57 protein-coding genes and 1 other RNA gene (2 of these 58 only partly in view) are annotated in these 56,308 nt (G+C 56.0%); 27 read left to right on the top strand and 31 right to left on the bottom strand.

Going from position 1 to position 56,308, the window contains the following annotated elements; genetic code table 11:
* From rbfA to mtr, 8 genes are all read left to right on the top strand, one after another.
* A protein-coding gene (rbfA, locus tag ACQG1K_RS19630; RefSeq protein WP_003861793.1) for a 30S ribosome-binding factor RbfA crosses the window boundary here: on the top strand, positions 1–396 show its 3' portion. Its footprint begins 9 nt before the window's first position; the window shows 396 of its 405 coding nt (coding positions 10–405); the start codon falls outside the window, past its left edge; it ends in the stop codon at positions 394–396.
* Positions 396–1,346 carry a tRNA pseudouridine(55) synthase TruB gene (truB, locus tag ACQG1K_RS19625; RefSeq protein ID WP_023298718.1) on the top strand — a complete coding sequence of 317 codons (951 nt, stop codon included), beginning with the start codon at positions 396–398 and terminating at the stop codon, positions 1,344–1,346. Before rbfA ends, truB begins: the two co-directional genes overlap by 1 nt.
* A gap of 154 nt (positions 1,347–1,500) precedes the next feature.
* The gene (gene rpsO / locus ACQG1K_RS19620; RefSeq protein WP_003861789.1) at positions 1,501–1,770 is read left to right on the top strand and encodes a 30S ribosomal protein S15; all 270 of its coding nucleotides are present in this window, start codon (positions 1,501–1,503) and stop codon (positions 1,768–1,770) included.
* Between the two features lie 242 nt (positions 1,771–2,012).
* Positions 2,013–4,151 carry a polyribonucleotide nucleotidyltransferase gene (pnp, locus tag ACQG1K_RS19615; RefSeq protein ID WP_022649515.1) on the top strand — a complete coding sequence of 713 codons (2,139 nt, stop codon included), beginning with the start codon at positions 2,013–2,015 and terminating at the stop codon, positions 4,149–4,151.
* Positions 4,152–4,261: 110 nt separating this feature from the next.
* Positions 4,262–5,146: a lipoprotein NlpI gene (nlpI, locus tag ACQG1K_RS19610; protein WP_426721039.1), complete on the top strand. Its 885-nt coding sequence runs from the start codon at positions 4,262–4,264 to the stop codon at positions 5,144–5,146.
* A 107-nt stretch (positions 5,147–5,253) separates the two neighbouring features.
* Entirely contained in the window at positions 5,254–5,334 is an 81-nt protein-coding gene (gene yrbN, locus ACQG1K_RS19605) for a protein YrbN (RefSeq protein WP_097397692.1), read from the top strand.
* Positions 5,327–7,222 carry a DEAD/DEAH family ATP-dependent RNA helicase gene (locus ACQG1K_RS19600; protein WP_022649514.1) on the top strand — a complete coding sequence of 632 codons (1,896 nt, stop codon included), beginning with the start codon at positions 5,327–5,329 and terminating at the stop codon, positions 7,220–7,222. Before yrbN ends, ACQG1K_RS19600 begins: the two co-directional genes overlap by 8 nt.
* Positions 7,223–7,364: 142 nt before the next feature.
* Positions 7,365–8,609, top strand: a complete 1,245-nt coding sequence (gene mtr, locus ACQG1K_RS19595) for a tryptophan permease (protein ID WP_367074940.1) — start codon at positions 7,365–7,367, stop codon at positions 8,607–8,609.
* An 84-nt stretch (positions 8,610–8,693) separates the two neighbouring features.
* Here the strand turns inward: mtr and ACQG1K_RS19590 are convergent, their stop codons facing one another.
* The 3 genes from ACQG1K_RS19590 to ubiU form a co-directional block, all read right to left on the bottom strand.
* A complete protein-coding gene (locus ACQG1K_RS19590) occupies positions 8,694–9,701 on the bottom strand; it encodes a luciferase-like monooxygenase (RefSeq protein ID WP_022649512.1) in 1,008 nt (335 codons plus the stop codon).
* Positions 9,702–9,778: 77 nt separating this feature from the next.
* Positions 9,779–10,657, bottom strand: a complete 879-nt coding sequence (locus ACQG1K_RS19585; RefSeq protein ID WP_063149066.1) for a U32 family peptidase — start codon at positions 10,655–10,657, stop codon at positions 9,779–9,781.
* 7 nt (positions 10,658–10,664) lie between these two features.
* Complete coding sequence (ubiU, locus tag ACQG1K_RS19580; RefSeq protein ID WP_367074942.1) at positions 10,665–11,660, bottom strand: ubiquinone anaerobic biosynthesis protein UbiU; 996 nt, start codon at positions 11,658–11,660, stop codon at positions 10,665–10,667.
* 221 nt (positions 11,661–11,881) lie between these two features.
* Here ubiU and ubiT point away from each other — a divergent pair, with 221 nt between their 5' ends.
* Both ubiT and ACQG1K_RS19570 read left to right on the top strand, forming a co-directional pair.
* A complete protein-coding gene (ubiT, locus tag ACQG1K_RS19575; RefSeq protein ID WP_023307057.1) occupies positions 11,882–12,406 on the top strand; it encodes a ubiquinone anaerobic biosynthesis accessory factor UbiT in 525 nt (174 codons plus the stop codon).
* Positions 12,400–12,903 (top strand): GNAT family N-acetyltransferase, encoded by a 504-nt coding sequence (locus tag ACQG1K_RS19570; protein ID WP_022649509.1) that lies wholly within the window; start codon positions 12,400–12,402, stop codon positions 12,901–12,903. The genes ubiT and ACQG1K_RS19570 overlap by 7 nt, the downstream gene beginning before the upstream one ends.
* On the opposite strand, the gene ACQG1K_RS19565 is transcribed toward ACQG1K_RS19570, so the two are convergent.
* The gene (locus tag ACQG1K_RS19565) at positions 12,890–13,219 is read right to left on the bottom strand and encodes a GIY-YIG nuclease family protein (RefSeq protein WP_023307056.1); all 330 of its coding nucleotides are present in this window, start codon (positions 13,217–13,219) and stop codon (positions 12,890–12,892) included. The genes ACQG1K_RS19570 and ACQG1K_RS19565 overlap by 14 nt on opposite strands.
* A gap of 14 nt (positions 13,220–13,233) precedes the next feature.
* On the opposite strand from ACQG1K_RS19565, the gene ACQG1K_RS19560 reads away from it, so the two are divergent.
* Positions 13,234–13,668, top strand: coding sequence for a YhbP family protein (locus ACQG1K_RS19560; RefSeq protein WP_022649508.1), 435 nt, complete (start codon positions 13,234–13,236; stop codon positions 13,666–13,668).
* On the opposite strand, the gene ACQG1K_RS19555 is transcribed toward ACQG1K_RS19560, so the two are convergent.
* Positions 13,648–14,166 (bottom strand): type 1 glutamine amidotransferase domain-containing protein, encoded by a 519-nt coding sequence (locus ACQG1K_RS19555; RefSeq protein ID WP_015571965.1) that lies wholly within the window; start codon positions 14,164–14,166, stop codon positions 13,648–13,650. The genes ACQG1K_RS19560 and ACQG1K_RS19555 overlap by 21 nt on opposite strands.
* 128 nt (positions 14,167–14,294) lie before the next feature.
* Here ACQG1K_RS19555 and ACQG1K_RS19550 point away from each other — a divergent pair, with 128 nt between their 5' ends.
* Together ACQG1K_RS19550 and ACQG1K_RS19545 are read left to right on the top strand one after the other, a co-directional pair.
* Positions 14,295–14,939 carry an NAD(P)H-binding protein gene (locus tag ACQG1K_RS19550; RefSeq protein ID WP_022649507.1) on the top strand — a complete coding sequence of 215 codons (645 nt, stop codon included), beginning with the start codon at positions 14,295–14,297 and terminating at the stop codon, positions 14,937–14,939.
* Positions 14,940–14,979: 40 nt separating this feature from the next.
* The gene (locus ACQG1K_RS19545) at positions 14,980–16,017 is read left to right on the top strand and encodes a permease (RefSeq protein ID WP_023307055.1); all 1,038 of its coding nucleotides are present in this window, start codon (positions 14,980–14,982) and stop codon (positions 16,015–16,017) included.
* Between the two features lie 50 nt (positions 16,018–16,067).
* On the opposite strand, the gene dolP is transcribed toward ACQG1K_RS19545, so the two are convergent.
* From dolP to ACQG1K_RS19525, 4 genes are read right to left on the bottom strand one after another with little or no spacing between them, the layout of a single operon-like run.
* Positions 16,068–16,643, bottom strand: coding sequence for a division/outer membrane stress-associated lipid-binding lipoprotein (gene dolP / locus ACQG1K_RS19540; protein ID WP_022649505.1), 576 nt, complete (start codon positions 16,641–16,643; stop codon positions 16,068–16,070).
* Between the two features lie 9 nt (positions 16,644–16,652).
* The gene (gene diaA, locus ACQG1K_RS19535) at positions 16,653–17,243 is read right to left on the bottom strand and encodes a DnaA initiator-associating protein DiaA (RefSeq protein ID WP_003861754.1); all 591 of its coding nucleotides are present in this window, start codon (positions 17,241–17,243) and stop codon (positions 16,653–16,655) included.
* Between the two features lie 21 nt (positions 17,244–17,264).
* Complete coding sequence (locus ACQG1K_RS19530; protein ID WP_271075423.1) at positions 17,265–17,660, bottom strand: YraN family protein; 396 nt, start codon at positions 17,658–17,660, stop codon at positions 17,265–17,267.
* Positions 17,618–19,756, bottom strand: a complete 2,139-nt coding sequence (locus ACQG1K_RS19525; protein WP_367074947.1) for a penicillin-binding protein activator — start codon at positions 19,754–19,756, stop codon at positions 17,618–17,620. Before ACQG1K_RS19525 ends, ACQG1K_RS19530 begins: the two co-directional genes overlap by 43 nt.
* 61 nt (positions 19,757–19,817) lie before the next feature.
* Here ACQG1K_RS19525 and rsmI point away from each other — a divergent pair, with 61 nt between their 5' ends.
* On the top strand, positions 19,818–20,681 hold the full coding sequence (gene rsmI / locus ACQG1K_RS19520) for a 16S rRNA (cytidine(1402)-2'-O)-methyltransferase (RefSeq protein WP_367074948.1): 864 nt from the start codon (positions 19,818–19,820) through the stop codon (positions 20,679–20,681).
* Positions 20,682–20,748: 67 nt separating this feature from the next.
* Here the strand turns inward: rsmI and ACQG1K_RS19515 are convergent, their stop codons facing one another.
* The 11 genes from ACQG1K_RS19515 to kbaZ all read right to left on the bottom strand — a co-directional run bounded on the left by ACQG1K_RS19515 (position 20,749) and on the right by kbaZ (position 32,845).
* Entirely contained in the window at positions 20,749–22,638 is a 1,890-nt protein-coding gene (locus ACQG1K_RS19515) for an enterotoxin (protein WP_367074950.1), read from the bottom strand.
* Between the two features lie 16 nt (positions 22,639–22,654).
* Positions 22,655–23,827: a MalY/PatB family protein gene (locus tag ACQG1K_RS19510; protein WP_367074952.1), complete on the bottom strand. Its 1,173-nt coding sequence runs from the start codon at positions 23,825–23,827 to the stop codon at positions 22,655–22,657.
* Positions 23,828–23,839: 12 nt separating this feature from the next.
* Positions 23,840–25,411, bottom strand: coding sequence for a maltose/glucose-specific PTS transporter subunit IIBC (malX, locus tag ACQG1K_RS19505; protein ID WP_367074953.1), 1,572 nt, complete (start codon positions 25,409–25,411; stop codon positions 23,840–23,842).
* A gap of 116 nt (positions 25,412–25,527) precedes the next feature.
* Positions 25,528–26,400, bottom strand: a complete 873-nt coding sequence (kbaY, locus tag ACQG1K_RS19500; RefSeq protein WP_003861740.1) for a tagatose-bisphosphate aldolase subunit KbaY — start codon at positions 26,398–26,400, stop codon at positions 25,528–25,530.
* A gap of 12 nt (positions 26,401–26,412) precedes the next feature.
* Complete coding sequence (locus ACQG1K_RS19495; RefSeq protein ID WP_367074955.1) at positions 26,413–27,558, bottom strand: SIS domain-containing protein; 1,146 nt, start codon at positions 27,556–27,558, stop codon at positions 26,413–26,415.
* 246 nt (positions 27,559–27,804) lie between these two features.
* Positions 27,805–28,938, bottom strand: coding sequence for an N-acetylglucosamine-6-phosphate deacetylase (gene nagA, locus ACQG1K_RS19490; RefSeq protein WP_038416781.1), 1,134 nt, complete (start codon positions 28,936–28,938; stop codon positions 27,805–27,807).
* Positions 28,935–29,369 (bottom strand): PTS galactosamine/N-acetylgalactosamine transporter subunit IIA, encoded by a 435-nt coding sequence (gene agaF, locus ACQG1K_RS19485; RefSeq protein ID WP_063152494.1) that lies wholly within the window; start codon positions 29,367–29,369, stop codon positions 28,935–28,937. The genes nagA and agaF overlap by 4 nt, the downstream gene beginning before the upstream one ends.
* A gap of 16 nt (positions 29,370–29,385) precedes the next feature.
* Complete coding sequence (gene agaE / locus ACQG1K_RS19480) at positions 29,386–30,264, bottom strand: PTS N-acetylgalactosamine transporter subunit IID (RefSeq protein WP_022649494.1); 879 nt, start codon at positions 30,262–30,264, stop codon at positions 29,386–29,388.
* On the bottom strand, positions 30,254–31,033 hold the full coding sequence (gene agaW / locus ACQG1K_RS19475; RefSeq protein ID WP_003861730.1) for a PTS N-acetylgalactosamine transporter subunit IIC: 780 nt from the start codon (positions 31,031–31,033) through the stop codon (positions 30,254–30,256). Before agaW ends, agaE begins: the two co-directional genes overlap by 11 nt.
* A gap of 10 nt (positions 31,034–31,043) precedes the next feature.
* On the bottom strand, positions 31,044–31,517 hold the full coding sequence (gene agaV, locus ACQG1K_RS19470; protein ID WP_003861728.1) for a PTS N-acetylgalactosamine transporter subunit IIB: 474 nt from the start codon (positions 31,515–31,517) through the stop codon (positions 31,044–31,046).
* A 20-nt stretch (positions 31,518–31,537) separates the two neighbouring features.
* The gene (kbaZ, locus tag ACQG1K_RS19465) at positions 31,538–32,845 is read right to left on the bottom strand and encodes a tagatose-bisphosphate aldolase subunit KbaZ (RefSeq protein WP_154850000.1); all 1,308 of its coding nucleotides are present in this window, start codon (positions 32,843–32,845) and stop codon (positions 31,538–31,540) included.
* A 239-nt stretch (positions 32,846–33,084) separates the two neighbouring features.
* Between kbaZ and ACQG1K_RS19460 the strand changes: the two genes are divergently transcribed.
* A complete protein-coding gene (locus ACQG1K_RS19460) occupies positions 33,085–33,888 on the top strand; it encodes a DeoR family transcriptional regulator (protein WP_015571958.1) in 804 nt (267 codons plus the stop codon).
* Positions 33,889–33,995: 107 nt separating this feature from the next.
* On the opposite strand, the gene garD is transcribed toward ACQG1K_RS19460, so the two are convergent.
* Complete coding sequence (garD, locus tag ACQG1K_RS19455) at positions 33,996–35,567, bottom strand: galactarate dehydratase (protein WP_232934705.1); 1,572 nt, start codon at positions 35,565–35,567, stop codon at positions 33,996–33,998.
* A gap of 366 nt (positions 35,568–35,933) precedes the next feature.
* On the opposite strand from garD, the gene garL reads away from it, so the two are divergent.
* The 11 genes from garL to ACQG1K_RS19400 all read left to right on the top strand — a co-directional run bounded on the left by garL (position 35,934) and on the right by ACQG1K_RS19400 (position 49,717).
* The gene (gene garL, locus ACQG1K_RS19450) at positions 35,934–36,704 is read left to right on the top strand and encodes a 2-dehydro-3-deoxyglucarate aldolase (protein ID WP_003862676.1); all 771 of its coding nucleotides are present in this window, start codon (positions 35,934–35,936) and stop codon (positions 36,702–36,704) included.
* A gap of 21 nt (positions 36,705–36,725) precedes the next feature.
* Positions 36,726–37,616 (top strand): 2-hydroxy-3-oxopropionate reductase, encoded by an 891-nt coding sequence (garR, locus tag ACQG1K_RS19445; RefSeq protein ID WP_426721042.1) that lies wholly within the window; start codon positions 36,726–36,728, stop codon positions 37,614–37,616.
* A 56-nt stretch (positions 37,617–37,672) separates the two neighbouring features.
* Positions 37,673–38,818 (top strand): glycerate 2-kinase, encoded by a 1,146-nt coding sequence (gene garK, locus ACQG1K_RS19440; RefSeq protein WP_022649489.1) that lies wholly within the window; start codon positions 37,673–37,675, stop codon positions 38,816–38,818.
* Between the two features lie 32 nt (positions 38,819–38,850).
* Positions 38,851–39,227: RNase P RNA component class A (gene rnpB / locus ACQG1K_RS19435), an RNA gene on the top strand.
* Between the two features lie 665 nt (positions 39,228–39,892).
* A complete protein-coding gene (tdcA, locus tag ACQG1K_RS19430; protein ID WP_023298702.1) occupies positions 39,893–40,813 on the top strand; it encodes a transcriptional regulator TdcA in 921 nt (306 codons plus the stop codon).
* 96 nt (positions 40,814–40,909) lie between these two features.
* Positions 40,910–41,899, top strand: a complete 990-nt coding sequence (gene tdcB / locus ACQG1K_RS19425; RefSeq protein ID WP_023298701.1) for a bifunctional threonine ammonia-lyase/L-serine ammonia-lyase TdcB — start codon at positions 40,910–40,912, stop codon at positions 41,897–41,899.
* A 9-nt stretch (positions 41,900–41,908) separates the two neighbouring features.
* Positions 41,909–43,240, top strand: coding sequence for a threonine/serine transporter TdcC (gene tdcC, locus ACQG1K_RS19420; RefSeq protein ID WP_022649486.1), 1,332 nt, complete (start codon positions 41,909–41,911; stop codon positions 43,238–43,240).
* A gap of 30 nt (positions 43,241–43,270) precedes the next feature.
* On the top strand, positions 43,271–44,479 hold the full coding sequence (gene tdcD / locus ACQG1K_RS19415; protein ID WP_058677046.1) for a propionate kinase: 1,209 nt from the start codon (positions 43,271–43,273) through the stop codon (positions 44,477–44,479).
* Positions 44,480–44,494: 15 nt separating this feature from the next.
* A complete protein-coding gene (gene pflB / locus ACQG1K_RS19410) occupies positions 44,495–46,789 on the top strand; it encodes a formate C-acetyltransferase (RefSeq protein ID WP_276170028.1) in 2,295 nt (764 codons plus the stop codon).
* A 274-nt stretch (positions 46,790–47,063) separates the two neighbouring features.
* Entirely contained in the window at positions 47,064–48,395 is a 1,332-nt protein-coding gene (locus ACQG1K_RS19405) for a hypothetical protein (RefSeq protein WP_367074961.1), read from the top strand.
* A 20-nt stretch (positions 48,396–48,415) separates the two neighbouring features.
* Positions 48,416–49,717, top strand: coding sequence for a serine dehydratase subunit alpha family protein (locus tag ACQG1K_RS19400; RefSeq protein WP_276170030.1), 1,302 nt, complete (start codon positions 48,416–48,418; stop codon positions 49,715–49,717).
* Positions 49,718–49,811: 94 nt separating this feature from the next.
* Here the strand turns inward: ACQG1K_RS19400 and ACQG1K_RS19395 are convergent, their stop codons facing one another.
* Positions 49,812–50,513, bottom strand: coding sequence for a pirin family protein (locus tag ACQG1K_RS19395; protein WP_022649481.1), 702 nt, complete (start codon positions 50,511–50,513; stop codon positions 49,812–49,814).
* 104 nt (positions 50,514–50,617) lie between these two features.
* Here ACQG1K_RS19395 and yhaJ point away from each other — a divergent pair, with 104 nt between their 5' ends.
* Positions 50,618–51,520 (top strand): DNA-binding transcriptional regulator YhaJ, encoded by a 903-nt coding sequence (gene yhaJ / locus ACQG1K_RS19390; RefSeq protein ID WP_022649480.1) that lies wholly within the window; start codon positions 50,618–50,620, stop codon positions 51,518–51,520.
* A 47-nt stretch (positions 51,521–51,567) separates the two neighbouring features.
* Here the strand turns inward: yhaJ and ACQG1K_RS19385 are convergent, their stop codons facing one another.
* The 9 genes from ACQG1K_RS19385 to yqjA form a co-directional block, all read right to left on the bottom strand.
* Positions 51,568–51,933 carry a DUF805 domain-containing protein gene (locus ACQG1K_RS19385; RefSeq protein ID WP_022649479.1) on the bottom strand — a complete coding sequence of 122 codons (366 nt, stop codon included), beginning with the start codon at positions 51,931–51,933 and terminating at the stop codon, positions 51,568–51,570.
* 106 nt (positions 51,934–52,039) lie between these two features.
* On the bottom strand, positions 52,040–53,026 hold the full coding sequence (locus tag ACQG1K_RS19380; protein WP_023298697.1) for a glutathione S-transferase family protein: 987 nt from the start codon (positions 53,024–53,026) through the stop codon (positions 52,040–52,042).
* A gap of 72 nt (positions 53,027–53,098) precedes the next feature.
* The gene (locus tag ACQG1K_RS19375; RefSeq protein ID WP_032626373.1) at positions 53,099–53,491 is read right to left on the bottom strand and encodes a DoxX family protein; all 393 of its coding nucleotides are present in this window, start codon (positions 53,489–53,491) and stop codon (positions 53,099–53,101) included.
* A 254-nt stretch (positions 53,492–53,745) separates the two neighbouring features.
* The gene (locus ACQG1K_RS19370; RefSeq protein ID WP_022649477.1) at positions 53,746–54,042 is read right to left on the bottom strand and encodes a YqjK-like family protein; all 297 of its coding nucleotides are present in this window, start codon (positions 54,040–54,042) and stop codon (positions 53,746–53,748) included.
* Positions 54,039–54,437, bottom strand: a complete 399-nt coding sequence (locus ACQG1K_RS19365; RefSeq protein WP_003862647.1) for a phage holin family protein — start codon at positions 54,435–54,437, stop codon at positions 54,039–54,041. Before ACQG1K_RS19365 ends, ACQG1K_RS19370 begins: the two co-directional genes overlap by 4 nt.
* A gap of 2 nt (positions 54,438–54,439) precedes the next feature.
* Positions 54,440–54,745, bottom strand: coding sequence for a DUF883 family protein (locus ACQG1K_RS19360; protein ID WP_003862645.1), 306 nt, complete (start codon positions 54,743–54,745; stop codon positions 54,440–54,442).
* 29 nt (positions 54,746–54,774) lie between these two features.
* Positions 54,775–55,143, bottom strand: a complete 369-nt coding sequence (locus tag ACQG1K_RS19355) for a DUF1090 domain-containing protein (protein WP_017382428.1) — start codon at positions 55,141–55,143, stop codon at positions 54,775–54,777.
* Positions 55,144–55,286: 143 nt separating this feature from the next.
* Positions 55,287–55,670 carry an EnvZ/OmpR regulon moderator MzrA gene (gene mzrA / locus ACQG1K_RS19350; protein WP_022649476.1) on the bottom strand — a complete coding sequence of 128 codons (384 nt, stop codon included), beginning with the start codon at positions 55,668–55,670 and terminating at the stop codon, positions 55,287–55,289.
* 2 nt (positions 55,671–55,672) lie between these two features.
* Positions 55,673–56,308, bottom strand: partial view of a DedA family general envelope maintenance protein YqjA gene (gene yqjA / locus ACQG1K_RS19345; protein ID WP_022649475.1) — the 3' portion only. The gene runs 27 nt beyond the window's last position; the window shows 636 of its 663 coding nt (coding positions 28–663); its start codon lies off the right edge, out of view — the gene reads right to left on this strand; its stop codon occupies positions 55,673–55,675.

The following is a 56,308-nucleotide window of genomic DNA, read 5'->3' as shown; positions in this document are numbered from 1 at the left end:
GAATTTGGTCGCCCACAGCGCGTCGCGCAGGAGATGCAGAAAGAGATCGCTCTCATTCTGCAACGTGAAATCAAAGATCCACGCGTGGGGATGATGACCACCGTGTCTGGCGTGGAAATGTCCCGCGACCTGGCGTACGCCAAAGTGTTTGTGACATTCCTGAATGACCAGGATGAAGACGCCGTGAAGAACGGCATTAAAGCGCTGCAGGAAGCCTCTGGTTTCATCCGCTCTCTGCTTGGCAAAGCGATGCGTCTGCGTATTGTGCCGGAGCTGACCTTCTTCTACGACAACTCGCTGGTTGAGGGTATGCGTATGTCCAACCTGGTGACCAGCGTGGTGAAACATGACGATGAGCGTCGTGTTAACCCGGCGGACGACAGCAAGGAGGACTGATGAGTCGTCCTCGTCGTCGCGGTCGTGACGTGCATGGCGTGCTGTTGCTGGATAAACCACAGGGCGCATCCAGCAACGACGTGCTGCAAAAAGTAAAGCGTATTTATAACGCCAATCGCGCGGGGCACACCGGCGCGCTGGATCCGCTGGCAACCGGGATGCTCCCGATCTGCCTGGGTGAAGCGACAAAGTTTTCCCAGTATCTGCTGGATTCCGATAAGCGCTACCGCGTGATTGCCAAACTGGGCCAGCGCACGGACACTTCCGATGCGGATGGTCAGGTCGTTGAAGAGCGTCCGGTAACCTTCAGCGCAGAGCAACTTGATGCGGCGCTGGAGAGCTTCCGGGGCGACACAATGCAGGTGCCGTCGATGTATTCGGCGTTGAAATATCAGGGCAAGAAGCTTTACGAATATGCGCGTCAGGGCATTGACGTTCCGCGTGAAGCCCGTCCGATTACCGTGTATGAGCTGTTGTTCATTCGCCACGAAGGTGATGAGCTGGAGCTGGAAGTGCACTGCTCGAAAGGGACCTACATCCGCACCATCATTGACGACCTCGGTGAAAAGCTGGGCTGCGGCGCGCATGTGATTTATCTGCGTCGTCTGGCGGTCAGCAAGTATCCGGTCGAACGTATGGTAACGCTTGAGCATCTGCACGCCCTGGCTGAACAGGCGCAAGCGCAGGGAATTGCGCCGGCAGATCTGCTGGATCCGCTGCTGATGCCAATGGACAGTCCGGCAGCAGATTTCCCGGTTGTTAATCTTCCTTTAACATCGTCCGTTTACTTTAAGAACGGAAACCCGGTCCGCACAACGGGGGCGCCGCTTGAGGGCCTGGTCCGTGTGACGGAAGGGGAGGAAGGCAAGTTTATCGGGATGGGCGAAATGGACGGTGAAGGGCGCGTTGCCCCGCGTCGTCTGGTCGTCGAATACCCGGTCGAAGCGTGACGGTGATAACGCCTCACCTTGCGATAAGCAGGGGAGACGAGTAGAATATCGCCGCTTAACGCCTGGTAAATTGTTTAACAATCTGCGGGGCGTACATGGGATAGCTGAATTAGAGATCGGCATCCTTACATTCTTTATACTTTGGAGTTTGAAAATGTCTCTAAGCGTTGAAGCTAAAGCTAAAATCGTTTCTGAGTTTGGTCGTGGTACTAACGACAGCGGTTCTACCGAAGTTCAGGTTGCACTGCTGACTGCACAGATTAACCACCTGCAGGGTCACTTTGCAGAGCACAAAAAAGATCACCACAGCCGTCGTGGTCTGCTGCGTATGGTTTCTCAGCGTCGTAAACTGCTCGACTACCTGAAGCGTAAAGATGTTGCACGCTACACCGCGCTGATCGAGCGTCTGGGTCTGCGTCGCTAATTCTTGCGAGTTTCAGAAAAGGGGGCCTGATGGCCCCTTTTTTCAACCAGACGGCAGCAATTCAGGGGAAACTATTGTATTGTTGCTATAAATGATCTTCATTGCAGAGGTTCGCGCGGCTAATGAGAGGCTTCACCCATGGGGGTGTCGGTTGTCATTAGTCGCGAGGATGCGAAGAAGGTCGGGTTAAATCGTCAGCACACCTGAGGTGTGCTTTCAAACATTTAAGAAAGGACAGAATTTTGCTGAATCCGATCGTTCGTAAATTCCAGTATGGTCAGCATACCGTCACGCTGGAAACCGGCATGATGGCTCGTCAGGCTACTGCTGCCGTAATGGTAAGCATGGATGACACTGCTGTATTCGTTACCGTAGTTGGCCAGAAAAAAGCTAAACCAGGTCAGGACTTCTTCCCACTGACCGTTAACTACCAGGAGCGTACCTACGCTGCCGGTAAAATCCCGGGTGGCTTCTTCCGTCGTGAAGGCCGTCCAAGCGAAGGCGAAACCCTGATCGCGCGTCTGATTGACCGCCCGGTTCGTCCGCTGTTCCCGGAAGGTTTCGTCAATGAAGTGCAGGTTATCGCAACCGTTGTTTCCGTTAACCCACAGGTTAACCCGGACATCGTAGCGATGATCGGTGCGTCTGCTGCCCTGTCACTGTCTGGTATCCCATTCAATGGCCCAATCGGTGCCGCGCGCGTCGGTTACATCAACGACCAGTACGTGCTGAACCCAACTCAGGAAGAGCTGAAAGAGAGTAAGCTGGACCTGGTTGTTGCCGGTACTGAAGCAGCGGTTCTGATGGTTGAATCTGAAGCAGAACTGCTGAGTGAAGACCAGATGCTGGGCGCAGTGGTCTTCGGCCACGACCAGCAGCAGATTGTTATCCAGAACATCAACGACCTGGTGAAAGAAGCCGGTAAACCACGTTGGGACTGGCAGCCAGAAGCGGTAAACGACGCGCTGAACGCACGCGTAGCTGCACTGGCAGAATCTCGTCTGAGCGATGCATATCGCATTACAGACAAACAGGAGCGTTATGCTCAGGTTGACGTGATCAAAGATGAAACCATCGCAACCCTGATCGCGGAAGACGAAACGCTGGACGCTAACGAGCTGAGCGAAATCCTGCACGCTATCGAGAAAAACGTTGTTCGTAGTCGCGTACTGGCAGGCGAGCCGCGTATTGATGGCCGTGAAAAGGACATGATCCGTGGTCTGGATGTGCGTACTGGCGTGCTGCCACGTACTCACGGTTCCGCGCTGTTCACCCGTGGTGAAACCCAGGCGCTGGTTACCGCTACCCTGGGTACTGCACGTGACGCACAGAACATCGATGAACTGATGGGCGAGCGCACTGACAGCTTCCTGTTCCACTACAACTTCCCTCCGTACTCTGTGGGCGAGACCGGTATGGTTGGCTCACCGAAGCGTCGTGAAATTGGTCACGGTCGTCTGGCGAAGCGCGGCGTGCTGGCAGTAATGCCAGAAGCAGACAAATTCCCGTACACCGTACGTGTCGTGTCTGAAATCACTGAATCCAACGGTTCTTCTTCCATGGCTTCCGTGTGTGGTGCCTCTCTGGCGCTGATGGATGCAGGCGTGCCGATCAAAGCCGCCGTTGCGGGTATCGCAATGGGTCTGGTGAAAGAAGGCGACAACTTCGTTGTTCTGTCTGACATTCTGGGTGACGAAGATCACCTGGGTGATATGGACTTCAAAGTGGCGGGTTCCCGCGACGGTATCTCTGCCCTGCAGATGGATATCAAAATTGAAGGTATCACCAAAGAGATCATGCAGGTTGCTCTGAACCAGGCTAAAGGTGCGCGTCTGCACATTCTGGGCGTGATGGAACAGGCTATCAACGCACCACGCGGTGATATCTCTGAATTCGCTCCGCGTATTCACACCATCAAGATCAATCCAGACAAGATCAAAGATGTTATCGGTAAGGGCGGTTCTGTTATCCGTGCACTGACCGAAGAAACGGGCACCACCATCGAAATCGAAGATGACGGTACTGTGAAAATCGCAGCAACCGACGGTGAGAAAGCGAAATATGCTATCCGCCGTATCGAAGAGATTACAGCAGAAATCGAAGTGGGCCGTATCTACAATGGTAAAGTGACCCGTATCGTTGACTTTGGCGCATTCGTTGCCATCGGTGGCGGTAAAGAAGGTCTGGTACATATCTCTCAGATCGCTGACAAGCGCGTTGAGAAAGTGACCGATTACCTGCAAATGGGTCAGGAAGTACCGGTGAAAGTTCTGGAAGTTGACCGCCAGGGCCGTATCCGTCTGAGCATTAAAGAAGCAACCGAGCAGTCTCAGCCTGCTGCGGCGCCGGAAGCCCCGGCTGCCGAACAGCAAGGCGAGTAAGGTTGCCATTTGCCCTCCGCGCAGGCGGAGGGCTTATTATCAGGCAGGACGCCTTGTTAAGCCGCCGGGGGACAGGACGTTCATCCAATAGTTGTCTTCGGGAGTGGGAAATGAAGCCTTTTTTGCGCTGGTGTTTCGTTGCGACAGCTTTAACGCTGGCAGGATGCAGCAACTCTGCCTGGCGTAAGAGCGAAGTCCTCGCAGTGCCATTGCAACCGACTTTGCAGCAGGAAGTGATTCTGGCACGCATGGAACAAATACTTGCCAGTCGGGCTTTAACCGATGACGAACGCGCACAGCTTTTATATGAGCGCGGAGTGTTGTATGATAGTCTCGGTCTGAGGGCATTAGCGCGAAATGATTTTTCACAAGCGCTGGCAATTCGACCTGATATGCCTGAAGTATTCAATTACTTAGGCATTTATTTAACGCAGGCAGGCAATTTTGATGCTGCCTATGAAGCGTTTGATTCTGTACTTGAGCTTGATCCAACTTACAACTACGCGCACTTGAATCGCGGTACCGCCTTGTATTACGGCGGTCGTGATAAGTTAGCGCAAGATGATCTGCTGGCGTTTTATCAAGACGATCCTAATGATCCTTTCCGCAGCCTGTGGCTTTACATCGTTGAGCAGAAGCTCGATGAGAAGCAGGCCAAAGAAGCACTGAAACAGCGCTTCGAGAAATCGGACAAGGAACAGTGGGGATGGAACATTGTCGAGTTCTACCTGGGCAACATTAGCGAAGCAACGCTGATGGAACGCCTCAAGGCGGACGCAACGGATAACACCTCGCTCGCTGAGCATCTCAGTGAAACCAACTTCTATTTAGGTAAGTACTACCTAAGTCTGGGGGATATGGACAGCGCTACGGCACTGTTCAAATTAGCGGTTGCTAACAACGTACATAACTTCGTTGAGCACCGTTATGCATTGTTGGAATTATCGCTCTTGGGCCAGGAGCAAGACGACCTGGCAGAATCGGACCAGCAATAGCTGACGACATAAACATCAGCCCGTAATCTTTTGATTGCCATCACCTTCACTGGTGAGGGCGTTGTTGTTCGTCAATACACCTAATTTGAGCCGGTTCACACTTTTCAATGAAAATTGCTAATCATTTTCACGATGAGCTAAGTAGACTGGCCGCCATTAATATCGAGGCACTTGTACTACATGGCTGAATTCGAAACCACTTTTGCAGATCTGGGCCTGAAGGCTCCTATCCTTGAAGCCCTTAACGATCTGGGTTACGAAAAACCATCTCCGATCCAGGCTGAGTGTATCCCACACCTGCTTTCTGGTCGTGACGTGCTGGGCATGGCCCAGACCGGTAGCGGTAAAACCGCAGCATTCTCGCTGCCGCTGCTGAACAACATTGATCCGGACCTGCGTGCGCCGCAGATCCTCGTCCTGGCTCCAACCCGTGAACTGGCTGTTCAGGTTGCTGAAGCAATGACGGAATTCTCTAAACATATGCGCGGCGTAAACGTGGTAGCCCTGTACGGCGGCCAGCGTTATGACGTGCAGTTACGCGCCCTGCGCCAGGGCCCACAGATTGTTGTCGGTACGCCGGGCCGTCTGCTGGATCACCTGAAGCGCGGTACCCTGGACCTCTCTAAGCTGAGCGGCCTGGTACTGGATGAAGCAGATGAAATGCTGCGTATGGGCTTCATCGAAGACGTTGAAACCATCATGGCGCAGATCCCGGAAGGTCATCAGACCGCTCTGTTCTCTGCAACCATGCCAGAAGCGATCCGTCGCATTACCCGCCGCTTCATGAAAGAGCCGCAGGAAGTGCGTATTCAGTCTAGCGTGACCACTCGCCCGGACATCAGCCAGAGCTACTGGTCTGTATACGGCATGCGCAAAAACGAAGCGCTGGTCCGTTTCCTGGAAGCGGAAGATTTTGATGCGGCGATTATCTTCGTACGTACCAAAAATGCGACCCTGGAAGTGGCTGAAGCGCTGGAGCGTAGCGGCTACAATAGCGCAGCGCTGAACGGCGACATGAACCAGGCGCTGCGTGAGCAGACTCTGGAGCGTCTGAAAGATGGTCGTCTGGATATCCTCATTGCAACCGACGTGGCAGCACGTGGTCTGGACGTTGAGCGTATCAGCCTGGTTGTAAACTACGATATCCCAATGGACTCCGAGTCTTACGTTCACCGTATCGGCCGTACCGGTCGTGCGGGTCGTGCGGGCCGTGCGCTGCTGTTCGTTGAGAACCGCGAGCGTCGTCTGCTGCGTAACATTGAACGCACCATGAAGCTGACCATTCCAGAAGCTGAGCTGCCAAACGCAGAACTGCTGGGCAAACGCCGTCTGGAAAAATTCGCCGCGAAAGTACAGCAGCAGCTGGAAAGCAGCGATCTGGATCAGTACCGTGCGCTGCTGTCCCAGATCCAACCTGTCGCTGAAGGCGAAGAGCTGGATATGGAAACTCTGGCCGCAGCACTGCTGAAAATGGCGCAGGGCGAACGTAGCCTGATCGTGCCACCTGATGCACCGATGCGTCCTAAGCGTGAGTTCCGTGACCGTGACGATCGTTTCGAACGTCGTGGCGACCGTAACGACCGTGGTCCACGCGGTGACCGTCCAGAGCGTGGTGGTGAAGACCGTCCACGTCGCGAGCGTCGTGACGCTGGCGAAATGGAACTGTATCGCATTGAAGTGGGCCGTGATGATGGTGTTGAAGTTCGTCACATCGTTGGCGCGATCGCTAATGAAGGCGACATCAGCAGCCGTTACATCGGTAACATCAAGCTGTTCGGTTCACACTCAACGATCGAGCTGCCAAAAGGCATGCCGGGCGAAGTACTGCAGCACTTTACTCGCACCCGCATTCTGAACAAGCCAATGAACATGCAACTGATGGGTGATGCACAGCCTCGCTCTGACCGCGGTGGCGAACGCCGTGGCGGTGGTCGCAGCTTCGGTGGCGAGCGTCGTGAAGGCGGTCGTAGCGAAGGTCGCACTGGCGAACCTCGTCGTTTCTCCGGCGAGCGCCGTGAAAATCGTGGCCCACGCCGCGAAGAAGGCACCAGCCGTCGTCGTTTCGGTGACGCGTAAGCCTTTTCGCTTTTGACGTAAAGTAAAATATACAGCCCCGATAGTTGTTATCGGGGCTTTTTTTATTCCTTTTGTACTCTTGTACTGGTACAGTGCATCACATTAAAATGCACACCACATTTTTGACTGGAGATAAGGCCGCATGGCAACACTAATCACCACCCAAACGTCACCTTCGCTGCTTGGCGGCGTGGTGATCATCGGCGGAACCATTATTGGTGCCGGGATGTTCTCCCTGCCAGTGGTTATGTCCGGTGCGTGGTTCTTCTGGTCGCTGGCGGCGCTGGTTTTCACCTGGTTCTGCATGCTCCATTCCGGGCTGATGATCCTTGAAGCAAACCTGAACTACCGCATTGGCTCCAGCTTCGACACCATCACCCGAGATCTGCTGGGCAAAGGCTGGAACCTGGTGAACGGGTTGTCCATCGCGTTTGTACTCTATATCCTGACCTACGCGTACATTTCAGCGAGCGGATCGATTCTGCATCACACCTTCTCCGAGATGTCGCTGAACGTTCCGGCGCGTCTGGCGGGTCTCTGCTTCGCGCTGGGCGTGGCGTTTATCGTCTGGATGAGTACCAAAGCGGTCAGCCGCATGACGGCGATCGTGCTGGGCGCCAAGGTCATCACCTTCTTCCTGACCTTCGGCAGCCTGCTGGGGCACGTCACGCCGGCCACGCTGTTTAACGTTGCGGAAGTGAACACCTCCTACACGCCATACCTGCTTATGACGTTGCCATTCTGTCTGGCGTCGTTCGGCTACCACGGCAACGTACCGAGCCTGATGAAGTACTACGGCAAGGATCCACGCACCATCGTGAAATGCCTGATTTACGGCACGCTGCTGGCGCTGGGGCTGTATGTGATCTGGCTGCTGGGGACGATGGGAAACATCCCGCGTCCGGAATTTATCGGCATTGCGCAGAAGGGCGGTAACATTGATGTGCTGGTACAGGCGCTGAGTAGCGTGCTGAACAGCCGCAGTCTGGATCTGCTTCTGGTGGTCTTCTCTAACTTTGCGGTGGCGAGCTCATTTCTCGGCGTGACGCTGGGCCTGTTTGACTACCTGGCAGATCTGTTTGGTTTTGATGACTCTGCGATGGGGCGCTTCAAAACGGCGCTGTTAACCTTCCTGCCGCCGATTGTGGGCGGCCTGCTGTGGCCGAACGGTTTCCTGTACGCCATCGGCTATGCAGGACTGGCGGCTACCATCTGGGCGGCGATTGTACCGGCGCTGCTGGCGCGTAAATCACGTAAGCGCTTCGGCAGCCCGAAATTCCGCGTCTGGGGCGGAAAACCGATGATTGCACTGATCCTGGTATTTGGTATCGGTAACGCGGTGGTGCACATGCTGTCGAGTTTTAATCTGTTGCCTGTGTATCAGTAAACAGAAAGCCCGGTGGCGCTACGCTTACCGGGCCTACAGGGATCGCGTAGGCCGGATAAGGCGAAGCCGCCATCCGGCAAAAAACTACCCCACCAACTCCTCTTTCACCTGCATCGCCAGATCAAATGAATGCAAACGCGCCTGATGATCGAAAATCTGGCCGTTGACCATAATTTCATCCGCCTGCGTTTCTCGTAGCACTGCCTCCAGACCGTGACGCACCTTCGCCTTATCACCCACCAGCGACATGCTCAGGGCCTGCTGCACGCCATACTGCTCGGAGGCCGACCACAGCTGATGCATATTTTCTACCGGTGGTGGCAACTGGCCCGTCTCGCCGCGACGCAGCTTCACAAACGCCTGCTGCATGGAGGTAAACAGGAATTCCGCGTCGCGGTTGCTGTCGGCGGCAATGATATTGATGCACACCATCGCATACGGCTTCTCAAGACGCTCGGAAGGCTTGAAGTTTGTGCGGTAGAGATGCAGAGCCTGATGCAGCATATCCGGTGCGAAGTGGGAAGCGAACGCGAACGGCAGCCCCAGCTGTGCGGCAAGCTGTGCGCTGTACAGACTTGAGCCTAACAGCCACACCGGGATTTTCTCGCCGTAGCCCGGCACCGGGCGCACGTGCGGGTTAGGATCGCTCGCATCGAACCAGTCCACCAGCTCCGCTACATCACGCGGGAAGTTGTCGATATCGCCGCTCATATGGCGACGCAGGGCGCGCATGGTCGGCTGGTCGCTGCCCGGCGCGCGGCCAAGACCCAAATCAATGCGACCGGGGTAGAGTGTATTCAGGGTGCCAAACTGCTCGGCAATCACCAGCGGGGCATGGTTCGGCAGCATCACGCCACCGGAGCCAAGGTGCAAAGTAGTGGTATTCGCCGCCAGATAGCCAATCAGTACTGAGGTGGCGGCGCTGGCGATGCCCACCATGTTATGGTGCTCCGCCAGCCAGTAGCGGTGATAGCCACGTTTTTCGGCAAGCTGAGCCAGATCCAGAGAGTGCGAAAAGGCTTCTCTTGCCGAGGAGCCTTGTGGAATCGGTGCCAGATCCAGCACCGAAAACGGAATGGTTTTGTCAGTCATAACAGCTCACTTTGTCGACGGTCAATCTTTAATACTGCATTAAAAAATGATAACCGTTGTTAACAAAGTGAGCTTTTTTACCCCTGCAATTCCAGCCCGGCGAGACGTTTCCAGTAACCGTTGCAGTCGCTGTTTGCCGTCAGCGGCAGCGGCGAGGCGCCGTTTTCGTTGGCACGGAAGGCGTCCAGCATGGCGAACACGCCGGTATCGAGCGGCGAAAGACGCACCATATCCACCAGCCCATGCATTGACGCCAGCTCGTTGCCGAGGTTATAGACGTAACCGCTCATAGTCTGAATGCCGTTGAGGACAAACACCTGCTGATTCTCCTGCGACAGCATGCTGCGTCCGTTCGGGTACTTAATGCAGCAGGTTTCACACTCGTCTTTCGGGCGATCTTCGGAACGCGCGGTGAAGCAGCGGGCAGAGTAGGCCAGCGGCAGATGGCCGTAGCTCAGCACTTCGACTTCAAACTGATTGCGAATGCCCAGCTCGTCACACTGATTTAGCAGGTTGACCAGCCAGTCGCGGGAGAGCTCAACCGGCATGCACCAGCGTGTCATCCCCTGTTTGAGCAGCAGGCGCAGGGTCACCGCGTTATAGCAGTTCAGCGCATGTCCGGCGACAAACGGCAGCTTACGCTCGGCGCACATGTTCACCACGCCCAGGTCGCTCGCCTCCAGCAGGAACTCACCGTTTTCGACGTAGCGCTTCAGCTCGCCCAGTTCAGAGGACGCCTGCACCAGCGCCAGCGTCGAGAGCACCACCTGCTTGCCGCTGCCGGCCAGGCTTTTCGCCATATCCAGCCAGTCGCCCACTTTGGTGGCGCGGCGCTTGCTGCACACCGCTTCGCCGAGGTAAATCACATCGGCGCTGCTGTTAGCCGCCTGCTGGTAAAAAACTTCCAGCGTCTCTTTTGGCCAGTAGTAAAGCACCGGCCCTAATGAATATTTCATGATTATCTCACTGCCATTTACGGTGATACGCGCCGAGCGTGGTTTGCGTGCCTTCGGACATCGCGCCGAGCGTCTCCATCCAGGCCGCCTGCGGGGCGTAGTTTTGCGGGTCCGCCATGCAGCGGTCGATGGCCTGACGCCACACCTTCGCCACCTGGCTCACGTAGGCCGGGCTACGCTGGCGGCCTTCGATTTTCACCGAGGCAATGTTGGCGGCCAGCAGTTCCGGCAGCAGCTCCAGCGTGTTGAGGCTGGTGGGCTCCTCCAGCGCGTGGTAGCGCTCGCCGTCCACCAGATAGCGGCCTTTGCACAGTGTCGGGTAGCCCGCGTTTTCACCGTCCTGATAGCGGTCGATTAACACGCTATTCAGGCGCGACTCCAGCCCCTGCGGCGTTTGCTGCCAGCGAACGAAGCGGGCAGGCGAGCAGGCACCGACGGTATTTGGCGATTCCCCGGTAAGATAGGAAGAAAGATAGCAGCGGCCTTCGGCCATGATGCACAGGCTGCCGAAGGCAAAAACCTCCAGCGGCACTGGCGTGACGCGCGCCAGTTGCTTAACCTGATGAATAGAGAGCACGCGCGGCAGCACCACGCGAGCCACGTCAAAGTGTCGATGATAAAAACGCACGGCCTCTTCATTGGTGGCCGATGCCTGAACAGAGACGTGGCGCTCAATATGCGGATAACGTTCTGCCGCATACTCAAGCATAGCGAGGTCGGCCAGGATCAACGCATCGGCGCCCAGCTGGGCCGCCATATCCACGGCGCGCTGCCAGCGGGCGTAGCCATCAGGATGGGCAAAGGTATTGATGGCGATGTGCAGTTTGCGCCGGTGCTGGTGAACGAAGTTAACGGCTTCCTGAAGCTTTTTCTCCGTAAAGTTAAGACCCGCAAAATGGCGGGCATTGGTATCATCTTTCAGCCCGATATAGACCGCATCGGCCCCATTTTCGATGGCCGCCTTAAGCGCCGGAAGGTTTCCGGCAGGGCAGAGCAGCTCCATAATTTATCCCGATGTTGTCGATCGCAGGGATCGTAAAAAATGTTAACGAGCTGGGATTTTAATTAACCCATACGCGACAATTTTTGATTTAAGGCAGCTAATGGCGTATTGATGGCACCAATAATGAGGTATACCGGACAACGGTTTGTTGATTTACGCCGCTATCTTCTTGTCGGGATATGGCAAAATAGCAGGACTATAGCTATCAGGGAGTAAAGCTCGTGCTGGATAAACTGCGTTCACGTCTCGTACAATTTGGCCCATCAATGCTGAGCGTGCCGGTAAAACTGGCGCCGTTCGCGCTTAAACGCCAGGTGCTGGAACAGGTACTGAGCTGGCAGTTCCGCCAGGCGCTACAGGACGGTGAGCTTGAGTTTCTGGAAGGCCGCTGGTTAAAGATTGAAGTACGCGATATCGGGTTGCGCTGGTTTACTTCCGTAGAGAACGATCGGCTTATCGTCCGTGAAACCGCCGAGGCGGATGTCAGCTTTAGCGCGGATGCCAGCGATCTGCTGATGATCGCCGCGCGCAAACAGGATCCGGACACCCTTTTCTTCCAGCGTCGTCTGGTGATTGAAGGCGACACGGAGCTCGGTCTGTACGTCAAAAATTTAATGGATGCCATTGAGCTGGAGCAGATGCCGAACGCACTGCGTATGATGTTGATGCAAATGGCAGATTTCGTTGAGGCCGGGCTAAAAACCCCGCCGGACAGTAAACACACTTCAGTAGGTGAACCATGCTGATTCGAGTCGAAATTGGGATTGATGCGCCGGGTATCGATGCGTTGTTACGCCGCTCTTTTGCAGGCGACGCCGAAGCTCAACTGGTTCACGATCTTCGCGAAGATGGCCTGATTACGCTGGGCCTGGTTGCCACCGACGATGAAGGGCAGGTAGTCGGCTACGTGGCGTTCAGCCCGGTGATTGTGCAGGGTGAAGAGTTGCAGTGGGTCGGCATGGCGCCGCTGGCGGTGGATGAAAACTACCGTGGACAGGGCCTGGCACGCCAGCTGGTCTATGAAGGGCTGGATTCCCTGAATGAATTTGGCTATGCCGCTGTCGTCGTTCTGGGCGATCCGGCGTTCTACGAGCGTTTAGGCTTTGAGCCAGCGTCCAGATACGATCTGCGCTGCCACTGGCCAGGCACGGAAACATCTTTCCTGGTACATCCTCTGGCGGACGATTCGCTCGACGGCGTTACCGGTCTGGTGGAGTACCACGATCATTTCAATCGTTTTTAAGCAGGCTTTCGCGTAGCGCCTCGAAAGAGCCGTCCCCGTTGACGAGACGCTCTTTCTGGCGCTTCGTCAGCTGCTTGATGCGGTATTCCAGCCTGAGCGCCAGGGATCTGTCGCCCACGGCGGCTGAAAACGCCAGCTGAAGTTCACCTTTCCCCCGCAGTGCTTTCGCCCCTTTTCCCGTTTGATGTTGTAAAAAACGCCGTGCCACATCGGTAGTGATCCCGGTGTAGAGTGCGTTATCAGGGGTTCGGACAAGATAGAGAAACCAGCACACGGTAAACAGATTCAGTATGTTAAGGTGAACGCACCATAGCATGAGAGAGAGCGAAAATGGAAACACTGGCCGCCATTAACCGCTGGCTGGCAAAGCAGCATGTTGTGACCTGGTGCGTCTGTAAAGACGAGGAGATGTGGTGCGCAAATGCCTTTTATTACTACGATCCCGAGCGCGTGGCCTTTTACGTGATGAGCGAAGACAAAACGCGGCATGCGCAGATGACGGGCCAACAGGCAAAAGTGGCGGGCACGGTAAATGGTCAGCCTAAAACCGTTGCGCTGATCCGCGGGGTCCAGTTCAAAGGCGAAATTCGTCGCCTGGAAGGTGAGGAAAGCGACGCCCAGCGTAAACGCTATACGCGCCGCTTCCCGGTGGCCGCAGCGCTAAAAGCCCCGGTGTGGGAAATCCGCCTCGATGAGCTGAAATTTACCGACAACACCCTGGGCTTTGGCAAGAAGCTGCACTGGTTACGCACCGAGCAGGCGTAGCGCTTCGCGGTTAAACGCTGGAAGATCGTCCGGCGTACGGCTGGTGATCAGCTGATCGTTATCGTTCACCACTTCCTGATCGTAGAACTCGGCACCGGCGTTTTTCAGATCAATAACGATCGGTTTCACCGCGGTGAGCTTACGCCCGCGTACCACCTCGGCGCTGATCAGCAACTGCGGGCCGTGGCAAATGGCAAACACCGGTTTACCGGTGCCGACGAAGTCACGGGTAAAGGTGACGAAACGCTCGTCCCCGCGCAGGGAATCCGGTGAATGGCCGCCCGGTAACAGCAGGGCGTCGAAATCCGACGGGCTGACGTTATCAATGGATTCGTCAATGGTCACGCTGGCTTCTCCCTTGTGGCCCTTCACGGTTTTACCCGCTTCTTTTTCGATGGTGACCACCTCGTGGCCCGCCTTGCGGAATGCCTCTGCTGGCGACGTAAATTCTGAATCTTCAAACTCGTCGGTAATCAAGACTGCGATTTTTTTACCCATGCTTCCTCCGTTGTTTTCGCTTCAGACTGTTTTTTTCCCGTTTGTGGTAAATACTTACCGGTAACAGACTTTTAAGTGTGGTAGAGCAGGCCCAGATCGCAAACGGACAATTCTGTAAAGGGGACAAGATGAGTCAGGTACTGATTACCGGCGCAACCGGGCTGGTGGGTGGACATTTGCTGCGGCTGTTGATCCAGGATCGGCATATCAACTATATCGCCGCCCCGACGCGTCGCCCGCTGTTGGATATCACCGGCGTCTATAACCCGCACGATCCCCAGCTTACCGACGCGCTGGCGCAGGTGCAGGATCCCATTGATATCGCCTTTTGCTGCCTTGGCACCACCCGACGGGAAGCGGGCAGTAAGGAAGCCTTTGTCCATGCAGATTACACGCTGGTGGTAGATACCGCCCTGACGGCCAAGAAGCTGGGTGCTAAGCATTTCCTGGTGGTCAGCGCGCACGGCGCGAACGCAGGCTCGCCGTTTTTTTACAACCAGGTGAAGGGCAAAATGGAAGAGGCGTTAATCGCGCAGCAATGGGAGCGCCTGACCATCGTGCGGCCTTCCATGCTGATGGGCCACCGCGACGAACGGCGTTTTAACGAGTCTTTTTTCGCTCCGCTGTTTCGCATCCTGCCAGGTAACTGGAAGTCCATCGAGGCGCGGGATGTCGCGCAGGCGATGCTGAAAGAGGCACTGGCTCCGTCGCAAGAGGGGGTTAATATTATCCCTTCGGCAAAACTGCGTGAAATCGCGCAGGGCGAGGCGTAAACTTCCCCGGCTTATTAAATAACACCTTCCGGGGAATGGTATGACTGGTCAGTCTTCATCTCAGGCGGCAACACCTGTTCAGTGGTGGAAGCCCGCACTCTTCTTTCTCGTGGTCATCATTGGCCTCTGGTATGTGAAATGGCAGCCGTACTACGGTAAAGCCTTCACCGCCGCCGACACCCACAGCATCGGTAAATCGATTCTCGCGCAGGCCGATTCCAGCCCGCTTCGCGCGGCGTGGGATTACGCAATGGTCTATTTTCTTGCCGTCTGGAAAGCGGCGGTATTGGGCGTATTGCTGGGCTCGCTGATTCAGGTACTTATCCCGCGTAACTGGCTGATAAAAACCCTGGGACAACCGCGCTTGCAGGGCACGCTGCTGGGAACGATTTTCTCCCTGCCGGGCATGATGTGCTCCTGCTGCGCTGCACCGGTGGCGGCGGGTATGCGCCGACAGCGCGTGTCGATGGGCGGCGCGCTTGCCTTCTGGATGGGTAACCCCCTGCTGAACCCGGCAACGCTGGTGTTTATGGGCTTCGTTCTCGGCTGGCATTTCGCGTTTATCCGTCTGGCGGCTGGCCTGCTGACGGTGGTGCTTGTCGCTACGCTGGTGCAGCACCTGGTGAAAGACAACGAGGCCGGGCCTGCCTCCGTTGAGCTGGACCTCAGCGATCCGCAGGGCAGTTTCTTAGCTCGCTGGGGCAAAGCGCTGTGGCAGCTTTTCTGGAGCACAATCCCGGTCTATATCCTGGCCGTACTGGTGCTCGGGGCGGCGCGCGTCTGGCTGTTCCCGCATGCGGATGGCGCTATCGACAACACGCTGATGTGGGTGATTGCGATGGCGGTGGCCGGTTGCCTGTTTGTGATCCCAACCGCGGCGGAGATCCCGATTATTCAGACCATGATGATGGCTGGCATGGGTACCGCACCGGCGCTGGCGCTGCTCATCACGCTGCCGGCGGTGAGCCTGCCGTCGCTGATCATGCTGCGTAAGTCATTCCCGGCGAAAGCGCTGTGGCTGACGGCGGGGCTGGTGGCGTTGAGCGGAGTGATTGTGGGGAGTATGGCGCTGGTGTGAAAGAAAGCCCGGTGGCGCTGGCGCTTACCGGGCTTACAGTCAGGTGTGAATTACTTGATATAAGTAAAGGCGGTGGTGACGTGCTTCACGCCGCTCACCCGGCTGGCGATATCCGCCGCCGCTTTCCCTTCACGTTCTGTCACCAGGCCCAGCAGGAACACTTCGCCGTTCTCCGTGGTTACTTTCACGTTTGAGGATTTCACCTGGTCGGTACCCAGCAGCTGGGAACGCACTTTGGTGGTGATCCAGGTATCAGATGACGCGGTGCCGAGACCAATCGGCTGGCCCTGACGGATCTCGTTAAACACTTCCGCCGTACCTTCTACGCCCATCGCGATCTGTTTGGCGCGCGAGGCGAGTTCAGGGGTTGGCGCCTGGCCTGCCAGCAGAACTTTGCCCTGATAAGCCGTCACGTTAATGCGTGCTTCCTTCTTGATCTGTTCGTCTTTCGACAGCGCACTGTTTACGCGCAGCTCAAGCGTACCGTCATCCACCTGCGTCCCAACGGTACGCGGATCGGTCGCTGCTTTGGTGCCGACCGCTGCGGTACCGACTACAGCGGCAGCGATGCATCCCTGAAGCAGTAATGCAGACATCACGACTGCAAGGGCCGATAAAACCTTCATGAGAACTCCTTAATCATCCTGGTGAGGGAAAAGCGTGTTATCGATCAGATCGCATAAGCAGTTCACCGTGAGCATATGCATCTCCTGGATGCGGGCGCTACGGTGCGAAGGAATGCGGATCTCCACATCCTGCGGCCCCAGCAGGCCAGCCAGCTCACCGCCGTCGTAACCGGTCAGGGCGACAATCGTCATGTCCCGGGTTACTGCCGCTTCAACCGCCTTAACGATATCCCGGCTGTTACCGCGCGTGGAGATCGCCAGCAGCACGTCTCCGGCATGGCCTAAGGCGCGCACCTGCTTGGCGTAAATTTCGTCATGCAGACGATCGTTGGCAATCGCAGTTAAGACCACGTTATCGGTGTTTAGTGCAATGGCTGGTAAACTCGGTCGCTCGGTTTCGAAGCGATTGATCATGCTGGCAGCAAAATGCTGTGCGTTGGCGGCGGACGTGCCATTGCCACAACAGAGGATTTTGTTGCCGTTGAGCAGCGACTGAACCAGCGTCATCGCTGCACGCGAGATCGCGTCCGGAAGGGCTTCCGCTGCGGCAATCTGCGTTTGAATGCTTTCTGTGAAGCACACTTTTATTCGTTCGAGCACGGTATCCCTTTAAAATCTTATTTATGCGTCTTCGCCAAACGCGTTTTTAAGCCAGTCGATCGCATTTCCGGTGAAGGCTACCACATCGAAACGGCAATCCACAGTATCAAAACTCCCATTATGGCGGGCAAGCCACAAGTGGGCAGTCTGTAATAATTTTTTTTGTTTGGCGAGCGTCACGCTGGCGGCAGCACCGCCAAAACGGGACGACTGTCGGTAGCGTACTTCAACAAACACGATGGTTTGACCGTCTTTCATAATCAGGTCAATCTCGCCGCCGCGCCCGCGAACGTTGGCGGCGACAAAGCGCAGTCCTTTGCCTTCAAGCCAGCGGCGCGCTTTTAGCTCCCACGCGTCGCCGGTCTGTTTACGGCTTAACTGGCCGGGACAATCTGCCCCTGCTGGTATTTGAGCCATGATAACTTCCTGTTAATCACACAATCCTGATCGGCGGTCAGATCGCCGGTATTCCCGTTAAGCTCAAAGCCCGGTACCTGGCGCATCTGGGTAAAGTGGTTTGCCAGCGCCCAGGCATCGACGCCCATCGCGTACAGACGCGCCAGGGAATAATCATTGCGCACCGCGCCCAGCGCCTGCTGCATCAACTTCGGGTTGCTGCCTGCCAGCATAGGGATCTCGCTGTATTGCAGTCCTTCCATTTCCAGACGGAAATCCGGGCCTGCGGTACCCTGTGCGCTGCGGGAGCTGGCGTAGAGCGTTGCGCCGCTCTGGCTGCCGTTACGCATGGCGATCATTGGTTTGATAAAGGCGATCTCTTCCGGCGTAGCGACGATGTATGCCGAATCCACTTTACCGCCGCCGCTGATTTGCGCGTCGGTAGGGGGGGCTGGGATCGTCAGACCGCCGATGGTGACGCTCTGCTGCTGCGGCAGGCTGGCGGATACCGGGCTACCGTTGAGGGCAATACCTGCCCCGCCGTTCACGCCCGCTCTCAGTTCGGAAGCTGAGCCAAATTTCTGCTGCAACACCACGCCACCGCCAAGGGTCTGCCACTCTTGCGCAAAGGCGTTGGCAACGCGGTCGCCCAGCGTGCTGCGTGGGATCAGCAGCAGCGGCGCCTGTTTGCCCTGCTCGTGGATATGACGGGCCGCATCGCGGGCTTCATCCTCCGGAGAGAGGGCGAAGTAACAGATATTGGCGCGGTTCTGAACCTGCTCAGGCTGGTTAAGCGCCAGCACGTTCAGCGTGGTGTTGCTCTTCATCAGCGCTTCCACGTTGTTTTTCAACAGCGGGCCGACAACGATGCTGGCCCCGTCCTGCTGAACCTGCGCCAGCACCTGGTCAAGCGGCTGGGCGCTGGTGTCGTAGATTTTCAACTCTGCACCAGGGTTAGCGCTGGTGGTGGCCACAGCCTGCGGCTGGGCTGCTGGCTGCTGTTCCGGCTGCGCGGTTTGCGGCTGAGGTTGTTCTGCCGTCGCGGGCGCCGGAGTTTCAGCCGGGGCCTGTGTTGCCGCAGGCGCTGAGGTAGCGGGTTGCGTCGTTGGGGCGGTAACCGGATTCTGCATGGTGCCCTGGGCAGGGGTTTGCGCGGTGGTCAGGTCGCTGGTTTCGGCGGCTGACGGACTGACGACGTCATTCACATTCGCCGCCTGTGCTGCCTGCGCCGGAACGGCGCTGCCGGTGACGGCGGTGGTGCCGTTTTTCGCGGCTTCAAAACCTTGCTGAATGGCGCGGCCAAACACCGCTGCCTGGCCGTTTAACGGCAGCAGCAGGGCGATTTTGCTGGTGGAGGCGGGCTTAAAGTTTTGCACGTTCACCAGCTGCGTTGGCAGCATTTTTGCTCCCGGGTTTTGCGGGTAGCGCTTTTGCCAGTCGGTAATGCCGGCTTTCAGCATGTTCGGATCGCTGCGGTTGTTGAACCACATCTGTTGCAGATCCAGCCAGCCTTGCAGGACATTTTCATCGGCGTTGATCACCAGCGCTCTGGCCTGATCCTGGGTCATGGAGGCGAGTGCCTGCCAGGTTGCGTCAATATTTTTCTGCTTGTCCGCACCCGCGAGCAGAGGCTCCTGGGCAATCAGCGCGCGGAGAAGCGTCAGGGAGGGGCGACCCTGCTCAGCGGTGATACCGGCCTGCCAGAAACGGGCCTGCTGATTCTTATCCAGCGCGCTCAGTTCGATAGTGCCGAGGATCTTCTTCGCGCCGTCGAAATCTTTCTGCGCGACCTTCAGTTCTGCCGACAGCAGCGTCTGCTCATGGCGCTGATCGTCGTTAAGATCCTGCGGCAGCTGGCTGAACAGCTCGGCGGCCTGCTGGGTTTTTCCTTCCTTCAGCAGTGCACGAATGGCGAGTAATTGCCAGTTGATCCTGGTATCATTTGAACTCTGCGACATTTGTTGCAGATAAAAGCCAGAATCAGCCTGAGCGGATCCCTGCATATGAGCAGTGCTCTGGTCAGGTGCCTGGGTGCCGCAGCCGGTAAAGATCAGGGCTGCCAGCAGGAGGGGCACGCTGTGCGCGGCTTTTTTTCGAAGAAACGTTAACGGTACCATACTGTATCCAGTGATTTTTTTACGCAATGCTCAATATTAAATCGGCAATACGGACGAAACAATGAAACAACACGAAACGGCAGATAATTCTCAAGGCCAGCTTTATATTGTACCTACTCCTATCGGGAATTTGTCTGATATTACCCAACGTGCACTCACTGTATTGCAAGCTGTTGATTTAATTGCTGCTGAAGACACCCGTCATACCGGTTTACTGCTGCAGCACTTTGCCATTAACGCCCGTCTGTTTGCCCTGCACGATCACAATGAGCAACAAAAAGCCGAAACGCTGGTGGCGAAGCTGAAAGAAGGGCAGAACATCGCGCTGGTCTCCGATGCGGGTACTCCGCTTATCAACGATCCGGGCTACCATCTGGTGCGCACCTGCCGTGAAGCAGGGATCCGCGTTGTGCCGCTGCCGGGGCCGTGTGCTGCTATTGCCGCATTAAGTGCGGCGGGCCTGCCGTCCGATCGTTTCTGCTACGAAGGTTTCCTGCCTGCTAAATCCAAAGGCCGTCGCGATGTGTTAAAGGATCTGGAAGCAGAGCCGCGTACCCTGATTTTTTACGAATCAACCCACCGCCTGCTGGAAAGCCTGGAGGATATGGTTACCGTCTGGGGCGAATCCCGCTACGTGGTGCTGGCGCGCGAGCTGACCAAAACCTGGGAAACCATTCACGGCGCGCCGGTTGGCGAACTGCTGGCGTGGGTGAAAGAGGATGAGAACCGCCACAAGGGCGAAATGGTGCTGATTGTCGAAGGGCATAAAGCGCAGGAAGACGCCCTGCCTGCCGATGCGCTGCGTACGCTGACCCTGCTACAGGCTGAACTGCCCCTGAAAAAAGCGGCGGCGCTGGCGGCGGAGATCCACGGCGTGAAGAAAAATGCGCTGTATAAATATGCGCTGGAGCAGCAGGGGGAGTAAGCCCCTGCCGCCTGTTTTGCCGGGTGGCGGCTTCGCCTTACCCGGCCTAGACCGTGTCAAAGCCTCACTATTTTCCCGGCATCGCCTCAAACACCAGCGTTTCCAGCGGGTGCAGCGTAATCACCACAGCGTTTTTATACTCCTCTGGTACGGTCGAATTACTGCCGTACACGGCTTTCAGGGTAAACTGCGAGCGCTCTCCTGCCGGGATCTCAAAATCTTTGGTTAAATCCAGGTAGTAACGTTGCGGCTTATCCGACGGGTTGCGTAAACCAAAAATCGCTTTGTCTTTACTCCATGAGGCCCAGCCGTAAACCTCAAGCGAAGTTGGGTCACCGCCAATCCAGTGCGTATCCACCAGCACGCTGGCATTCTCACGCGACCACTTCGCCGCCTGTGCCAGGGTGTCCCACTTCGCCTTGTTAAGCATGGACGGCGTGATGTACAGCTCCTGAAGTTGAGTTCCGGTCGCGAAGTAGCTCCAGACCTGATCGGCAAAATCGCCGTCCGTTTGTACTTTCTCCAGTCCATAGTAAGCGTTCTCTGCACTGACGATCCCGTGGTACATCAGGGAGTTCAGCGGGAACAGCGGGCCTTTGCGTACGATGGAGCGATAAGTTTCGGCATCCCGGTAGGTCATCCACTGCTGCACTGGCGTGCCGGGACCGTACAGGTTGATATCATCGCCCTGACGCCAGATTGAATCAGCATAGAACAGCCAGGACGGGCTCGCGTCGGTCCCGGTGGTCAGGTTGATAAACAGGTTCGGGTTTGCGCTGCGCATGTTGTGCAGCAGGGCAATGGACGCGTCAAAATCCGATGCAAATGGGCTGCCCTTGATATGCGAATTGGCGTTACCCATTCCGTCGAGCTTGAACGAGGTAATGTGCTCGTTTTTGATCAGCTTAATGATCTGATCGTTAAAGTTTTTAAAGTAGTTCGGCCCCGACAGCGCCAGCTTGCCGTCTACGGTTTCGAAACCATACTCTTTTGCATGCGAGACGCGAATATCGCGCGGCTTGTTGTAACCGCCCCACGGTGAAAGCCACAGCCCAACCGAGCTATGCAGGCTATCGGCTTTTTCCCTGACTTTGCCAAAACCGTTGCTGAATGCCGGGCCAAACAGCCAGCGTCCGGTGCGATCGTCCCAGCCATCGTCCAGCAGGAACGCGTCCAGCGCCACCCCGCGTCCGGCAATAAATTCTTTATTCCATTCGTCCATCCGCCCAATGACATCCTGCTCGGAGTAAGGAGTAAAGAAGCCAATGTCCATCCAGCTGTTGTAGTGCAGATAAGGCTTATAAGGCCGCGGGCGCACGGCATCGATAAACTGGTTTACGCTGCGCCGCAGCTGATTAGTTTCCGGGAAAGTGCCGAACCAGGTGGTAAAACTGACCGGTGTCTCAGGCAGAATTGGCGTTTTCAGCTCCACGTTGAGGTTCGTGGTGGCTTCATAAGCGTAAGTATTCACAATCGGTTTGTCTGGCAGGATGAAGAACGAGTCGGCCACGATTGGCGAGCTGTTAATCGCCCCGTCAACGTAAGGTGCCTGAGACTGCTTCTTCGTCGGGAAGAAGGTCATTTTCGCTACGTCCCGCGGCTGCCCGACGGCGGCGATGGTGTAGCCGATGCTGGCGTATTTTCCCTTCACCAGGTTCAGTTTCACCGTTACGTTAAAATCCGGATGCGTAAAGTCGATGACTATCGCGTTGTCCTGCTTTTCGACGTGCTTGATTTTGAAATCAGCGGTGTGGATTTTTGTTTCATCCGGCAGCGTCAGAAAGAACAACTCCTGGGGCGTGAGCGGATGGTTAGCTTTGCTGTCCGTTACCACTACCGTTGCATTTGCATCATCAAACGAAAGGGCAATATTGTTGTTACTGAGCGCGTAGTTTGCTGCCGCCGCGCCATGAGAAACACAGAGAGCCAGCAGCGAGAGAGTGAGCCTTTTTTTCATCGGGGTAAGATCCTTATCAGTAATGCTTCAGCATTCGGTTGATGGACTGTTCCAGCCAGTAGCGCTGGGTGCCGAAGTTAATACGCAGGTAGTTTTCGCCGTTTTGTACGTAGTGGCTGCCATCTTCGATGACCACGCCAGCCTGTTTGGCGAAATGTTGGGTTAGCGCCGTCGCACTGCGATCGTCCGCACTGACGTCTATCCAGGCGAGATACGACGACTCCGGGTTCATCATCTTCCATGCAGGGAAGTGGGTCTGGATGGCATCCGCAAGGTAGCGGGCATTGCCGCGCAGATAACCATTCAGCGCGTCGAGCCATGGCAGACCTTGCCGATAGGCCAGAATAATTCCCCACACGCCGAAGATATTCGGCGAGGTAATGGAGTTCTTCTCCAACTGCTGGCGGAAACGCTGGCGCAGCGAATCGTCTGGAATCATTGAGTAGGATGTTTTTAGCCCGCCAAGGTTGAAGGCTTTATTGGGGGAGGTCAGCACAATCAGGTTGTCCTGGGCGGCACAGCCCGAAGTCAGACAGCTGACGAATGTACCGTCCAGAGTGTGCTCGGCGTGAACCTCATCAACCACCAGAATCGTGCCGTAGCGCTTACAGAGATCGGACACCTGGCGTATCTCATCCGCGCGCCAGATGCGGCCCGAGGGGTTATGCGGCGAGCAGAAAAACCACAGTTTTGGACGGTGAGTTTTGAGCTGAACTTCAATCAGATTAAAATCCAGCTGATAGCGGTTTTCCTTCACGCTCAGCGGATTTGCAAGCATCCGCACGCCCTGTCGCTGTGTCGCCATCGCAAACGGGTCATACACCGGGGTGTTCATCATCACGCAGTCGCCGGGATTGCAGAACGCCTGAACCGTATAGTGCAGCGTAGAAACGGTGCCGTAGGTCAGGGTGATCCATGACTTATGCACCTCAACCTGATGACGGGTGCGCTGGAAGGCGATGACCGCATCGTAGAATTCGTCGAAGCACCAGGTGTAACCGAAGGTGCCATGCTCCACGATGCGCTGAAAGCCTTCAATCACGGCGGGTGGCGAGGTGAAATCCATGTCTGCTATCCACAGCGGGATAAATCCCTCCGGGACATCACCGAAACGCGAACACACAAACGCATGATCCCATTTACGGCATTTATCGCTTTTACGCTCAATGATTCTGTCGAAATCAAACACAACGACCCCCTGTTAAATTAAGGCTTCAATACCGGATTTGACGCTCTGCACCTGCGGGCCGATGATCACCTGAACGCTGTGGGCATCAAGCACCACGACTGACAAGGCGCCAGCGGCCTTCAGCGCCTGCTGGTCGATAAGCCCCATATCTTTCACCACCAGACGTAAGCGGGTAATGCAGTTGTCGAGCGACTCAATATTCTCTTTACCGCCAAGCGCGCGAAGAATAAGCCCATGATCGTATTTTGATTTTCCACGTGCCCGGGTATTGGCTTCCACCGCCTGGAGCGCACCCTGCGCGTCAACCTCACGGCCTGGCGTTTTTATATCGTGCTTGAGGATGTACCAGCGGAAGACGAAGAAGTAGATAGCAAACCAGGCAATACCCACCGGGAACAGCAGATACCATTTGGTCGACATCCCCTGCATGACGCCGAAGATCAGCAGATCCAGAATACCGCCGTCAGTGTTGCCGATGGTGACGCCGAGCAGCGCCATCACCATCAGCGCCAGGCCAGACATAACGATATGAAACGCGTAAAGCACAGGGGCAATAAACAGGAACAGGAACTCAATCGGCTCTGAAATACCCGTGACAACTGAAACCAGCACGCCTGAAAGCAGCAGCCCTTTAATCACCGGACGGTTTTCCGGGCGCGCGGTGCGGTAGATAGCGTAAGCCACGGCAGGCAGGCCGAAGATAAAGGTCGGCATAAACCCTTGCGATAAAAATGCCGTAACGTGCGGGCTAAACGGCAGACCCGCTTTCAGCTCGGCGTAGAAAATGTTCAGCGCACCGGCCACTTCCTGGCCGTTAACCATCTCAATGCCGCCCGCCGGGGTGAAGCGCACCATCGCCAGCAGAATGTGATGCAGGCCAAAAGGTTTGAGTAGCAGCACGCCCACGCCATACAGGAACGGCCCAAAGACGCTGGTGCTCTGGATGATATGACCAATTCCGGCAATGCCCATTGCCACATATTCCCACAGCAGGGGGATGACCAGGCCGACCAGCGACAGGGTGAGGGCGGTAACAATCGGAACAAAACGAATGCCGCTAAAGAAGGCAAATGCGTCGTGTAGCACCGTGTCCTGGAAACGTTCGTGCAGGAAGTAGGTGATCACCCCTACCGCAATACCGCCGAGCACGCCCATCTCCAGCGTTTGAATGCCAAGCACGATGGATTGTCCCACCTGTCTCATGGTGGCGGCATCCGCAAGCTGGTGGGTGGCGGTCAGGTAGTAGTTGATGCTCATGTTCATCAGCATGTAGCCAACGAATCCGGCAAAAGCGCCCACCGCTTTATTACGCCTGGCAAGGCCCATTGGGATCGCCATGGCAAACATCAGCGGCAGATAGGTAAAAGCAAAGCCACCGACCATGGCGATAAAACCAAAGGTGAGCTGCGTTAACTCGCCGCCCAGAAAGGGAAAACTTTTGATGGTGGAAGGGCTGGTGACAGAACTACCGATACCTAACAACAACCCCATAAAGGCCAATAGCGAAACCGGGAACATAAACGTCTTTCCCAGGCTCTGGAAAAACTCCCACGCTTTCGATTTAAACGACTTTTCCTGTGTCATGTAGGGACTCCTCGGATTTTTAGGATAATGGAAGGCGCTGTCCGGCTTAAGGACGCGCCTTCATATTTGCGAGGCTTATAGTTATTTTTTAGGTACTAACGTTATGCGCGATGGGTTCAGGCTTCAGCCGGAAGCAGCAGCCGGTTCGCCGAGCCGCAAACGGTGATTTTGCTTCTGACCACCTCTTTCATGGCATCCATGCCGACGCGCATGTAGAAGCGCGGATCGTTGCCCTGTGGGTTCTCGGCAAACCAGGCTTTGACTGCGTCAGAGAAGGCGATTTTCAGCTCTGTTGCGACGTTAACTTTGCAGACGCCCAGCTCAATGGTGCGGCGCACATCCTCATCCGGAACATCGCTCGCACCGTGCAGTACCAGCGGCACTGTCACTACCTCGCGGATCTCGGCCAGCCGCTGGAAGTCGATTTTTGGGCGTTTGGTATAGAGGCCGTGCGCGGTTCCGATGGCAACGGCGAGGCTGTCCACGCCTGTCAGTTCGACAAAGCGTTTTGCTTCCTGCGGGTCTGTCAGGAACGCGCTTTCGGCGTCGACGCTCATGTCATCTTCCACTCCACCCAGTCGGCCCAGTTCGGCCTCGACGCTACAGTCGTTGAGGTGACAGAAATCGACGACCGATTTCACCAGCTTGACGTTTTGTTCGAAGGGGTAATGGCTACCGTCGATCATTGCGCTACGTACGCCGGCATGGACTTTGCGGCGAATGTCATCCAGCGATTCGTGGTGATCGAGGTGTAGCGCCAGCGGCATGTCATAAGTAAGGGAATATGCGCTGCACAAGGCGTAGATCTCTTCCAGCGCAATATGTTTAAACGTCCCCGGCGTACCCGCGAGGATCACCGGGGATCGCATTTCGCTACAGACTTCGAGGATCGCCTGGATCGTCTCGGCGTTATGAATGTTAAAGGCCGGAACGGCATAGCCCTTTGCCTGTGCGTCCTGCAAAAGATATTTGGTAGAAATAATACTCATGAGCCTGTCCTCTTAAGCCTGCCACGGATGAATAATGACGCCCTGGACCACACGGTTAACCGTACCGCTGGCGGATGGCGTATCTGGCGTATTGCCAACGTGCAGAGACTGGGTCAGTGCGAAGACCTGGGCGTACATCAGGAAGCAGAACGCCTGCTCCATATCGTTAAATGAACGAGAAGGCGGCAGCAGGATATGCGGGCCAGCTTCAATGACCGGATCCGTTTCGGCTGCAATGGCTACTACCCGCATAGCCTGACGATCGCGACGTAGCTCGGCGAGCAGATCCAGATCGTACTGACGCGTGTACGGATGGCTGGAGACAAACACGACGACCAGCGTTTCGTTGTCCACCAGTGACTTAGGCCCGTGACGGAAACCCGTTGGCGAATCGTAGAATGCCGCCAGTTTGCCGGCGGTCAGCTCCAGCACTTTCAGCGCAGACTCCCGTGCGGCGCCCTGTAATCCACCGCTGCCCAGATAAACAATGCGTTTCCACGGTTCGTTACCAAAGACGCCGGGGCTGAAATCGCCAAGAGAAGTGAGGATCGCCTGACAGCGATCGGACACGTTCCGGAACGTTTTGCAGTTGATCGTTTCCGGTGCGAATACCGCCAGGCAGCTCGCCATCATGGTGGTGATGCTGCTTGTCATCGCGAACCCGCGATCGTGCGTTTCGGCTGGCATGAGCAGAGCGCAGGCGTTATCGCTGTCGACTGCATTCTGGTACAGGCTGCCCGCTTCATTACAGGTGATCGACAGGTGGTAGCACTCCGGTACGAACTGATTCGCCAGCTCAACGGCGGCGACGCTCTCCGGGCTATTGCCAGAACGGGCGAAAGAGACCAGAAGCAGCGGGTGCGCAGGGCTGAAATAATCCATCGGGTTGGTGACCAGATCGGTCGTAGGTATCGCGGTGATGTTTTTCCCCGTGTGGCTGGCAAGCCATGGCGCAATGATGTCGCCGATAAAAGCGGACGTACCCGCGCCGGTCAGAACGATCCGCAGATCGGGCTTGCGCAACAGTGGCGTCAGAAAACTGTCGATCGACGCGCGCAGATTATCAATATTGTTGAGCGAGCGAAGCCAGCTGGCTGGCTGCTGGCGGATCTCTTTTTCGGTCCAGGTGCCGGTGGTGGCGGTAGTGGTTTGTGGCATAACTCAGTCCTTAGTCGTGTGAATTCCACATCAGACGCTGGCAAACGTGTCGCTATCTTTCGTTTCGTTTCACTTGTTCACTTTAGCAGTTAAATAAAATCTATAGAAAAGAAATCGAAAGTTCAATGGCGTAAAAGAAATAAAACGAAAAGTGTGATCGCGAAAGGAAAGGAGAAAATCAAGGAAAGGAAAAGAAAGGCCTTACGATCGTCTTCCGTAAGGCCAACAGGGCACACTGTGAAAGGGCTACAGGGAAAGAGCCTGACCCTGGATCCAAATCTGCCGGAGGTGTAAACCCGCATCCAGCGCAATAATATTGGCGCGTTTGCCAGGCGCTAACGATCCCAGCAAGTGATCCATACCGAGCAGACGGGCGGGATGCAGTGAAGCCATATGGATAGCTTGCTCTGGGGCGACCCCCGTATGCTCCACCATATTTCGCACGGCGGCATCCAGCGCGAGCGTGCTGCCCGCCAGCCCGCCTGAGGCCGTGCGGACAACGCCGCCCTGCATCTCGACATTTCCACCACACAACGTATAGCGTCCATCAGGCATACCCGCCGCCTGCATGGCATCGGTAATCAGCACCGTACGATCCTTCGCGCAGCAACAACACAGCCGCATGGCTCCAGGATGAACGTGATGCCCGTCGGCAATAAGCTCCAGCCACGCGCGTGGGTCCGTAAGGCCAGCGCCAACCATGCCGGGCTCCCGGTGGTGTAACCCCGTCATGCCGTTGTAGCAGTGCACCAGCCCGGCTGCGCCTGCATCAAATGCGGCCAGGGTTTGCGCGTATGTAGCGGCGCTGTGGCCCAGCATGACGCGTATCCCTTTTTGCTTGAGGTGATGGATCGCCTTCAGGGCTTCCGCTTTTTCCGGAGCAAGCGCCACTACCCGCAGCGTGTTCTGCGAAACCGCAATCAGATCATCAAGTTCCGCGAGATCCAGTTCGCGAAACAGTTCTTGCGGATGTGCCCCTTTGTTCTGCGGCGTAAAGTACGGGCCTTCCAGATAGCTGCCCAGGACCTGCGCACCGGGGCCACCGACATGACAGCGTCGGGCAATGCGCCGTAACGCGCCATGGATCGCCTCCAGCGGAGCGGTGACGGTGGTAGGCAGAAACGCCCCCACGCCTTCACGCGCTTTATGCATGGCTAACCGGTCCAGCACGTCGGGGGCATCATCCATCACATCCACACCCGCGCCGCCGTGGACGTGGATATCAATGTATGCCGGGCAAAGCAGGTCTGCCTCGCGGGTGTTAACCCCTGCCGGAATCGGCTCGATGGCGGTGATGACGCCTCTATCCATGCGCAGCTGATGGTCATCCAGCCAGCCCTGCCCGGTAAGCAGACGACGCGCGCGCAGCAGCTGGCTCATATCCCTTCCTCGGCGGGCGCTTCCTCGCGACAGCGTGCAAGCTCATCCACCAGGCTGGTCAGGCCGCGATGGCCGCACTCCAGCGCCTGCAAACGAAATGCTTCACTGCTTAACCCGTCGCGCTCCAGAACCATCTCCAGCAAAAGCTGGAGATTGGTGCCGGTGATCACTTCGCTGCCGGGGTGTTGCATCGCGAGGGTAGAGGCCACACGAAACGGCGTACCGCCGAGAAGATCGGTGAGAAACACGATATCGTGCTCTGCATCCAGTTCATTCACTGCCTGCTCAAGCTGCGCGGTCAGCCGCGCAGTGGTGGAGCTTTCCGGAAAATCGATGGCGATAAACTGCGGCTGTTCGCCGAGGATTTGCTTCATCGCCTGTTCCAGCCCGCTGGCAAAACCGCCATGACCCGTCAAAATAATGCCTAACATCGCAACCTCTTTGCTTTTACAGGAAGTGACAGAATTTACCGACAACGCCCAGCACCACGGTGATACCAATCAGGCGCAGCGGGCTCCAGCCACGGCGTACCAGCCAGAACATGGTCAGGGTGTAGACCAGCGGCAGAAAGGCGGGCATCAGTTTGTCGATCACGTCGGTTTGCAGTTTGACGACCGCATCCCCGGCTTTAATCTCGAGTGTGGTATTCAGGCGCACATAGGTTGCCACCAGCGCACCAATCACCGTCATCCCGACAATGGACGCAGCATGACCAACCTTTTTGGTGTTGGCCTTGATCAGCGGGATCGCGGCGACACCCATCCGGTAGGCATAGTGCGCCAGACCAAAACGCAGGCCGAGATGCACCACGTTAAACAGCACGATAAAGACCACGGCGCCAAGAATGGATCCCTGTAGCGCCAGGCTGGCGCCAATCCCCCCGCAAATAGGCAGCAGGGTCAGCCAGAACATGGCGTCACCAATGCCACCGAGCGGTGCACCGACGGCAATTTTAGTGCTCTGGATGCTGTTCACATCCTGCTTGGAACGCTCCATTGCCAGAATAATGCCGATGACGAAGGTCACCAGGAACGGGTGGGTGTTAAAGAAGCCCATATGGCCTTTCATGGCGCGCGCCAGGTCTCGCTTATTGGTGTGGATCTTTTTCAGCGCGGGCAGTAGCCCATACAGCCAGCCGGAGGCCTGCATTCGCTCGTAGTTGAACGAGGCCTGTAGCAGCATGGAACGCCAGGCGACACGGTTAATATCCTTTTTCGTTAGCTCAGCGCCAATACTCTGGTCTTCGTAGACGTTTTCATTCACGCCGGTCAGCAGCGTCTCTTCACTTTCAGACACGCCCGGCAGGGTGGTTGGATTAGATGCCATCTTCAAATTCCTCTTTCTGGGCCGCAGGCGCCGTCGGTTCAGGCGATTTGCGCAGCAGGTCGATCAGCGCCATCGCCAGCGCAGCCGCGGCAATCGCCAGCACCGGCAGTTTCAGCCAGGCCGCGGCGACAAAGCCGATAATGAAGTAAGGGATGTAGACGTTTTTCATCATGATCTTCAGCAGCACGGCGAAGCCGATCGCTGGCATGATGCCGCCCGCGACGCCCAGACCGTCGATCAGACGTTCCGGCAGGACATCAATGGCGGTTTTCGCGTGTTCAGCCCCGAAGTAGATGGGCAGAAACGCACACAGGAAGTAGAAGACGCCAAGCGCCAGCAGTGCCAGATAGTTGACCCGTTCAATACCACGGGTGTCTGCGTTAGCCGCCATGCGATCGCAGCGGGACATCACGCCGGACATCACCGAGAAGAGGAAAGTGATCCCCATCTGAACCGCCACGGCAAACGGCACGGCGACCCCAACGGCGACATCCGGCTTCACGCCTGTGGTAATGGCAAATGTGGTGCCAACGATGGTGCCGATAATCACGTTTGGCGGCTGCGCGCCCGCCAGCGGCGCGAGACCCATCCAGACCAGTTCTAACGTACCGCCGGTCAGAATTCCGGTGTGCAGATCGCCCAGAATCAGGCCAACCAGTGGCCCGAGCACCACCGGACGGTGCATGTGTGTTAAGCCGTTAAACATATCCAGGCCCGCGATAAAGGCGAGAAGCCCCAGCGCGAAAGCCTGCAACAGACTGATTTCCATTGTGAATCCCTCAGAGCAGTTTAAAGAGATCCAAAGCAGTCTCTGTTGGAACGCCCTGAACGAAGCATTCCACTCCGGCCGCCTTCAGGCCGTTAAACGCGGCGATATCGTTCGCGTCTACAGATACCGTTTTGGCAATTTGCTGTTTGCCACTGGCGTAATGCATATTTCCGACGTTGATACGGGTGATGGGCACGCCGCCCTCGACCAGCGTTAAAAAATCAGCCGGTGTTTTACAAACCAGCAGAATTTTCTGCCGGTCGGCGGCGCGATGAATGTTGTCGATCACTTTTTGCAGGGACCAGAAACGCACGGCGATGCCTTCCGCAAGCACCATCTCCATCAGGTTTTGCTGAACCGGATCGTCTGCAACCTCGTCATTTGCCACCAGCACCAGGTTCGCCCCCGCAAACCCCACCCACTGTACGCCCACCTGACCGTGGATCAGGCGTTCATCAATGCGGCATAAGACAATGTTTGGCATAGCGTTTTCCTCTTTTTTAATTATGCGTGTTGAGTCGTTACGCCTTCGCAGGCGGTATGGTACTGCTGGAGTATGTCCTGAATGTGGTCGAGAATGAGCTCCCGTGGTGTGGACCTGAGAGCACCCTCGCGAACTTTGCTGTACTGCAACGGCAGATACTGGCTGATCAGCGGCAGCGGGATCGGTTCATCCGCCAGGTTGCGTACCAGTCGCTCAAAAGCCTCGTCAATCTGGCTGTCTGGCCAGTAATAGCGCACGCGGTCGGAATAGCTGTAACCGCGGGCCAGGCGACGGGCATTGCCGTCGCCGTGATAGTGGCTTTGCCAGTATTCCGGGCGATCGAGCATCACGTTTTCCAGGACGTGACGCAGTCCTGAGCAGGCTTTTGCCGGTAAAAGCTCTTCTTCAATTGCAGCCAGTGAGAACAGCGCTTCGCGCAGCGCGAAGGTTAGCGCAGGGCCGACTTTCAGAATGGCGAAGTGATCTTTCACCAACTGGCGCAGCGCCTGCGGCGTCTGGTAATCGGTAGAGTGTGCTTCAAATACGAGCGTGTCGTAGGCTTCAATCATCTTGCTCAGTGCGACGGCTTTATGCGGTTGATAGTCACAAACGTGCGCATGGTCGAACTCAACGCCAGGCTGAACCACCAGGCCAATAATGCGCGGCCAGATGTCGCTTAACCCTTCCTTCTCGAATGCGTGGCGGTGTGCCTCAAGCGTGGCACGTGCCGCCTCTGGTGTGGTGACCTCAAGCTCGGTCAGCGTTTCGTGTGCCCCACCGGGAACCGGAACTTCCGTGCCGATAACGTAGACCAGATCCGCTACGCCAAATTGCTCGAGACAGGTGGTTTCGGCAATTTTAGCCAGCCGAGCGGCACGCCCGGCAACGATTGCATCGGTTAAAGGAACCGGATCGTCTTCGCAGGACATGCTGCAATCGAGGTGAATTTTTTTAAATCCGGCCGCCACGTAGCTCCTGATCAGATCGTCGGCGTTCGCCATCGCCTGCAAAGCTGGCAGGTTTTGCCAGCGGTTAGGACCTAAATGATCGCCGCCAAGGATCAGCTGTGAGGTGGGGAAACCGAGGGATCCCGCCAGATTGCAGACAAACCCATAAAAATCGGCGGGCGTCATACCGGTATAGCCGCCAAACTGATCCACCTGGTTTGAGGTGGCTTCAATCAGCAGAGGCGTCTGTTGTGAATGGGCGTAACGAATTGCAGCTTCAAGTACCAATGGATGTGCGGAACAGACGGCGTAAATCCCGTTTGTATTCCCCCGTTTATGTTGTTCCACCATTTCTGTCAGATGTTTCACTTTCCTCTCCATTTCGGATGGTGTTGGTATTCATCTTTCGTTTTGTTTCATTTGATACTGCATTATGGTGGGGTAAAAATAAAACGAAAGATAATAGTTTTCCGATCCGTTTCACAAAAGAAACATAATGAAAGGTTTCAGCGGCGGTTAAGCTTGCGTCTGCTCACCATACAGGGCTTGCATTCCCTCAAAAGAAAGGCGTTAATAAGCAAAACGAAATGAAACGAAAGTTTATTTACTAAGGAGCTCGTATGAGCAGCACCGATTCATCCGCAGAGAAGCGCATCACCGGCACCAGTGAAAGGCGAGAGCAGATCATTCAGCGGTTGCGGGCGCAGGGAAGCGTGCAGGTTAACGATCTTTCTCTTTTATACGGCGTGTCGACGGTGACGATCCGTAACGATCTGGCCTTTCTGGAAAAGCAGGGGATTGCCGTTCGCGCTTACGGCGGCGCGCTGATTTGCGAAGGTAATGCCCCCGGCGTGGAGCCGTCCGTTGAGGACAAAAGTTCCCTTAATACGGCTGTGAAGCGCAGCATCGCGCAGGCGGCGGCTGAACTGGTGAAGCCGGGTCATCGCATTATTCTGGACTCCGGCACCACAACCTTTGAAATTGCCCGCATGCTGCGCCAGCATACCGATGTCATTGCCATGACCAACGGGATGAACGTGGCAAACGCGCTGCTGGAAGCGGAGGGAGTGGAGCTGCTGATGACCGGCGGGCACTTGCGCCGTCAGTCGCAGTCCTTCTATGGTGACCAGGCGGAGCAGTCCTTACAGAATTACCATTTTGACCTGCTGTTCCTGGGCGTCGATGCCATCGATCTCGATCGGGGGGTGAGTACGCACAACGAGGATGAAGCCCGTCTGAACCGGAAAATGTGCGAGGTGGCGGAGCGTATTATCGTTGTCACTGATTCCAGCAAGTTTAACCGTTCAAGCCTGCATAAAATCATTGATACTCAGCGGATCGACATGATTATCGTTGATGAAGGTATTCCGGCGGAAAGCCTGGAAGGGTTACGCAAAAGCGGGATCGATGTGGTGCTGGTCTAAAGAGGCTTTTCCCCTCACCCTAACCCTCTCCCCATAGGGGAGAGGGGACTGCTCGGTGCGGTTTTTTTACCCTCTCCCCGGTGGGGAGAGGGCAGGGTGAGGGGCCATCACGTCACCGGTGCCGGGTTAAACACCGCCAGCGAGTTATGCAATCCCCATTGATCGGAGAAGGTTTTCTTCCGTCCGCTTGCCACATCCAGAATGAAGTGGAATAGCTTCCAGCCCACCTCTTCAATACTCTCTTCCCCGGTGGCGATGGTGCCCGCGTTGATATCCATTAAGTCATACCAGCGGTTTGCCAGCTCGGTGCGGGTCGCCATTTTGATCACCGGTACCGCCATCAGGCCGTACGGCGTGCCGCGTCCGGTGGTAAAGACCTGTACCGTAATGCCGGATGCTACCTGCTGGGTGCCGCACACGAAATCACTGGCAGGCGTTGCCGCGTAGATCAGACCGCGTTTGGTTGGTCGCTGGCCAGGTGAGAGCACTTCCACAATCGCGCTCTGGCCGGATTTGGCAATCGACCCGAGGGCCTTTTCCACCACGTTTGCCAGGCCGCCTTTCTTGTTACCCGGCGACGGGTTGGCGCTGCGGTCGGTTTTGCCCATGTCGAGATAGTTATCGTACCAGGCCATCTCCTCCAGCAGGCGTTTGCCCACCTCTTCGTTGACGGCGCGCGGCGTGAGCAGGTGGATAGCATCACGCACTTCGGTGACTTCAGAGAACATCACCGTGGCGCCGCAGCGCACGAACAGATCGGAGGCATAACCTACCGCCGGGTTAGCGGTGACGCCGGAAAACGCATCGCTGCCGCCACACTGTGTCCCAACCACCAGTTCAGAGGCCGGGCAGGTTTCACGCTGACGTTTGTTCAGCTTCTCCAGATGGCGCTCTGCCACCTGTAAAATGTCGTCGACCATCGATCTGAAGCCGACATGGTGTTCATCCTGAAGACGCACAATACTGGCCTCGTCAACCGGAATGGCTTTCACATCCTCAGTACCCTGCAACAGGCGTTCTGGCTGCAATTTTTCACAGCCGAGGCCAATCACCATCACCTCGCCGCCAAAGTTTGGGTTAAGGGCGATATTGTGGATCGTGCGGATCGGCACGACCGCTGCGGGCGCGTTGATCGCCACGCCGCAGCCGTACAGGTGGTTAAGACCCACCACGCCGTCAACGTTGGGGTATTTCGGCAGCAGATCGCGCTCAATAATTTTCACCACGTAATCCACGACACCCGCCACGCAATGCACGCTGGTGGTGATGCCAAGCAGGTTTTTGGTTCCCACGCTGCCATCCGCGTTGCGGTAACCTTCGAAGGTATAACCCTCCAGCGGAGGTAACGGCTCAGGGACGCGGGTAGCCAGCGGCAACGTCTCCAGCGGCGGGGCGGTGGGCAGCTCAACCAGCGACTCCTCAATCCAGCTACCCTGCGGGATAGCGCGCACCGCATAGCCGATGATTTCGCCGTAGCGCACGATTTCGCCCTGCGCCGGGATATCGACCAGTGCGACTTTATGCCCCTGCGGAATGTGCTCAATCAGCTCCAGCCCGTCCGGGAACCGGGTACCCGCTTTTAATCCATTGTCGTTGACAATAATCGCCACGTTATCGGTATCGTGCACTTTTATATAGAACGCCGTCGGCGACGCCTTTCGAATTTCAATATCGGCCATTGTTCACTCATCTCCAGCAAAATATCTGATACTAAATATAGCCAGATGGTTAATCGTTTCTTATTGAGGAAATAAAGAATGTCAGGAGAGGAAAAGTGAGAATGTGATCGCGATCGCTCCCGACACACTAATCGTTGATTCTGTGCATCAGCGCCCACTGCATTGGGCATATGCTCAAAATAGCGTGCTAACCCCGTTGGATAATTGAGCATTGAGACAATGTGCTGCCGGGTGGTGACGATTATACTGAATGACGATTTTATAACGCCAAAATTCAGTCAGTAAATAAATATAACGCTGACGCTGAGTCGGAATAAATAAGAAAAGCTACTGGCTAAAACTGCGGAATTAAAAAAGGTATACGTAATGAGTAACGACATCTTCCCGAATAAATTTAAAGCGGCCCTTGCGGCGCATCAGATTCAGATTGGCTGCTGGTCTGCGCTGGCCAACCCCATCAGCACCGAAGTGCTGGGCCTGGCCGGATTCGACTGGCTGGTGCTGGACGGCGAACATGCGCCAAACGATATCAACACGTTTATTCCGCAGCTGATGGCGCTGAAAGGCAGCCACAGCGCGCCGGTGGTGCGTGTACCTACCAACGAGCCGGTGATCATCAAGCGTCTGCTGGATATCGGCTTCTACAACTTCCTGATCCCGTTTGTTGAAACGGAAGAAGAAGCGGTGCTGGCCGTAGCTGCCACCCGCTATCCGCCGGAAGGGATCCGCGGCGTGTCTGTCTCTCACCGCGCCAACATGTTTGGCACCGTGCCGGACTATTTCGCCCAGTCCAACAAGAACATCACCATTCTGGTTCAGATCGAGAGCCAGCAGGGGGTCGATAACGTCGACGCCATTGCCGCGACCGAAGGTGTCGACGGTATTTTCGTCGGCCCGAGCGATCTGGCGGCCGCCTTTGGTCATCTGGGCAACGCCAGCCACCCGGACGTGCAGCGGGCAATCCAGCACATTTTTGCCCGTGCCAAAGCGCACGGTAAACCGTGCGGCATTCTGGCGCCGGTGGAAGCCGATGCCCGCCGCTACCTGGAGTGGGGCGCAACGTTTGTCGCCGTCGGCAGCGACCTCGGCGTATTCCGCGCCGCCACGCAGAAATTAGCAGACGCTTTTAAAAAATAACCATCATTGAGGAAACAGATTATGACGCTGAAAGTGGGTTTTATTGGCCTGGGTATCATGGGCAAACCAATGAGCAAAAACCTCATCAAAGCAGGTTACTCACTGGTGGTTTTAGATCGTAATTCAGACGCGGTGGCAGAAGTGATTGCGGCTGGCGCAGAAACGGCGACAACTGCAAAAGCGATCGCCGAGCAGTGCGATGTCATTATCACCATGCTGCCAAACTCCCCGCACGTGAAAGAGGTGGCGCTGGGTGAGAACGGCATTATCGACGGCGCGAAGCCGGGCCTGGTGGTGATCGACATGAGTTCTATCGCACCGCTGGCGAGCCGCGAAATTAGCGAGGCGCTGAAAGCGAAAGGCGTGGAGATGCTGGATGCGCCGGTCAGCGGCGGCGAACCGAAAGCCATCGACGGTACTCTGTCGGTGATGGTGGGGGGTGATAAAGCCGTGTTCGACAAATACTACGACCTGATGAAAGCCATGGCTGGCTCCGTGGTGCATACCGGTGAAATTGGCGCAGGCAACGTCACCAAGCTGGCAAACCAGGTGATTGTGGCGTTGAACATCGCGGCCATGTCCGAAGCACTGACGCTGGCCACCAAAGCGGGCGTTAATCCGGATCTGGTCTATCAGGCCAATCGCGGTGGTCTTGCGGGCAGCACCGTGCTGGATGCCAAGGCACCGATGGTGATGGATCGTAACTTCAAGCCGGGCTTCCGCATCGATCTGCACATTAAAGATCTGGCGAATGCGCTGGATACCTCCCACGGCGTGGGCGCGCAGTTGCCGCTGACTGCCGCCGTCATGGAGATGATGCAGGCGCTGCGTGCGGACGGTCTGGGCACCGCCGATCACAGCGCGTTAGCGTGCTATTACGAAAAGCTGGCGAAGGTTGAAATTGCTCGCTAATGACGTCCCGCCCGGTGGCGTTACGCTTACCGGGCCTACGGCTCAGGCATACAACTATGAAAATCGTAATCGCGCCAGACTCTTATAAAGAAAGCCTGTCTGCCACTGAGGTGGCGCAGGCGATAGAAAAAGGATTTCGGGAAATTTTCCCCGACGCTCATTACGTGTCTGTTCCCGTTGCTGACGGCGGAGAAGGTACGGTTGAAGCGATGATCGCCGCGACGCAGGGCACCTGGCAGCAGGCTGTCGTCACCGGCCCGTTAGGGGAAAAGGTGAAGGCCAGCTGGGGGATCTCGGGCGACGGTACCACCGCGTTTATCGAGATGGCCGCCGCCAGCGGCCTGGTACTTGTTCCTCCCGCGCAGCGTAACCCGCTGGTCACGACGTCGCGCGGGACGGGGGAGCTGATCCTCCGCGCGCTGGATAAAGGCGCGCGCAACATCATTATCGGTATCGGCGGGAGCGCAACCAACGATGGGGGCGCGGGTATGATGCAGGCGCTGGGCGCGAGGTTTACGGATGCGAACGGGACGGAGATCGGCTACGGCGGCGGCAGCCTGATGGCGCTGAACCGTATTGATATTTCGGATCTTGACCCGCGTCTTCAGGGGTGCGCAATCCGCGTCGCCTGTGACGTGACGAATCCGCTGGTCGGTGAAAGCGGCGCGTCGCGTATCTTTGGCCCGCAAAAAGGCGCCACGGAGGAGATGATCCTCGAACTCGACGCCAGTCTTAGCCACTACGCCAACGTGATCAAAAAATCGCTGCGCATTGACGTCAACCCGGTTCCGGGGGCAGGAGCGGCGGGCGGCATGGGCGCGGCGCTGATGGCCTTCCTGGGCGCTGAGCTGAAAAGCGGCATTGAGATTGTCACTCAGGCGCTCAATCTTGAAGAACATATTCACGACTGCACGTGGGTGCTGACGGGAGAAGGGCGCATCGACAGCCAGAGCATTAATGGCAAAGTGCCCGTCGGCGTGGCGAGCGTCGCCAAAAAATACCATAAGCCGGTGATAGGGATTGCCGGAAGTCTGACGCAGGATGTGGGTGTGGTGCATCAGTACGGCATCGACGCGGTGTTCAGCGTATTGACCCGCATCGGTTCACTGGAAGAGGCGTTCCAGGGAGCGTACGACAACATTTACCGCGCCTCGCGCAATATCGCGGCCACATTGCAGGTAGGCATGCGTAGCCAGGGGTGACAGCGGCGCGCAAACCCTCTATACTGCGCGCCGAAGCTGACCAGACAGTCGCCGCTTCGTCGTCGTCCCTTTCGGGGGAGACGGGCGGAGGGGAGGAAAGTCCGGGCTCCACAGGGCAGGGTGCCAGGTAACGCCTGGGGGGGAAACCCACGACCAGTGCAACAGAGAGCAAACCGCCGATGGCCCGCGTAAGCGGGATCAGGTAAGGGTGAAAGGGTGCGGTAAGAGCGCACCGCGCGGCTGGTAACAGTCCGTGGCACGGTAAACTCCACCCGGAGCAAGGCCAAATAGGGGTTCACATGGTACGGCCCGTACTGAACCCGGGTAGGCTGCTTGAGCCAGTGAGCGATTGCTGGCCTAGATGAATGACTGTCCACGACAGAACCCGGCTTATCGGTCAGCTTCAACTTCTTACGAAACCCCGCTTCGGCGGGGTTTTTGCTTTCTGAAGGTTGCATGCCGGGTCAGCGAAGCGCCATCAATTCTCAATTTTGCGACGCTAAGCACATTTAACTATTTTACCGACTATGCGTTCCTTTCATCTGCTGCGCATGATTGTAATCACAAAATTTAACGCTATAAAATTAGAAAATTTTGGTGTTGAACAGATGTTGTGAATGTTGAATCAGTGATGCTGAATGTTATTCATTTGATAATTTAATATTGAATCTAAAAACATTCTTCTGGTGAATGTGTGATATATCCCACTCTTTGACCGGAAGCTGAGAAAATATTCCTGGTAAAGTTGATAAACCACAAAAATGTTTTAAAAGAATAATGATGGTTTATTAACCTTTAATTGCCTGAAAGATAGTCTTTATTAATATTTTTAAGGCAAAAAAATTCATGCTGGTTATTGCCATAAAATAAATTTATTACCGCGGATTTTGTTGATCAATATCAGCGTAATTGCGTATTTTTAGCCATCTAACTGTTTGAATAATAAGATTATAAATCGATTTTAAATGTGATTGTAAAAAGGGCGTCCTGGCAAATTGTGAGTAACAGCACATACCCCCTGAAACAATATTGGGTAGAATCCGCTGCGTCATAGGGAAATAAGCGCAGAATATTATGAATACTATTATTCTACCGAAAACACAGCACCTCGTGGTATTTCAGGAAGTCATCAAAAGTGGCTCTATAGGTTCTGCTGCAAGACAACTGGGGCTGACGCAACCTGCCGTCAGCAAAATCATCAGCGACATCGAATCTTACTTTGGGGTGGAAGTGATGGTGCGTAAAAACACCGGCGTAAAACTCACTGCCGCCGGTCAGGTGCTGCTGTCCTACGCTGAGTCGATCACCCGCGAAATGAAAAACATGGTGAGCGAGATCAACAGCCTCAGTTTCAGTACCGTCATGGACGTCTCCTTCGGCTATCCGTCGCTGATTGGCTTCACCTTCCTGTCCGGGATGATCAAAAAATTCAAGGAAGTGTTCCCGAAGGCGCGCGTCTCAATGTATGAAGCGCAGCTCTCTTCATTCCTGCCCGCCATTCGCGATGGCCGGCTGGATTTCGCCATCGGCACGCTGAGCGACGGGATGTTGCTCCAGGATCTTCACGTTGAGCCACTCTTTGAATCTGAGTTTGTGCTGGTGGCGAGTAAATCACGAACGTGCACCGGCCCGACCAGACTGGCATCGCTCACGCACGAGCAGTGGGTGATGCCGCAAACCGATATGGGCTACTACAACGAACTCCTGACCACCCTGCAAGATAACCACATCAGCATTGAAAACATCGTCCAGACCGATTCCGTCGTCACCATCTATAACCTTGTTCTCAATGCCGATTACCTGACGGTGATCCCCCGTGACATGATTGCGCCATTCGGCTCGGACCAGTTTATTGTCCTGCCGGTGGAAGATGCATTACCTGTGGCGCGTTATGCTGCCGTGTGGTCAAAAAATTACAGTATTAAAAAATCGGCGTCAGTATTAGTTGAACTGGCAAAACAATATTCGTCGATGAATATCGAAAAACGACGATAGAAATAATGATGATTTAAAATACCCGGAGCGACGATTTTTAACGCTCTGATACCCTGACTTTGCCTGAAAACAATGAATTATTATAACGAGGATATTATGCACATTACTTACGATCTCCCGGTGACCATTGACGATATTCAGGACGCCAGAAAAAGACTGGCGGGAAAGATCTATAAAACCGGTATGCCGCGCTCAAATTATCTGAGCGAACGGTGTAAGGGTGAGATATTCCTGAAATTTGAAAATATGCAGCGTACCGGTTCGTTTAAAATACGTGGGGCGTTTAATAAATTAAGCTCGCTGACCGATGCGGAAAAACGCAAGGGCGTGGTTGCCTGTTCCGCAGGGAACCACGCGCAGGGGGTGTCGCTCTCCTGCGCCATGCTCGGCATCGACGGCAAAGTGGTAATGCCTATGGGCGCGCCGAAATCCAAGGTGGCCGCCACGCGCGACTACTCCGCCGAAGTGGTGCTGCACGGCGAGAACTTTAACGATACTATCGCCAAAGTGAGCGAAATCGTCGAGATGGAAGGGCGCATATTTATCCCGCCTTACGACGATCCGAAAGTGATCGCCGGTCAGGGCACCATCGGCCTGGAAATCCTCGAAGATTTATACGACGTGGATAACGTGATTGTTCCCATCGGCGGCGGTGGTTTAATTGCCGGTATTGCGACAGCAATTAAATCCATCAACCCAACTATCAATATTATCGGCGTGCAGTCTGAAAACGTGCACGGAATGGCGGCGTCGTATCAGACCGGTGAAATAACGAACCACCGCATTACCGGCACATTAGCGGACGGCTGCGACGTGTCTCGCCCGGGTAATTTAACCTTCGAAATCGTTCGTGAACTGGTTGACGACATTGTGCTGGTCAGCGAAGACGAGATTCGCAACAGCATGATCGCGCTTATTCAGCGAAATAAAGTGGTTACGGAAGGTGCTGGCGCGCTGGCGTGCGCGGCGTTATTAAGCGGCAAGCTGGACCACTATATTCAGGGCCGTAAAACCGTCTGCATTATTTCCGGTGGCAATATTGATCTCTCCCGTGTTTCCCAAATTACCGGCTTCGTTGACGCATAAAGGTGACCTATGAGCAACACAGAAAGCATTATCGTTGGCCAGACAAAAACGTCCTCCTGGCGTAAATCGGATACCACCTGGACGCTCGGCCTGTTTGGTACCGCCATTGGCGCTGGCGTGCTGTTCTTCCCCATCCGTGCAGGCTTTGGGGGGTTGATCCCTATTCTGCTGATGCTGGTTCTGGCGTTCCCCATTGCCTTTTACTGCCACCGCGCGCTGGCGCGTCTGTGTTTGTCCGGCAGTAACGTCTCCGGCAACATCACCGAAACGGTGGAAGAGCATTTTGGTAAGACCGGCGGGGTGGTGATCACCTTCCTCTACTTCTTTGCTATTTGCCCGCTGCTGTGGATTTACGGCGTCACCATTACCAACACCTTTATGACCTTCTGGGAAAACCAGCTCCAGATGCCTGCCCTGAACCGCGGCGTGGTAGCGCTGTTCCTGCTGCTGCTGATGGCCTTTGTGATCTGGTTCGGTAAAGACCTGATGGTGAAGGTGATGAGCTACCTGGTGTTCCCGTTCATCGCCAGCCTGGTGCTGATTTCTCTCTCGCTGATCCCGTACTGGAACTCAGCGGTGATCGACCAGGTTAACCTGAGCGATATCGCCTTCACCGGTCATGACGGCATTCTTGTCACGGTGTGGCTGGGGATTTCCATTATGGTCTTCTCCTTCAACTTCTCGCCTATCGTCTCCTCGTTTGTGGTCTCCAAGCGCGAAGAGTACGAGCCGGAGTTTGGTAAAGAATTCACCGAGCAGAAATGTTCCAAAATCATCGGTCGCGCCAGCCTGCTGATGGTGGCGGTGGTGATGTTCTTCGCCTTTAGCTGCCTGTTTACGCTCTCTCCGCAGAACATGGCGGACGCCAAAGCGCAGAACATTCCGGTGCTCTCTTACCTGGCGAACCACTTTGCGTCGATGTCAGGTAGTAAATCCACGTTCGCCACGGTGCTGGAGTACGGCGCGTCCATCATCGCGCTGGTCGCTATCTTTAAATCCTTCTTCGGTCACTACCTGGGCACGCTGGAGGGGCTGAACGGCCTGATCGTTAAGTTCGGCTACAAGGGCGACAAGAAGAACGTCTCCGTGGGCAAGCTGAACACCATCAGCATGGTCTTCATCATGGGCTCCACCTGGATTGTGGCCTATGCCAACCCGAACATTCTCGACCTTATTGAAGCCATGGGCGCGCCAATTATCGCCTCTCTGCTGTGCCTGCTGCCGATGTACGCCATCCGCAAAGCACCGGCGCTGGCGAAATACAAAGGCCGGACCGAGAACATCTTCGTAACCGTGGTCGGCCTGCTGACCATTCTGAACATCGTGTACAAACTGTTTTAAACCAAAGCTCAGGAAGAGCGGAGCCATACCATGATTGAGTTTCCGGTAGTACTGGTCATTAACTGCGGATCGTCCTCTGTTAAGTTTTCGGTGCTGGACGCCGCAGGCTGCGATGCCCTGCTGACGGGCATTGCGGACGGCATCAACACAGAAAAAGCCTTTATTTCCGTGAATGGGGGTGAGCCAGTCAGACTGGCTCATCAGGACTACGAAGGGGCGCTGGCCGCCATCGCCCTGGAGCTGGAGAAGCGCGACCTGATGGGCAGCGTGGCTTTGATTGGCCATCGCATTGCCCACGGCGGCGATCTCTTCAGCGAGTCGACCCTGATCACGGAAGAGGTGATGGAGCAGATCCGCCAGGTCTCCCCGCTGGCGCCGCTGCATAACTACGCTAACCTGAGCGGCGTGGAAGCCGCAGAGCGACTCTTCCCCGGGGTGCAGCAGGTGGCGGTATTTGATACCAGCTTCCACCAGACCATGGCGCCGCAGGCGTATCTGTACGGCTTGCCGTACCGCTATTTTGAAGAGCTGGGCGTGCGCCGCTACGGCTTCCACGGCACCTCTCACCGCTACGTGGCGGCGCAGGCGCACGCGCTTCTCGGGCTCTCCGTCGAAGACAGCGGCCTGGTGATTGCCCATCTCGGCAACGGGGCGTCCATTTGCGCGGTGCGTAACGGCAGAAGCGTGGACACGTCCATGGGGATGACGCCGCTTGAAGGACTGGTGATGGGCACACGCTGTGGCGACGTAGATTTTGGCGCGATGGCGTGGATTGCCCGGCAGACCGGCCAGTCGTTCGAGGATCTGGAGCGCGTGGTCAACAAAGAGTCCGGGCTGCTGGGGATCTCCGGCATCTCCTCCGATTTGCGCGTGCTGGAGAAAGCCTGGCATGACGGCAACGAGCGGGCGCGGCTGGCGATAAAGACCTTTGTCCACCGCATAGCGCGGCATATCGCCGGTCATGCCGCATCCCTGCACCGTCTGGATGGCGTGGTGTTTACCGGCGGGATCGGTGAGAACTCCGTGCTTATCCGCGCGCTGGTGGTGGAGCATCTGAAGGTGTTTGGCATCATCCTCGACGAGTCCAAAAATGCCCTGCCGGGCAGCGCGGGCGAGCGCGTGATCTCCACCGAGTCGTCCCGCGCGGCCTGCGCGGTGATCCCTACCAATGAAGAAAAAATGATCGCGCTGGATGCCCTCCGTCTTGGGAAGGTCACCCCGGCTGCGGCTTACGCCTGATAAAGCGAGAATCTGATGAAAGTAACAATCGATACGGGCGTCGCGCCTTACAGCGACGCATGGGCCGGGTTTCGCGGTGAAGAATGGAAAAACGCCGTTAACGTGCGCGATTTTATTCAGCATAACTACACCCCTTATGAAGGCGATGAAGCTTTCCTCGCGCAGGCGACGCCAGCAACGACGGCGCTGTGGCAGAAGGTGATGGTCGGCATTCGCCAGGAGAATGCCACCCACGCTCCGGTGGATTTTGACACCAACATCGCCACCACCATTACCGCGCACGGGCCGGGCTATATTGACCAGGAGCTGGAGACGATCGTCGGCCTGCAAACCGACAAGCCGCTCAAGCGGGCCCTGCATCCGTACGGCGGGATCAATATGATCCGCAGCTCGTTCGAAGCCTACGGTCGCGAGATGGATCCGCAGTTTGAATATCTCTTCACCGATCTGCGTAAAACCCACAACCAGGGCGTGTTTGACGTTTACTCCCCGGAGATGATGCGCTGCCGAAAATCCGGCGTGCTCACCGGTTTGCCGGACGGCTACGGGCGTGGACGCATCATCGGCGACTACCGCCGCGTGGCGCTATACGGCATCAGCTATCTGGTGCGCGAGCGTGAACTTCAGTTCGCCGATCTCCAGGGGAAACTGGAGCGCGGAGACGATCTGGAGGCCACGATCCGCCTGCGCGAGGAGCTGGCGGAGCATAAACGTGCGTTGCTCCAGATCCAGCAGATGGCGGCGAACTATGGCTTTGATATTTCACGTCCGGCGATGAATGCGCAGGAAGCGGTGCAGTGGGTCTACTTTGCCTACCTTGCCGCAGTGAAATCCCAAAACGGCGGGGCGATGTCGCTGGGGCGCACGGCCTCGTTCCTCGATATCTACATTGAACGCGACATGCAGGCAGGAAGGCTGAACGAGGTGCAGGCCCAGGAGCTGATCGACCACTTCATCATGAAGATCCGCATGGTGCGCTTCCTGCGCACGCCGGAGTTCGACACGCTCTTCTCCGGCGATCCGATCTGGGCCACGGAAGTGATCGGCGGCATGGGGCTGAATGGCCGTACGCTGGTGACCAAAAACAGCTTCCGCTATCTGCATACCCTGCACACCATGGGGCCTGCGCCGGAGCCAAACCTGACGATCCTCTGGTCCGAACAGCTGCCGATCGCGTTCAAGAAATACGCCGCGCAGGTCTCGATCGTCACCTCCTCGCTGCAATACGAGAACGACGATCTGATGCGTGCCGACTTTAACAGCGACGACTACGCCATTGCCTGCTGCGTCAGTCCGATGGTGATCGGCAAGCAGATGCAGTTCTTCGGCGCACGCGCCAACCTGGCGAAAACGCTGCTGTACGCGATTAACGGCGGGGTGGATGAGAAGCTGAAGATCCAGGTGGGGCCGAAAACCGAGCCGCTGCTGGATGAGGTACTGGATTACGACACCGTAATGGCGAGCCTCGATCACTTCATGGACTGGCTGGCAGTGCAGTACATCAGTGCGCTGAATCTCATTCACTACATGCATGATAAATACAGCTACGAAGCCTCGCTGATGGCGCTGCACGACCGGGACGTTTACCGCACCATGGCCTGTGGCATTGCCGGGCTGTCGGTGGCGGCGGATTCCCTGTCGGCCATCAAGTACGCCACGGTAAAACCGGTGCGCGACCACACCGGTCTGGCGGTCGATTTCGTCATCGAAGGCGACTATCCGCAATACGGCAACAACGACGATCGCGTGGACAGTATCGCCTGCGATCTGGTTGAGCGCTTTATGAAGAAAATCCAGGCGCTGCCGACGTACCGCAACGCCGTGCCGACGCAGTCGATTCTGACCATCACCTCCAATGTGGTTTACGGGCAGAAGACCGGCAACACGCCGGACGGACGTCGCGGCGGTACACCGTTTGCGCCTGGCGCCAACCCGATGCACGGGCGCGACAGAAAAGGAGCGGTGGCGTCGTTGACCTCGGTCGCCAAGCTGCCGTTCACCTATGCCAAAGACGGGATCTCCTACACCTTCTCCATCGTGCCGCAGGCACTGGGCAAGGACGAGCTGGTGCGCAAAACCAACCTTGTCGGGCTGCTGGACGGGTACTTCCACCACGAAGCGACCATCGAGGGCGGGCAGCACCTGAACGTCAACGTGATGAACCGGGAGATGCTGCTGGATGCCATCGCCCATCCGGAGAACTATCCGAACCTGACGATCCGCGTTTCAGGCTATGCGGTGCGGTTTAACGCTCTGACGCGCGAGCAGCAGCAGGACGTGGTTTCGAGGACGTTTACGCAGGCGATCTAACACAGGCCCCATCTTCAGCCTCCTCAGATGAGGAGGCTTTTAATTTTGTGAACACCGTCAATTTTAGAAAACTCGCTCTCTTTTCTGCTATCCCGAAGTAATATTTTCCTCTCGCCTAAGGAAATCCCTATAAAAGTTGTGACTTTTTTCTCCCGCGCTCCGGATATGATCTCCCCATACCAATAACTCACACCTGCACCCTCTGACTCGCAATCGCTGGCGATCGGAACCTTATAAAAACAAATCGTTACCCTACAAAATAAGCGAGTGCCCAATGAATATGGCAACAAACAGCAGTGTGATTGTGAGTGATTCCCCTGCGGCAAGGCGGGCGGGAATGAGCGAAAGCGAATGGCGAGAGGCGATTAAATTCGACAGCACCGATACGGGCTGGGTCATCATGAGTATTGGGATGGCTATCGGCGCGGGCATTGTTTTTCTTCCGGTGCAGGTTGGATTAATGGGGCTATGGGTATTTTTACTCTCGTCGATAATTGGTTATCCGGCCATGTACCTGTTCCAGCGCCTGTTTATTAATACGCTGGCGGAATCACCGGAATGTAAAGACTATCCGAGCGTTATTAGCGGATATTTAGGCAAAAACTGGGGCATCTTATTGGGTGCACTTTATTTCGTGATGCTGGTGATCTGGATGTTTGTCTATTCGACGGCCATTACCAACGACAGCGCATCCTATTTACACACCTTCGGCGTAACCGACGGTTTGCTGTCGGAAAATCCGTTCTACGGCTTATTCCTGATCTGCATTCTGGTCGCCATTTCGTCGCGCGGTGAAAAGCTGCTGTTTAAAGTCTCCAGCCTGATGGTGCTGACCAAATTATTTGTGGTGGCGGCGCTGGGGCTTTCGATGATTGGCCTCTGGCATTTAGCCAACGTCGGCATGCTGCCGCCAATGGGGCTGCTGATTAAAAACGCCATTATTACGCTGCCTTTCACCTTAACCTCCATTCTGTTTATTCAGACATTAAGCCCGATGGTGATTTCCTATCGTTCAAGGGAAAAATCCGTTGAGGTGGCGCGGCATAAAGCGCTGCGGGCAATGAATATCGCCTTTAGCGTGCTGTTTGTGACGGTCTTTTTCTACGCTGTCTCCTTCACCCTGGCGATGGGGCACGACGAGGCGGTAAAAGCCTATGAGCAGAATATTTCCGCCCTGGCAATCGCAGCACAGTTTATCAGCGGTGACGGCGCGGGCTGGGTCAAAATCGTCAGCGTAATCCTCAATATTTTCGCTGTGATGACCGCGTTCTTTGGCGTCTATCTCGGCTTTCGTGAGGCGACGCAGGGCATTGTGATGAACATCCTGCGCCGCAAAATGCCGGCGGAGAAAATCAATGAAAATGCCGTCCAGCGCGGGATTATGCTGTTCGCCATCCTGCTGGCCTGGAGCGCGATTGTGTTAAACGCGCCGGTGCTGAGCTTCACTTCCATCTGTAGCCCTATTTTCGGGATGGTGGGCTGCTTAATTCCGGCGTGGCTGGTCTACAAAGTGCCCGCACTTCATAAATATAAAGGCGTATCGCTGGTGATTATTGTGATTACCGGGCTGCTGCTTTGTGTTTCTCCTTTCCTCGCCTTCTCATGAGGTTAAATAAGGTCGTAACGATGTCTGAGCAAATTAATCCTTTATGGAACCATTTTATTCGCGCGGTGCAGGAAGAGGTAAAGCCTGCGCTGGGCTGTACCGAACCCGTCTCGCTGGCGCTGGCGTGCGCGATGGCTGCCGGACAGCTTGACGGCGAGGTGACGCGTATCGAGGCCTGGGTATCGCCGAACCTGATGAAAAACGGGCTTGGCGTAACGGTGCCCGGCACCGGTATGGTCGGTTTACCCATCGCGGCCGCGCTGGGGGCGACAGGCGGTAATGCACACGCCGGGCTGGAGGTGTTGAAAGACGCGTCGGCCGAGGCGCTAACGCGCGCCAAAGCACTGCTAAACGCAGGTCTGGTGCAGGTGAAATTGCAGGAGCCGTGCGAGGAGATCCTCTATTCACGTGCCTGCGTTTACGTCGGTGAATCCTCGGCGATGGTGACCATCGCCGGCGGGCACACTCGCGTGGTGGAGGTAGTTTGTCAGGGCGAAACGCGCTTCAGGCTTGACGATCGTCAGAGCCAGAACAACGACGATCCGCTGGCGGTACTCTCGACCACCACGCTGTCGCAGATCCTTGAGTTTGTAGAGCAGGTGCCGTTTGACGCGATCCGCTTTATCCTCGATGCGGGGCGGCTGAACGATGCGCTCTCCCGCGAAGGTTTGCGTGGCAACTGGGGGCTGCATATTGGCGCGACGCTCAATAAACAGCGCGCACGCGGCTGGATGGCGCAGGATCTGGGTTCAGACATTATTATCCGCACCAGCGCAGCCTCGGATGCCCGCATGGGAGGCGCGACGCTGCCGGCGATGAGCAACTCGGGTTCCGGGAATCAGGGCATCACCGCCACCATGCCGGTGGTGGTGGTGGCTGAGCACGTTCAGGCCGATGACGAACGGCTGGCGCGGGCGCTGATGCTCTCGCACCTGTCGGCGATCTATATCCATTACCAGCTTCCGCGCTTGTCCGCGCTGTGTGCGGCGACAACAGCCGGAATGGGGGCTGCGGCGGGGATGGCGTGGCTGATGGGCGGTTCTTACCAGACAATTTCCATGGCGATCGGCAGTATGATCGGCGACGTCAGTGGGATGATCTGTGACGGGGCGTCTAACAGTTGCGCAATGAAGGTCTCGACCAGCGTCACCAGCGCCTGGAAAGCCGTGATGATGGCGTTGGATGATACTGCCGTGACGGGTAATGAGGGGATTGTGGCGCACGACGTGGAGCAGTCGATCGCGAACCTGTGCGCGCTGGCGTGCCGCTCGATGCAGGCAACGGACCGGCAGATTATTGAGATTATGGCGAGTAAGGTGTAAAAATTTCCCCTCACCCCAATCCCTCTCCCCATAGGGGCGAGGGGCTCGATCGTTCCCTCTCCCCTTTGGGGAGAGGGCTAGGGTGAGGGGGGGGTTAAACCGGCAAATCAATCAGCAGCGCGCGCAGTGGCGTATCCGCCACCAGGGTGATATTCGCTTCATCACGAATAAACGCACCGTCTCCGCAGGTGAGCGCCTCTTTCTCTTCCGCGTGCGTCACCGCATGCACCGTTCCGTGAATGGACTGCAGATAGGCGCGCGGGCCATGAAGCTGGAAGCTTGCCTGTTCACCTTTTTTCAGTTCGATATGGTGCAGCCACACCTGCTGGCGTAACTGCAGGCTGCCTTTGCTGCCGTCTGGCGAGGCAATCAGCTGCTGTTTATCGCCCTTCAGATCGATTTTTTGCACCAGCGGATTTTCCCGCTCCGGACAGGCATCCAGCCACAGCTGCATGCGGGTCAGCGTTTTGTCTTTGCTGAGGTTATGCTCGCTATAGCTAATACCCGGCTGCGTGGAAATTAACAGCGCCTCGCCAGCCTTCGCCTGGACATGATTGCCCTCGCTATCGCGGTATTCTGCCTCGCCTTCCAGGATCAGGTTCAGGATATCGACTTTCGGGTACGTGCGCGGCTGGAAGGACGCGCCCGGGGCGAGCACTTCCTGGTTCAACACGCGCAGTGAAGCGTAACCGAGAAGTTTAGGGTCAAAGTAGTGTCCAAAGGAAAAGGTGTAGCGGGCCTGCAACCAACCGAAATCGGCTTGTCCGCACTGTTTCGCTGTTCTTGTCGTAATCATAAACTTGACCTCTCTTTACACTAAATCAATGGTAAAGGTATGGACGCTGCATTGTTAGCCAGATATTCTGCCCGGTATGTTCAAATTTCCTGAATGAGAACGAGATGGCTAAAGAGAGAGCATTGACGCTTGAGGCGCTTCGCGTCATGGACGCGATTGACAGGCGCGGCAGTTTTGCCGCGGCGGCAGATGAACTGGGGCGCGTTCCGTCTGCGCTGAGCTATACCATGCAAAAGCTGGAGGAGGAGCTGGATGTTGTGCTCTTCGATCGCTCTGGTCATCGAACAAAATTCACCAACGTTGGGCGGATGCTGCTGGAGCGCGGCCGCGTATTGCTGGAAGCGGCGGATAAACTGACGACCGATGCCGAAGCGCTGGCCCGCGGCTGGGAAACCCATCTGACGTTAGTGACCGAAGCGCTGGTGCCCACCGAGGCGCTGTTCCCGCTGGTGGACAGACTGGCCGCGAAAGCCAATACCCAGCTGTCGATCATCACCGAGGTACTGGCCGGGGCGTGGGAGCGTCTTGAGACGGGCAGGGCGGATATCGTCATTGCGCCGGATATGCATTTCCGCTCATCGTCAGAAATTAATTCGCGCAAACTGTACAGCGTGATGAACGTCTACGTCGCTGCGCCGGGTCACCCGATCCATCAGGAGCCGGAACCGCTCTCTGAGGTCACGCGCGTGAAATACCGCGGCGTGGCGGTGGCGGATACCGCGCGAGAGCGCCCGGTGTTAACGGTGCAGTTGCTGGATAAACAGCCGCGTCTGACGGTGACGTCGCTGGAAGATAAGCGTCAGGCGCTGCTGGCGGGGCTGGGCGTGGCGACCATGCCGTATCCGTTCGTCGAAAAGGACATTGCAGAGGGACGGCTGCGCGTTGTCAGCCCGGAATACACCAGCGAAGTGGATATTATTATGGCGTGGCGTCGTGACAGCATGGGCGAAGCCAAATCATGGTGTTTACGCGAAATTCCGAAGCTTTTCACGCAATATAATAAATAAAATCGTAATTTGTAGGCCCGGTAAGCGAAGCGCCACCGGGCTTTTTTTTATGCGCAGATCTTCGGATCCGGACCAAAGCGGTTTTCTCCCGGCGTTCCGCTCTGACAGTTGAAAATCAAAATCACGATCCAGCCGATAAGCGGGATCAACAGCAACAGCAGCCACCACGCCGAACGATCGGTGTCGTGAAGACGACGAAACAGTACGGCCCATGAAGGCAGCAGAACCAACACACCATAAATGGTGGTGAGAATGCCTTCGCCCCCCTCGCGTTCCCAGCCGAGGATTTTGTCCACAATACCCAGCACCATAATCAGGACGAAGTTCACCAGAACGAACATCCAGTACTCTTTACGGCGGGCACGGCCACCAAATCCAACGTAGTTGCGCAGTACTTTTAAATACCAGTCCATTTTTCCTTGCCTCTTAGTCAGTCAATCACTTGTTTTCTAAGCGATCGAGGTAAGGATAGATGTATGCCGTGAATTAAAAAAGGGAATCAATTGATTCCCTAAATAATTATCCGAAACGCACGTCGCGCCCGTGTGGTTCATCCAGATCCTGCCACGGACCAATGGAGATAATGCCCGTTGGGTTGATGGTCTTATGACTGCGGAAATAATGGGTGCGAATATGGTCAAAATTGACCGTCTCCGCAATACCCGGCATCTGATAGATGTCGCGCAGGAAACCGTGCAGGTTCAGATAATCGCTGATGCGATGCTTGTCGCACTTGAAGTGGGTGACATACACCGGATCGAAGCGGATCAGCGTCGTCCACAGGCGGATGTCTGCTTCGGTGAGGCGATCGCCCGCTAAATAACGATGCTGGCCGAGGATCTGCTCCAGACGTTCCAGGGATCCAAACACGTTGCCGACCGCTTCGTCGTACGCTTCCTGACTGGTGGCAAAACCGGCTTTATAGACGCCGTTGTTGACGTTGTCGTAGATCCAGCCGTTCAGCTCGTCAATTTTCTCGCGCAGCTCAACCGGATAGTAATCCCCGGCGCGGGCGCCGTGCGCGTCAAACGCGGTATTGAACATGCGAATGATTTCAGCGGATTCATTGCTGACGATCGTCTGGTTTTTCTTGTCCCACAGCACAGGCACCGTTACGCGTCCGGTGTAGTGCGGATCGGCGCGCAGATAAAGCTGATACAGGAAATCGTGATGATAAAGCTCATCACCCGTCGCGGCCGGGAAGTCACTGTCGAACGTCCAGCCGTTTTCCAGCATCAGCGGGTTGACCACCGAAACCGGAATTAGCGATTCGAGACCTTTAAGTTTGCGCACAATCAGCGTGCGGTGCGCCCACGGACAGGCGAGAGAAACATACAGATGATAACGATCTTTCTCCGCCGCAAAGCCCCCTTCGCCACTCGGGCCGGGTGCGCCGTCGGCGGTCAGCCAGTTACGGAAGGCCGAAACAGAGCGCTTAAAGCGTCCACCGGTGGATTTGGTGTCATACCAGACATCCTGCCAGACGCCGTCTACGAGTTGTCCCATTTTTTACTCCTCCGTCAGATAGCAAAAGCGAGGAGATGTCTCCTCGCTTTGAATTTAATCATTATAGCGTGCTTACCACTTCTTATTCAGAAGACGGTCAATGCTGTAGGCGCCCGGACCCGTGATAGCCAGCAGCAGGAAGCCACCCGCGATGGTCAGGTTTTTCATGAACATCAGGGAGTTCACGCCTTCCGCAAAGTTGCTGTGGAAGATGAACGCGGTCAGCAGGGTAAAGCCTGCGGTGAACAGCGCCGTGGTGCGGGTCAGGAAACCGAACAGCACTGCCAGGCCGCCGCCGAACTCAAGCAGGATGGTCAGTGGCAGCAGGAAACCCGGTACGCCCATCGCTTCCATATACTGCTGAGTGCCCGCATAGCCGGTAATTTTGCCCCAGCCTGCGGTGATGAACAGCACAGGCATCAGAATACGCGCTACCAATACACCAACATCATCTAATTTTTTCATTTTACTCTCCAGGAAACCACATCAGCGGCTAAACGTTATTTGCGTGCAAATTCGGGTAGATACCGCGTCTTTGCTGTCGATGGAGAGGAGTGTAAACGGGGCGGATGGCAATTGTTAGCAAGGAAAACTGTCAATCTTTTTCAAAGATATTGAGTAAGGGAGCATGAAGAGATTTTGCCTGGTGACGGCTACGCCTTACCCGGCCTACTTTTTTACCGTAGGCCGGGTAAGCGCAGCGCCACCCGGCGAGAAGGCTAGCGCAGCTGCTGCTGACGAATCGTTGCTTTCACCAGACGCCATGCGCTCCAGACACCAAAGCCACGGCGTGCCCAGCGAATAAGCATGTTTGGATGACGAATCGTCCAGATCGCCATCACGCTGCTACCCACCAGCGCCCACGATCGCAGGCTCAGAAGAGTATTCCAGCCGCGATCGTAACGCTGGGTCAGCTCCAGCCAGTCGCGACGGCTGGCGGACAGGTCCAGCCGCTGCTGCTGGATCTGGCTCAGCAGATACGCTTTCCGCTTTTGACGTTCGGCTTTGTCGCTCACGACTTATCATCCTCCAGCAGGGCGCGGTCGTTGGCCAGCTCCTGGCGAGTATGGCGCAGGAAGGTCGACGTGCGCGCTTTATGCAGGGTCCAGATACCGCCTATCAGCGCCGCCACCAGCAGAACCACGGTAGTCGCAATCATCGCGTTCAGCCGATACTGTGGATCGATAGCCCAGATGATTAACACCATCAGGCTCATCAGACCAAACGCGGCAAAGAGCATCGTAAGCCCAAGCATGAGCAGCATCTGGAAGAGATTGGCTTTCTCCTCTTCCAGTTCCACTACCGCAAGCCGGACGCGCGTTTCGGCAATCCCGACCAGCGTCGTAAGAATACGCTGGCCGATGCCGAGGACGTTTTTAGCAGGCCCTTGTGCGTGACGTGGATCTTCCATAATCAACGACGCGTCAGCAGGACACCCAGCACCACACCCACTGCGGCACCAATACCAACGCCTGTCCATGGATTGTCACGTACATATTCGTCTGCGCGCGCAGCCGCTTCGCGGGTCTGTTTCGCCAGTGCATCACCGGTTTCACCCAGACGGTAACGGCTCTCTTTCAGTGCCTGCTCCGCTTTGCTGCGCAGTTTGCTGACTTCTTCTTTCGATTTATCGGCAGAAGAGTTCAGCACCTCTTCCAGGGTGTCCGCCAGGGATTTCAGTTCAGCGCGCAGATTTTCTGAAGTTGTATCTTTTGACATGATTCTCTCCTGTTGAGATTTCCGTTAACTCAATAATCGCGAGCTTCCAGCGCTTTCAGTTCGTCCTGCGCCTCTTGCAACTTCCTCTCGCGCTTGGCAATTTTTTCCGCATCACCTTTCTCTTTCGCTTCTTGCAGGTCTTGACGGCGCTCGGCTATCTCGTCCTTCTGTTCAGCGATTTTTTCCTGATGATCGGCACGCAGCTTGCTGTCCGTACAATTGTCTTTCACTTCGCTCAGCGCTTTTTTCAGTCCGTCGATCCGGTGCTGATTGTTATGCTTTTCGGCATAACTGATTTCGCGTTGAATATCCTGTTCTTTCTCCTGACAAAGAGACATAGCGAAGGAAGCTGTGCTTAAAGAAAAAAGGGCCAGAGCCAGGGTGATGCGGTATTTCATTATAGAAACCTTCCATTGTGTTACGGCGTAAGCCGTGTTCCAGAACTATGCGGAGAACATCTGAGGGGTGCTCCGCGTACTTAAGCATAGTAAGTAAACGGGAGTTTCACCAAAGTGGGTGAAAATATTCGGAATATTAGTCGTTAGCCAAATCGATGCGACGTGTCGCGTAACCGTGACATCCAGGAGGCTACGTGGCTGTCATCATCCTGTTGCGCGATGATGTAACCCTGCGGCAACGTGCGGTCCAGCACCGCTTTCGCCGCGGCGCTTTGCGCACTGGAGTCAAATTTTATCAGCAGCACATCGTCTTGCGGCGTGATGCTCTTAAAGCGGATCCCGTTAGCGTCCAGATGATGCCAGATGGAAAAACCATCCGGCACGCTGGTTCCTTGACTCACAGGACGGATAGTCAGCGTCGACTCCTGGTGCTGTAGGGCAGACCATAGCAGGATGAGAGCGCTGAACATCATTAGCGCGACGATGGCGTAAGAGAAGCGGCGCAGCGCGAGCGGGGAGATAACCATCGTTAACCCCTGGCTCCGTATTTCTTTTTCCACAGTACGACCAGTGAACCGACCAGGCCAAACACCAGTAGGACGACGGGCAGCAGCATCAGGCAAGACATCAGCTGGTCTTCATATTTCATAAAGACCGGCGTTTTACCGAGCGCGTAGCCGAGCGTGGTCAGGATCAGAACCCACAGCAGGCCGCTCATCCAGTTAAAGAACTGGAAGCGCGCGCTGCTCAGGCCGGACAAGCCCGCAATGGTCGGCAGCAGGGTGCGTACGAATGCGATAAAGCGGCCAATCAGCAAGGCGGAGAGCCCGTGCTTATGGAAAAGGTGGTGCGCTCGCTGGTGATAATGTGCCGGAAGATGCGAAAGCCAGTTCTGAACGATTCGCGTGTTGCCCAGCCATCGCCCCTGAATATAACTCACCCAGCAACCCAGGCTGGCGGCAATGGTCAACAGCAGAACCGTTTGTGGGAAAGCCATCGCTCCTTTTGCACAGAGCACCCCAACCAGCACCAGCAGGCTGTCGCCCGGTAAAAAGGCAGCAGGCAGCAGACCGTTCTCAAGGAACAGGATCATAAATAACACAAAGTAGAGCATGCCAATCATGGACGGGTTGGCCAGCGTTTCGAAATCCTGAGCCCAGAGGGC

Source organism: Enterobacter cloacae complex sp. 402C9 (assembly GCF_050030745.1).
Lineage (GTDB): Bacteria > Pseudomonadota > Gammaproteobacteria > Enterobacterales > Enterobacteriaceae > Enterobacter > Enterobacter intestinihominis.
Note: the sequence above shows the minus strand (reverse complement) of the source record. Positions and strands in the feature narration are given on the sequence as shown.

Bases quoted from the DNA above. Each gene is read 5' to 3' on its own strand.
- ubiU (WP_367074942.1), bottom strand. From the start codon at position 11,660: ATGGAGCTGCTCTGCCCTGCCGGAAACCTTCCGGCGCTTAAGGCGGCC.
- ACQG1K_RS19375 (WP_032626373.1), bottom strand. From the start codon at position 53,491: ATGAAAAAATTAGATGATGTTGGTGTATTGGTAGCGCGTATTCTGATG.
- tdcD (WP_058677046.1), top strand. From the start codon at position 43,271: ATGATTGAGTTTCCGGTAGTACTGGTCATTAACTGCGGATCGTCCTCT.
- garR (WP_426721042.1), top strand. From the start codon at position 36,726: ATGACGCTGAAAGTGGGTTTTATTGGCCTGGGTATCATGGGCAAACCA.
- ACQG1K_RS19460 (WP_015571958.1), top strand. From the start codon at position 33,085: ATGAGCAGCACCGATTCATCCGCAGAGAAGCGCATCACCGGCACCAGT.
- ACQG1K_RS19360 (WP_003862645.1), bottom strand. From the start codon at position 54,745: ATGTCAAAAGATACAACTTCAGAAAATCTGCGCGCTGAACTGAAATCC.
- agaV (WP_003861728.1), bottom strand. From the start codon at position 31,517: ATGCCAAACATTGTCTTATGCCGCATTGATGAACGCCTGATCCACGGT.
- yrbN (WP_097397692.1), top strand. From the start codon at position 5,254: ATGAAAATTGCTAATCATTTTCACGATGAGCTAAGTAGACTGGCCGCC.
- ACQG1K_RS19530 (WP_271075423.1), bottom strand. From the start codon at position 17,660: ATGGCTCAAATACCAGCAGGGGCAGATTGTCCCGGCCAGTTAAGCCGT.
- ACQG1K_RS19600 (WP_022649514.1), top strand. From the start codon at position 5,327: ATGGCTGAATTCGAAACCACTTTTGCAGATCTGGGCCTGAAGGCTCCT.
- garL (WP_003862676.1), top strand. From the start codon at position 35,934: ATGAGTAACGACATCTTCCCGAATAAATTTAAAGCGGCCCTTGCGGCG.
- mzrA (WP_022649476.1), bottom strand. From the start codon at position 55,670: ATGGTTATCTCCCCGCTCGCGCTGCGCCGCTTCTCTTACGCCATCGTC.
- tdcA (WP_023298702.1), top strand. From the start codon at position 39,893: ATGAATACTATTATTCTACCGAAAACACAGCACCTCGTGGTATTTCAG.
- ACQG1K_RS19545 (WP_023307055.1), top strand. From the start codon at position 14,980: ATGACTGGTCAGTCTTCATCTCAGGCGGCAACACCTGTTCAGTGGTGG.
- ACQG1K_RS19385 (WP_022649479.1), bottom strand. From the start codon at position 51,933: ATGGACTGGTATTTAAAAGTACTGCGCAACTACGTTGGATTTGGTGGC.
- ACQG1K_RS19380 (WP_023298697.1), bottom strand. From the start codon at position 53,026: ATGGGACAACTCGTAGACGGCGTCTGGCAGGATGTCTGGTATGACACC.
- garD (WP_232934705.1), bottom strand. From the start codon at position 35,567: ATGGCCGATATTGAAATTCGAAAGGCGTCGCCGACGGCGTTCTATATA.
- kbaZ (WP_154850000.1), bottom strand. From the start codon at position 32,845: ATGGAGAGGAAAGTGAAACATCTGACAGAAATGGTGGAACAACATAAA.
- ACQG1K_RS19585 (WP_063149066.1), bottom strand. From the start codon at position 10,657: ATGAAATATTCATTAGGGCCGGTGCTTTACTACTGGCCAAAAGAGACG.
- ACQG1K_RS19560 (WP_022649508.1), top strand. From the start codon at position 13,234: ATGGAAACACTGGCCGCCATTAACCGCTGGCTGGCAAAGCAGCATGTT.
- ACQG1K_RS19515 (WP_367074950.1), bottom strand. From the start codon at position 22,638: ATGAAAAAAAGGCTCACTCTCTCGCTGCTGGCTCTCTGTGTTTCTCAT.
- agaW (WP_003861730.1), bottom strand. From the start codon at position 31,033: ATGGAAATCAGTCTGTTGCAGGCTTTCGCGCTGGGGCTTCTCGCCTTT.
- ACQG1K_RS19590 (WP_022649512.1), bottom strand. From the start codon at position 9,701: ATGACTGACAAAACCATTCCGTTTTCGGTGCTGGATCTGGCACCGATT.
- ACQG1K_RS19365 (WP_003862647.1), bottom strand. From the start codon at position 54,437: ATGGAAGATCCACGTCACGCACAAGGGCCTGCTAAAAACGTCCTCGGC.
- pflB (WP_276170028.1), top strand. From the start codon at position 44,495: ATGAAAGTAACAATCGATACGGGCGTCGCGCCTTACAGCGACGCATGG.
- malX (WP_367074953.1), bottom strand. From the start codon at position 25,411: ATGACACAGGAAAAGTCGTTTAAATCGAAAGCGTGGGAGTTTTTCCAG.
- dolP (WP_022649505.1), bottom strand. From the start codon at position 16,643: ATGAAGGTTTTATCGGCCCTTGCAGTCGTGATGTCTGCATTACTGCTT.
- truB (WP_023298718.1), top strand. From the start codon at position 396: ATGAGTCGTCCTCGTCGTCGCGGTCGTGACGTGCATGGCGTGCTGTTG.
- rsmI (WP_367074948.1), top strand. From the start codon at position 19,818: ATGAAACAACACGAAACGGCAGATAATTCTCAAGGCCAGCTTTATATT.
- garK (WP_022649489.1), top strand. From the start codon at position 37,673: ATGAAAATCGTAATCGCGCCAGACTCTTATAAAGAAAGCCTGTCTGCC.
- ACQG1K_RS19400 (WP_276170030.1), top strand. From the start codon at position 48,416: ATGTCTGAGCAAATTAATCCTTTATGGAACCATTTTATTCGCGCGGTG.
- agaE (WP_022649494.1), bottom strand. From the start codon at position 30,264: ATGGCATCTAATCCAACCACCCTGCCGGGCGTGTCTGAAAGTGAAGAG.
- rpsO (WP_003861789.1), top strand. From the start codon at position 1,501: ATGTCTCTAAGCGTTGAAGCTAAAGCTAAAATCGTTTCTGAGTTTGGT.
- ACQG1K_RS19570 (WP_022649509.1), top strand. From the start codon at position 12,400: ATGCTGATTCGAGTCGAAATTGGGATTGATGCGCCGGGTATCGATGCG.
- yhaJ (WP_022649480.1), top strand. From the start codon at position 50,618: ATGGCTAAAGAGAGAGCATTGACGCTTGAGGCGCTTCGCGTCATGGAC.
- tdcC (WP_022649486.1), top strand. From the start codon at position 41,909: ATGAGCAACACAGAAAGCATTATCGTTGGCCAGACAAAAACGTCCTCC.
- nagA (WP_038416781.1), bottom strand. From the start codon at position 28,938: ATGAGCCAGCTGCTGCGCGCGCGTCGTCTGCTTACCGGGCAGGGCTGG.
- ACQG1K_RS19495 (WP_367074955.1), bottom strand. From the start codon at position 27,558: ATGCCACAAACCACTACCGCCACCACCGGCACCTGGACCGAAAAAGAG.
- kbaY (WP_003861740.1), bottom strand. From the start codon at position 26,400: ATGAGTATTATTTCTACCAAATATCTTTTGCAGGACGCACAGGCAAAG.
- ACQG1K_RS19550 (WP_022649507.1), top strand. From the start codon at position 14,295: ATGAGTCAGGTACTGATTACCGGCGCAACCGGGCTGGTGGGTGGACAT.
- nlpI (WP_426721039.1), top strand. From the start codon at position 4,262: ATGAAGCCTTTTTTGCGCTGGTGTTTCGTTGCGACAGCTTTAACGCTG.
- mtr (WP_367074940.1), top strand. From the start codon at position 7,365: ATGGCAACACTAATCACCACCCAAACGTCACCTTCGCTGCTTGGCGGC.
- ACQG1K_RS19355 (WP_017382428.1), bottom strand. From the start codon at position 55,143: ATGAAATACCGCATCACCCTGGCTCTGGCCCTTTTTTCTTTAAGCACA.
- ACQG1K_RS19565 (WP_023307056.1), bottom strand. From the start codon at position 13,219: ATGCTATGGTGCGTTCACCTTAACATACTGAATCTGTTTACCGTGTGC.
- ACQG1K_RS19555 (WP_015571965.1), bottom strand. From the start codon at position 14,166: ATGGGTAAAAAAATCGCAGTCTTGATTACCGACGAGTTTGAAGATTCA.
- ACQG1K_RS19405 (WP_367074961.1), top strand. From the start codon at position 47,064: ATGAATATGGCAACAAACAGCAGTGTGATTGTGAGTGATTCCCCTGCG.
- agaF (WP_063152494.1), bottom strand. From the start codon at position 29,369: ATGTTAGGCATTATTTTGACGGGTCATGGCGGTTTTGCCAGCGGGCTG.
- ACQG1K_RS19525 (WP_367074947.1), bottom strand. From the start codon at position 19,756: ATGGTACCGTTAACGTTTCTTCGAAAAAAAGCCGCGCACAGCGTGCCC.
- ACQG1K_RS19395 (WP_022649481.1), bottom strand. From the start codon at position 50,513: ATGATTACGACAAGAACAGCGAAACAGTGCGGACAAGCCGATTTCGGT.
- tdcB (WP_023298701.1), top strand. From the start codon at position 40,910: ATGCACATTACTTACGATCTCCCGGTGACCATTGACGATATTCAGGAC.